Below are 48511 nucleotides of genomic sequence, written 5' to 3' on the forward strand. Positions count from 1 at the left end.
CGGTGCGGGTGCCGGGAGAGAGCTCGTCGAAGGGGGAGGGGGCGGCGGCGACGCCGTCGACGGCGGCGATCTCCTCCATGAGCGTCTCGATCTGGTCCTGATGCTCATCGACCGTGGTGCCGTCGGGGGCCACCAGCACCACCTGGCCTGCGGTGCCGCCCAGCTCCGGGAAGCGCTGGGCGAGGGCATCGATGCCGCGCTGTCCCTCGGTGCCGGGGATCTGGATGTCGGTGGCGAAGGTGCCGCCGAGGCCCACGGCGAGGCCGCCCACGATGAGCAGCAGCGCGGCCCAGGCGCCGACGATCTTCCAGCGCAGGGAGGCCATCAGACGACCGAGGCGGTACAGGGACGAGGACACGCGACCTCCAGTACGGGCACGAGCAGGGGGAGACGTCGGACCGCCCCACTGGAGACGCCCACGCATTCGATACACGAACGTATCGGTGCGATAGTATCGGCTGGTCCTCACGGACATCAACGTCCCCTGAGCATCACCGGGGTGAGAGTCATCCCACCCGCCCTGCCCTGCCGCAACCTGTCCCACCGCATCCCCATGAGGAGCCATGAGCGATCTGTTCGAGCCGCTGCCCGAATCCGCCGGCACCCGGCGCCGGGAGAACACGCGCGCGAAGCTCGTGCGGGCCTCGCTCGAGGTCTTCGTCGAGAAGGGCGTCGACGGCGCGACGGTCGACGACCTCGCCAAGGCGGCCGGGTTCACCCGCGGAGCCTTCTACTCGAACTTCTCCACCAAGGAGGAGGTCTTCACCGCGCTGTTCGACGAGGTGACCGCGGAGCTCATCGGCATCGCGAACAGCTCCGTCGAGGACGCGGTGACCCAGGCGTCGGCACAGAACTCCCAGCGCCTTCCCGACCTTGACGATGCCGACGTGATGCTCGCGGTGTTCGAGGGGATCCGACCCTTCGGCCGCCAGTGGTACCTGCTCTACTCCGATGCGATCGCGCACTCGCTGCGGGACGAGCAGATGCGGGTGGAGCTCGCCGTGCAGCGTGAACGGCTGCGGAACGAGATCGGCGCCATGCTCTCGATGCGGCTCGAGGCAACCGGGGCACGCGCACTGCTGGCGCCGGAGGATCTCGCGCAACTGCTGATCGGCATCTTCATCGACCTCATGCTGCGCGAGCACATGGAGCAGCGCGACGTCACCGAGCTCGCCGCGACCACCATCCTGGGCACGCTGCAGGCCTTCATAGCGCCGCGCGCGGACTGAGTGCCCCGAGAGGGCTGAGCGCCGGGACACGGCTGTGGGCCCGCTTCGGCGCGGTCTGCCCGATTCGTCGCGACACGCCGAGTTCTGCAGCTGCGGACCCCATGGGGGAGCGGTCCCGCGTACGGTGGCGGCGGTGTGACGGTCGTCGCACTGACTGTTCCTGCTTCCCCAGCTTCCCCGCTTCCCCAGGAGACGCCATGTCGTCCTATCGACCCCGCCATCTCACCCCTCCTCCCGTTCCCGCCGAGCCCGGCGGCGCCTCGCGCCGGTCCGTCCTGCGCGGAGGAGTCCTCGGTGCTGCGGCTCTCGGCACCGGCACGGCCGCTCTGGCGGCCCCGGCGGCGAACGCGGCCGGCATCTACGGCCAGGACGTCTCCGGCTGGCAGGGGGAGGTCGACTGGGCCGCCCAGGCCGAGCTCGGCTCCCGCTTCGCGTACGTCAAGGCGACCGAGGGCCGCAGCTACCGCAGCCCTGCCTTCAATCACCAGTACACCGGCGCCGGGAACGCGGGCCTCCTGCGCGGCGGCTACCACTTCGCGCGCCCCGACTCCGGAGGCCCCGAGGAGCAGGCGGACTTCTTCCTCAACAACGGCGGCGGCTGGAGCGAAGACGGCATCACCCTGCCCGGCATGGTCGACTTCGAGGGGTACCACGGCCTGCCGCGCGACTACGGTCTCTCCCGGCAGGAGATGCGCGACTGGATCGTGGGCTTCTCCGATCACTACCGTGAGCAGACCGGCCGCCGACCGGTGCTGTACACGAACCTCCACTGGTGGAACGACGTGGTGGGGGAGTGGACCCCGAAGAATTCCCCGCTCTTCCTCGCCTCCTACTCCTCCTCCCGCCCCAGCACGCTGCCGGGCCGCTGGTGGGGTTGGGAGATGTGGCAGTACTCGGACTCCGGTCCCTTCGCCGGCGACTCGAACCTCTGGCATGGCAGCGAAGAGCAGTTCGCGCGCTTCGTCGGCGAGTACGACTACGGCGCCGACGGCATCTGAGCCTCCACCGGACTCCGTCACACCGGCCGGGCCGGGCCCTGACCGCGCGTGGTCTTGACCCGGCCCGCGTGGTGTCGGCCCGGCCCGCTGTGTACCCTGCCCCGGTGAACACTGAAACACCCCCCACCCCCTCCGCCCAGCACTCTGGACGCCCGGCCGGCGCCGTCTACGCCGACCGGGGCAGCTCTCACTTCGACATACTCCTCGCCGCCATGGTCACCGTGGTCGTGCTCTCAGGGATCGGCGCTGCCAAGGGCGTCAGCTTCGGAACCATCCCCGGCACCGGCTTCGAGATCATCACCGATGGTGGCTTCTTCCTCTTCCCCCTGGCCTATGTGCTCGGCGACATCATCACCGAGCTGTACGGCGCCCGCAGCGCGCGCCGCGCGATCATCACCTCCTTCGCCGTGAGCATCCTGGCCTCGATCAGCTACCAGGTGATCATCGCGCTGCCCCCGTTCCCCGATGCCTACGGGCTGGCCAAGCAGGAAGCTCTCGAACTGGCTCTGGGGCCGGTCTGGATCGTGGTGCTCGCCGGGCTCGCAGGCTTCCTCGCCGGGCAGAGCCTGAACTCCTTCGTGGTGACCCGTATGAAGCGGCGCATGGGGGAGAGGGGCCTGATCGCCCGGCTGTTCACCTCGAGCGGCCTCGGCGAGCTGGTGGACACGATCATCTTCTGCTCGATCGCCTCGGTCGCGATCGGCATCACCAGCTTCGAGCAGTGGGCTGAGTACACGATCCTGGGGTTCGTGTACAAGGTCGCAGTGCAGTACGCGATGATCCCGGTGACCTCCGCAGTGATCCGCTGGATGAAGCGCACTGACCCCAGCTACCAGGCGGGGCTGGCCGCGCGGGAGAAGCCCGCCGTGTGACGGCGCGGGCGTGCCGAGGACCTGTACGGGGCCGCGGACGCGCCTATAGGATTGCTGATCGGGCCAGGCAGGATCGCCGAGATCCTCCTGGCCCGACGTCTGCACTCCGTGAAAGGACCTCCGTGGCACCCGCCGCCGACGACACATCCCGCGAGGACGCTCGCGAAGAGCCCCCGACCTCCACCGGCTCGATCCCCACCACGACCGGATCCATCCCCACCGCGACCGGATCCATCCCCACCACCACCGGGTCCATCCCCACGATCACCGGTGCGATCCCCACCATCACCGGTGCGATCCCCGTGCTCGAGGACCCGGCGGACCACGAGATGGCCCGCCTCCCCGACGAAGAGCAGCTCAGCCGCACCCGCAGCAAGGTCACCGCGATGGTGATCCTCGTGCTCACCACGCTCAGCGCGATCGGCCCGCTCGCCACCGACATGTACATCCCGGCCTTCCCGGAGGTGGCCGAGGAGCTCGGCAGCACCGCCTCGATGATGCAGCTGACGATCACGGCGTTCTTCCTCGGCACCGCGAGCGGACAGATCGTCGCAGGCCCGCTCTCGGACCGCATGGGCCGCCGCATCCCGCTGCTGATCGGCATCGTGCTGTGCCTCGTGGCCTCGATCGGCTGCGCCCTCGCCGGGGACGTGGAGATGCTCCTGGTGATGCGCGTGCTGCAGGGCATCGGCGGCGGCTTCGGCATGGTGCTGGGCCGCGCGGTGCTGATCGACATGACCGACGGCCCGGAGCTCTTCCGGATCATGAACATCATGCAGGGCGTGGGCGGCGTCGCACCGATCGTCGCCCCGCTGCTCGGCGGGCTCATCCTGCTGGTCGGCCAGTGGCGGGAGGTGTTCGTCGTGATCGCCGCGATGTCCCTGGTCTCGCTGCTCGGCGTGCTCTTCCTGATCCCCGAGTCGCTGCCGGTATCCCGACGGCACTCGGGCGGCTTCCGCACCTTCCTGCGGAACGTGCACACGCTGCTGCGCCGACGGATATTCGTCGCGTACCTGCTGGTCAACGCCTTCTCCGCATTCGCGCTGATGGCCTACGTCTCCGCCTCGTCCTTCGTGGTCCAGGAGATGCTCGGCTTCTCCTCCAGTGAGTACTCGGTGAGCTTCGCGATCAACTCCGTGGGCATGATGGTGCTCTCGCTCCTCTCGGCGCGCCTGACCCGCACCATCCATCCCCGGGCCCTGATCCGCGTGGGTCTGATCGTGGTGTCGCTCGCGAGCTTCGCGCTGCTGTTCGGCAGCCTGTTCCTGGACACCCCGGCGTGGATCGTGCTCCCGGCGTTCTTCTTCACCGTCGCGCCGCAGGGCATGATCTTCGGCAACGGAGGCGCGCTCGCCTCGGACCAGGCCCGCGAGTTCGCCGGCACCGGGTCGGCGATGCTGGGCCTTGGCTTCTCCTTCTCCGCCTCGATCGCCGCGCCGCTCGTGGGCATCGCCGGTACCCACTCCTCGCTGCCGATGGCGATCACCATGGTGGTGGGCTGCCTGATCTCGGCGACGTTCTTCGTTCTGGCGGGCCGGGGGAGCGGCACCGCGAACCCCCACACCGTCGCAGCCTGAGCGGATCGGCCGCGAGATGAGCCAGTGATGATCCTGCCCGAGGTGCGTGATCCGCGGATGGTGACGATCCGTCGCGGAGGGACCCTGCGTGACGAGCACCATCAGCTGCTGGCTCGCTGGGCGGCCGACTGCGCCGAGCACGTGCTCGCGCTGTTCGAGACCGTCCAGCCGGGGGACGCGCGTCCCCGCGACGCGATCGTCGCGGCGCGCGCCTGGGCCGACGGCGAGATGTCGATGATGCAGGCCCGGACGCTGGGCGGGCACGCGATGGGCGCCGCCCGGCCGCTGCCCGGTGCCGCCCGTTTCGCCGCCTATGCCGCCGGGCAGGCCGCCTGCGTGGGCCACGTCGCCGAGCATGACCTGGGTGCTGCCGCCTATGCGCTCAAGGCGGTGCGCAGCGCCTCCGGCGACGACGCACTGCGCGGCGAGCGGGACTGGCAGCGCGCCCGCCTGCCGGCAGCGGTCCGGGAGCTCGTGCTCGAGGACCAGGGGAGTCGTGACGCGATCTGCTGGTCGGTCTTCTCTCTGTGAACTGGTGCTGCGCGCCGCGCAGCACAAGACCCTCGAGGAGGCTGCAGGAAAAGTCCGTGACGCCCATGCGGGTCGGCCTGCGGCATCCGATCGACGCGCGAAAAGAATCCCGTCGAGCAGAGCTGTGCCGTGACCTGCGACGATGCAGCAAACCTGCAGGTCGCAAGCACTTTACAAGAGAGTGCCGGGGGAGAGGTCGCCAGGAGCGTGCGGAGATCAGGGCTGCACGGAGAAGGTCTCCCGAAGCGGGCGATACAGCGTGCGAAAGATGTGTTCCTGAGTTCAGTTTTCAGATGCTGTCTCGATGGCCCGGATGCCCGGATCCCCGAGCTTTGGCGCAGGTTCGTCACTGTCGGTGCAACGCCGTCGATGGTGCCGAGGGCCGATGTTCCTGACGGCCTCAGTGGGATCCTGGACGAAGCCGTCGTGGGCGACACCTCGTAGGTAGTGCGCCTGAAGTGTCAGTGGTGCGGCGACACGGCCGACACATGCCCGGCCAGGCCCTTCATGCGCCGCCGATAATGCACGTTATGTAAAGTGGGCCTGGAGTGACGCGCAGAGAGTGCTCCCCTGACGGTTCTGTGTTCTGTGTCCTGTGTCTAGTCCAGCTCACGCTGGCTCCACGGTCATGACCATGACGCAGTTCTTCAGCCCCTTGGGTCGGTCGTAAGTGAAGCCGAGCCGCTCGTACAGGCGCCGGGTGCCGTTGTACAGGAACGACGAGGACATCTTCTTCGTCTGATGCGTCAGGTCGTGAGGATAGCTCTCGACCGTTCCGCCGCCGGCTGCCGCGATGTGCCCCAGCGCGCCGGTGATCGCCAATTCGGTCAGGCCGTGGCGCCGATACCGCTTGTCGACGAAGACACAGGTGATCCGGAAGTCCGGCGCCGCAGTGCTGGTGGCGTCGTACTGCTTGCGATGATGGATCGTCGGCAGCTCCTCCGGGGTGCCGTACTCGGCCCAGGCGATCGCCTCCTCGCCGTCCATGACCAACGCAGCGTGTGCTGTCCCCTGCTCGACGTGAGCCTTCTTCAGCAGGCGATTGCCCTCGAAGCTCTCGCCGCGCCCTTCGCAGGCCGGATGGAAGTACAGGCACCAGCAGCCGCCGAAGATGCCGTTGTGCCGCTGCACCAGAGCCTCGAAGGCAGGCCAGGTGCGGATGTCCAGCGGCTCGATGCGGTACGACGACCCTTCGGGCATGTCAGTCCCCTGTGCCCGCGATCGGCGCCGGAGCGCACACGACTCCCCTGTTGCCGTCCTGGTCGGTGATCACCACGAGCGAGGGCGCCTGACTGTCATCGACGACAGTCCCCCCGGCGGCCACGGCCGCCGCGATCCGCTGCGGCGCGACCTCCGGGGTCACGTACACCTCGAGATGGAACCGCTGCTCGCCCGCCTGTTGCCCGTCCCCGAACCACAGATTCGGGACCCGCCCCGTGGCATCTCGCACCTCGTCGCTCGGTGTCCCGCGGCCCTGGGCCGCAGGGTCCCCGGTCAGGAGCGCTGCCCATACCGGGGCGATGATCGCGGAGCTCTGGGTGTCGAGCCCGAGCTCGATGTGGCTGACCGCAGCCACCTCGGCGCGAAGATCGTGGAGCGCAGCGATCTCGGTGATGCGCCGTGCCAGGTCCAGGTCCCTCTGGGTGACCCACTGGACGACGTGCTCAGTCTCTCCGTCCCGATAGATCGCGTCGTCACTGACCAGCTTCAGATCGACATGACCGGCGTCCATCGATACTCGAGGCTGATGGCCGAGCTCGGTGCCGACCTCGCCGATGGCCACGAGGAAACGTGCTCCCGCTTCGAAGTCGTCGATGAGATACCGGGCGTGCAGGCCCTGGGCGAGTTGGCACCAGTCCGTCAGGCGGGCTGCGGCGATCTGAGCTGCTCCGAGCATCTCCATGAACGTGACCCTAGCGGTGAGGCGACGGTGGCGCCAGACCGCCGGACCCTCGGAAATCCCCTTGCTACTGCCGATGCGGAGCATTGCCTGGAGTTCGCCGATCCGGTGGGCCACCCGTTCTGCCTCACGCTGGTGGACATCCCCGGCTGAGCTGCGGGCGGTGCTCAGTACGCGACGACGACGCCGTCGCCGCCGGACCAGCGGGCACGCAGCCGTACGGCGCCGTCGAGATCACCGAGGGTGCGCGCGATGGTGAACGGCGCGCCGTCCAGCAGCTCATCCCCCGTCGGCGGCTGCTCGCCTTCGTCGACCTCGAGGCTGAGCGTCACGCTCTGCGGAAGCGTCTCGCTCAGCGTGCCGTCCTCGTCATAGATGTCGAGCGCCGCCTGCTGCTGCTCCCCACAGATCGCGCGCCGGAAGCAGTCCAGTGCGGTCTCGTCGGCCAGGCCGTCGTAGACGAAGCGCTCACCGAGCACCGAATGCTGCATGATGGCCAGCAGATGCTCGTCGGCACCGTCAACCCGGAGGGGTCGGTACGAGAGCGGCAGATGGTAGGTCGTCTCCCCCACGCGCACCAGATGGCACTCCACGCCGACCTCGCCCTCGGGGTCGTCGAAGCGGTAGGCGCCGAGGAGCACGAGCTCACCGGTCTCTCCCCAGGAACGCGAGGACAGGAAGTCGTGGAGGATCTCGGTCTTGTTGGGGCTGAGCTCGGCACGGTAGATGATCGCCATGGCTCCCACGGTAGTGCCCTGCTCCCCCGCGACACGCATGAGAGCGTCCACATCCTGGGTTCACCCCGAACTCATCGAAAGTTCATACACTCCCGATATGTCCACCTCGCCCTCCGCGCCCGCGGGCTTCAGACCGCTGTCCCAGTACCGGGTCGCCCTCCGCCTGATCGCGGTCGCCGCAATGATCATCGTGATCGCGCTGTTGTTCCTGCTCGCGCATCAGCGCACCACCGGGCTGCTCTCGCAGAACCTGCACACCGTCTTCTGGTATTTCGATGTGGGCCGCGAGTACAACATGGCCACCTGGTACAACTCCGGACTGTGGCTGCTGCTGGGCGTCCTCGCCGCGATGATCGCCGTGACGGGATCAGCCCGACGCCGGTCCTGGTGGCTGCTGGCAGTCGTCGCCCTGTTCGCCTCGGTGGACGAGTACCTCGAGGTGCATGAACGGCTGGACGTGCCCGGCAACCTGATCGCGGAGCATCTGCCCGTCACCATCGGCTTCTCCTGGGTGCTGCTCGGCGCCCCGATCGCCCTGGTGATCGTCCTCCTGCTGCTCCGCCTCGTCCTCTCCCTGCCCTCACGTGCACGCAACGGACTGTTCCTGGGAGGCGCGCTCTTCCTCGCCGGAGCGATCGCGGTCGAGACCCTCAACGGGCGCATCCTGGCCGGGAACGACGGCATCGTCAACAACGCCTATATCTACAGCACGATGCTCGAAGAGCTGCTGGAGATGAGCGGGATCGCGGTCGCCTTCGCCTCACTGCTGAGCCTGATCCAGCGCGATCCCGAAGCACGGGTCCTGCGACTGGATCCCGCGCTGCTCCCGGACGTCAGCCGTTCCCAGGAGCCGGCCGGTCGCCGCTGATCCGACCATCGGCCAGGGCGATGATCCGGTGCGCGCGCTGCGCGACCTGGGCGTCATGGGTGACCAGCACGATCGTCGTCCCCTCGGCGCTGATCTCAGCAAGGGCATCCATCATCTCCTCGGTGGCTGCGGAGTCCAGCGCTCCGGTCGGCTCATCGGCCACCAGCAACCGAGGATGGTTGATGAGTGCCCGGGCGAGAGCCACCCGCTGCAGCTGCCCACCGGAGGCTTCACCGACTCCACGCTCGGCGAGATCGTCGACGCCGAGCTGCGTCATGAGCTGCTCGGCTCTGGTGCGCAGCACGGTGCGCTGCTCGGTCCGGGCAAGCAGCCCCGGCAGCAGCACGTTGTCCAGCAGCGAGAGGTTCCGCAGCAGATGGAACTGCTGGAACACGATGCCGATCTCCAGCAGTCGGCGGCGCGAACGTGCCTTCCCGTCGAGCGTGCTGTGGTCCTCCCCCGCCCACAGCACGCTGCCGTCGGTGGGGTCCTCGAGACCGCTGAGCGTGTACAGCAGGGTTGACTTCCCACAGCCGGAAGGGCCCATCACCGCGAGGAACTCCCCGTCCGCGACCGTGAGATCGATGTCGTGCAGGATGGTGGTCCGCTGCAGGCGGCGCGTCACTCCTCTGGCCTCGAGCAGCGGAACGTCCAGGCCGGTGGTGCTGAGGGTGGTGGTCATGACGGTCTCCTCCGAGGGGATCATTCCGTGGTCTGGGCGCGCACGTCGGCGGTGCGCAGCCGGCGGCAGGTCCACAGCGTGGCGAGCGTGGCGATGGTGCCCAGCAGCAGCGGCATCGCGATTCCGGTCAGCAGCGGATCGACGACGAGATCGATCCGGCTGGTGCCCTGGAACAGATGCTCCATCCCCCCGAACATCCCCTCGATCAGGACGTTGAACAGTCCCTGTCCCAGGGTGAGGGAGAGTGCGGCACCGGCGACCAGGCCGAGCAGCAGGGTGACCAGCATCCGGATGAGGTACGGGGCGCGCAGCGTGAGGGGCGAGGCACCCAGCGCCCGCTGGACGGCGAGCGGGGAAGCATCGGTGGCCAGCCAGAGTCGGGAGATCATCACCGCCAGCAGTGCGGCCAGGGCCACCGCCGCCGCCGAGGCCAGCGCCGCGGCGACGCTGATCCGCTCCGCCACCGGACCCAGCAGCTGGGACCGGTACACCTCGGTCTCCGAGACCCGGGCGTCGGTGAGCTGAGCGGACAGATCCTCGGCGACAGCGGCGGTCTCAGCGCCCGGGGTCAGGGCCGCCCCGAGCACGTACCCGATCACCTGCTCGCCCTCCGCGGGCAGCATGCCCCTGGCGGTCCGCCCGCCGTTGGTGAGGTCCTGATAGGAGCCGACCACCTCCAGCTCCTGTCACTGCCCCTGGACCTGGATCGGCAGCTGGTCCCCCACGGAGACCCCGGCCTCCGCCAGCGACAGCAGCGAGAGGGCGATCTCCACCTCGCTCCGGGGCGCTCGTCCCTCGGTGTAGATGCCGGGCGTCGCGGAGCGGTCCCCGCTGGAGACGGCCAGGCCCAGCTCCTCGCCCTCATCGGTCTCGACGAGATGCCGGGTGGTGACCAGGGCGGTGTGCTCGGCCACGCGGGCGTCGTCGGCGAGCGTGCGGCGGGCGCTCTCGAACCGGTCGGTGCTGTCCTTCCCGGTGTGCGGCAGATCGATGCGCACATCGGCCGCGCCCAGTCCGAAGTACGCGGAGAACTGCGGAGAGGACAGCGTGGTGGCGATCGAGGTGGGCACCATCACCAGCAGGGTGCACACGGCGAAGACCGTGACCAGCAGCGGTGCTGAGCTGCCGCGGCCCAGCAGGGACATCAGCCCCAGGCTCACGCCGACGGGCAGGGGTGAGCGGCGCAGGCGCAGGCGGCCCGGTCCAGCGGCGTCGCCGACCGAGCCGCTCCTGCGCAGCACCTCGAGCGGCCCGATGCGGCGAAGTCGGCGCAGCAAGCCTGCGACCATGGCGAGCACTCCGAGCACCAGCAGCATCGCGGCCAGGGCCGGCACGATCACTACGCGGACTCCCCCGGTCTCGCCGAGGAAGCGGGTCAGCCCCGAGGAGAGCACCCGCTCGAGCGCGATGCTGCCCAGCAGTCCCAGCGCTCCCGCGACTCCGGCGAGGGTGCCGTAGACGAGCAGGTGGAGCGTGCGCACGTCGCGGGCGGAGATCCCGATGGCGGTCATCACCGCGATCTCGCGACGGTCCCGCGCGAGCGCCGTGCGCAGGGCGAGGCGGAGGGTGAGCATCCCGATCACCAGCACCATCCCGGCGGCCAGCAGCACCAGCGCCGCGACCAGGCCCTCGGCGAACACGGTGAACAGTATGAACGCCGAGCGGTCCACCGACGGGCCGGCCGCGGGCAGGCCCGCCTCCTGGTAGGCGGCGCGCACGGTGGTGAGGTCCCGGGAGCGGTCCTGGACCCAGAAGCTGATCAGGTGCTCCCAGGTCCCGGTGTGCTCGGCCACCGCGGCGAGGTCCTCGGCGCTCACCGCGAGCCGCTTGGAACCGGCGATCGCGGGGCCCATGCTTGAATCGCGCAGGAATCCCGCGACCTCGAGGTCCAGGCGGAAGCCGTCCGGGGCGGTGAGAGTCACGGTGGAACCGGCGGCGAGGCCGGAGTCCTCATACAGCAGCGGGAGCCAGATGGTGCCGGGCTCGACATCGATGATCGGGCGGTCCTGCAGGCCCAGCAGCAGATCTCGTTCATGGCTCGGGACCACCAGGGAGTTCTGCTGCACGTTGCTGGACTGGCTGGCCCCGTCGAAGAACAGCTGCGCGCCGTCGATCCCGAGCAGGGGCGTGACCTGGTGGGCGGTGATCTCGGGGCGGTCGGCGGCGAAGTCGGCGATCTCGTCGACATCGACGTCGCCGGTGTGCAGCTGGGCGAGGTGCGGGGCATCGGCCCGCTCGATCAGGGCGTCGCCGCTGCCCACCAGGCGAGTGATCAGGCCGGTGCCGGCGCAGGCGAGCAGGACCGAGAGCATGATCAGTCCGGCCAGCGTCGTCATCACCGCGCGCTCCTCGCGCAGCTTTCCTCTCGCCATCCGCCACAGCACGGTTCCACGACCCTCCGCCGGACGCCGCTCGATGCCGCGCCGATCACCTCACGGTAGGGTCATGCTCCCGTGGTGACCAGTGATTTCAGGGGACCTGGCGGGAGTCTGAGGGGATCCCCCGCCTCCCTGCGGGGGTCAGCGGGAAGGAGCCTGCGGGGGTGGGCCGCTCCCCGTGTCACTGGACCGCTGGGCCGAACAGCGCGCCCAGGGCATACAGGGAGGTCACCCGCTCGGAGTCCCCGGCATCGAGGGCGATGCCGGCGGTCTCCAACAGCACCCCGCGCACCCCGGCGGCCCGAGCGGCCTCGACGTCGCCGGGGCGGTCCCCCACCGCGAGGCACTCCTCAGGCGCGAGCGCGTGCCGCGCGAGGAGAGCCAGCACCATCGCCGGATCGGGCTTACGCGCGAAGCCGTCGGGAGCGCAGACCATGTCGTCGACCGGCAGCTCCAGCGCCTCGATGAGCGCAGTGGCGCTCCCCCGCTCCCGATGGGTCGCGACCAAGTTCAGCCCGCCCGCGCGGTGCACGGCCGCGAGCAGCTCATGGGCGCCCGCCATCACCGCCGGCGGATGCTGCTGCCAGTGCACCTTCGTCGCCTCGTAGGCGGTGCGCAGCCGGCGCTCGGGCACCTGGTGCCTGGCGGCGAGGGTGCTGATCGCGTGGGAGCTCGAGATGCGGGTCAGCTGCCCCACCTCGCGGAGCAGCTCCTCACCGGGCTGCGGATCGAGCGCCGATGCGAGGGCGCGGTCCACATCGGGATATGTGTCCACCAGAGTGCCGCCGAGGTCCCAGATCACTGCTCGCATGTCACCAGTCTGTCAGGGAGCGGACTGATTCGTCCCCCGCGCGGCAACCGGTGTTCACTGAACCGGTGCCCCTGCTCGATCAGCTGCTCCAGCTCTCCGCCCTCACGCTCGTGCTGCTCATCGGCGCCGCGTTCGTGGCGGGATGGGTGGATGCTGTCGTCGGCGGCGGTGGGCTGATCCAGCTGCCGGCACTGCTGACCTCCCTGCCGGCCGACGCCTCCACCGGCGCGGTGCTGGGCACGAACAAGGTCGCCTCTGCGGCGGGTACGGCGATCTCCTCCTGGACGTACATCCGCCGGATCACGCCCGTGGCCGCGACCGCTGTGCCGCTGGTGCTGTGCGCCCTCGCGGGGAGCGCCCTCGGCGCGGGCCTGGCCTCGTTCCTCCCCCGGGAGTGGCTCTCGCCCATCGTGCTGCTCGCTCTGCTCGGCGTCGGCACCTACACACTGCTGCGGCCCGCGATGGGGCTCGTGCACGAGCCGCGGCATCAGGGCCGGGCCCATGTGCTGCGCTCGGGCGGAATCGGCGGTGCGGTGGGCGTGTACGACGGCGTCCTGGGGCCCGGGACCGGCACCTTCTTCATCATCGCGATGGTGGCTCTGCTGGGGTACGGCTTCCTCGAGGCGAGCGTCCACGCGAAGCTCGCGAACCTCACCACCAATCTCGGTGCCCTGCTGGTCTTCGGGCTGCAGGGCGAGGTGTGGTGGATCCTCGGAGCGGTGATGGCGCTGGCGAACCTGGCCGGCGGCTACCTCGGTGCCCGGCTCGCGCTCAGGCTCGGCTCACGGTTCGTGCGGGTGGTGTTCCTGGTGGTCACCGGGGCGCTCGCGCTGCGCCTCGCGATCGACTCGGTGGCGCTGGTCACGTGATGTGTCCGCTCAGGATGGAATAGGCCCGCCGCGGACCTCGTTGCAGAAGTAGTCACCCGCGCCGCCTTCCCGCGGCCCGTCGCCTTGGAGGTCAAGATGGATCCGACGACCCTGTTCAGCTACGAGCGTCACGTCGACTCGCGCGCCCTGCGCGGTCGGACCCTGCTCGTCACCCTCGGGGCCTACAGCGATGCCGGCGACGCCCAGCGGCTGGTCGACGATCAGCTGCTGAACGCCCTCTCGAGCCGCGTCGTGGGCCGGCTCGACATGGACCAGGTGTTCGACTACGCGGGACGACGCCCCGAGGTGACCCTCCAGCTCGACCACTTCACGGACTACGAGAAGCCGGAGATCCTCCTGCACGAGGTGACCGCACCGGACGGCGAGACCTTCTTCCTGCTCACCGGTCCGGAGCCGTCGTTCCAGTGGGAACGGGTCGCGAACGCGCTGCGGATCGTGGTCGAGCAGCTCGGCATCGAGCGGACCCTGCTGCTGCAGGGGTTCCCGGCACCAGTCCCCCACACCCGTGAACTCCCCGTGACCCGTTTCGCCGGCGACCCGGACTCCATCACCGTGCGCCGCACCATGCCGGGGACCTTCCGGCTGCGCGCCCCCTTCACCGCGCTGCTGACGATGCGACTCTCCGAAGGTGGCCATGAGGTGGTGGGGCTGACGGTGCACGTCCCTCAGTACCTGCACGAGATGACCTATCCGGACGCGGCGATCGCCCTGCTCGGTGCGATCACCGAGGAGCAGGGACCGGAGCTGCCGCTGGACGCGCTCGAGACCCAGGCCGGACCGGTGCGCGAGGCGGTGGCGGCACAGATCGACGCTCAGCCCCAGCTGCAGGAGATGGTCCAGGGCCTCGAGAAGCGATTCGATCGGATGATCACCTCCGGTGCCGGCGCCGAAGTCCCCACCGCGGACGCGATCGCCGCGGAGGTCGAGGAGTACCTCGCGAGCTTCGACGCGGAGGGTGAGGACGGCAAGAGCAGCTCGGACCCTGACGGCCCAGGAGCGGCCGACGGCCAGGAGCCTCTGAACGGTCCAGCGAACCCCGGCGATCTCGAGACGCCGAGCGCTTCGGAGACGCCCAGCACGCCGGAGAGTCCCGGCGGGTTGGACTCGCCGAGCGGGCCGGACTCGCCGAACGGACCTGCGGACTCACGGTCCCCGGAGGCCTGAGCAGCGCGTCGCGAAGCGGCGAGCGTCAGCGCAGCGGGAGCCGCTCCCCCGGCGTCTCGTGCGGCAGTCCAGGATCCACCACCGCGGTGACCTGGATGCCGCTGAGGGTGACGTTGCCCGCCAGGGTGGTCATGAAGGCGGTGTCCGCCGCATCCTGACCGGTCGCGATCCGCACCATCGAGGCGCGGGGAGCCAGATGAGTCGCATCGACCACCTGCCACGAATCCTCGACCAGCGCCTCGACCACCAGGTGGAAGTCCATCGGGCTGAGCCCCGGTGCATAGACGGAGGAGCAACGGGCGGGAATCCCGCTCGCGCGCAGCAGCGTCGCGGTGAGATGCGCGTAGTCGCGGCACACCCCCTGACGCGCCAGGTACGTCGAGCGCGCGGAATCCGTGATGGTGCTCGATCCGGGCACATAGTCCAGATGCTCGTGCACCCAGTCGACCACCGCCTGCACGGCGGCATCCCCGGTGCGTTCACCGACGATCTCCGCCGCGATCCGATCGAACTCGTCCACCTCGCAGTATCGCGAGGGCCGCAGATGCAGCACGGCATCCGCCTCGTCGCTCTGCGGCACGGAGGCCTCCCCCACGCCGGTGGCGTCATAGACGAACTCCACTGCGCCCTCCGGGAGGCCGTGCACCAGATGCAGGCGGCTGCCGAAGCGGTCGCGGGTCTCTGTGACGGGGTGGTCGACCCCGTCGGCGAGAACCTGCAGCGACTCCTCCGCAGCAGGAGCATCGGAGACAGCCACCAGCAGGGCGATGTCGGTCCCGGCGGCCACCTCGGCCCTCATCCACGCGCGCACATGTCGTTTCACCCCTTCAGTGTCCAGCATTCGGGCGCCCGGGGCATGCGCGGCCCTCGTCTTTGCCGCCACGTGATCTCCGACATAGAGTTGTGACCCAGCCGTCACCACCGATCCCCCCGGCCCTCACCGTCCGGTTCTAGGAGCAGCAGTGCAGATCTCCGTTCAGCTCTACAGCGTGCGCGAGGCCTTCGCTGCTGACCCCGCGAGCACGCTCCGGCGACTCGCCGAGATCGGCTTCACCACCGTCGAGCCCTACGGGCTCATGGACCATGCGGAGACCCTGCGCACGCTGCTGCCCCAGCACGGGCTGACCGCCCCCTCGGCGCACGTCTCGTTGCTCGGGGCGGAGGATCCCGCCGCGATCTTCGCCACCGCCGCCGCCCTCGGCGTGCAGTCGGTCATCGACCCGCACTGGGACCGCGAGCACTGGGCGCGTGAGGACGACATCAAGGCCACTGCTGAGCGGCTCGGCGAGCTCGCCGGGATCGCTGCCGCGAACGGGGTGCGCGTCGGCTACCACAACCACGACTTCGAAGCCCGCCCGGTGTTCGACGGGCGCTGCGGCCTGGACATCCTGGCCGATCATCTCGACCCTCGCGTCGTGCTCGAGCTGGACACGTTCTGGTCCGCCGTCGGCGGGACCGACCCGGCCGCGCTGCTGAGCCAGCTGGGCCAGCGCATCCAGCTCGTCCATCTCAAGGACGGCCCGCTCCAGGGCGACGTGCGCGATCAGCTCAGTCTCGGCGAGGGCGAGATGGATGTGCCCTCGATCCTCGCGGCCGCCCCCTGGCTCGAGCTCGGGGTGATCGAGTTCGATGGCCACGACGGTGACATCTTCGAGGCTGTCGACCGGTCCTACACCGTGCTGAACCAGTACCTCCGCGAGGTGCAGGCATGAGCCGTAGGACCGGCCCTGTGGGCGTGGGGATCATCGGCGCCGGCGTCATCGCCGCCCAGCACCTCATCCACGTCGTGCAGATGCCCGACATCGACGTGCGGGCCATCGGAGACCTGCGTGCCGAAGCCGCCGCCGCCACTCTCAGACTCGCACCACCGCGACCCGTCATCCTCGACCCCTCCTCCACCACCACCAGCCATCCACGACCTTTCCTCCACGACCCGCTAGTCACCACCCGCCATTCCTGAGAAGGAGCATCACCCCATGTCCCATCCGCACACCCTGTTCACCGGCCAGTGGGCCGACCTCACCCTCGACGAGGTCGCCGAGCTCGCGGCCGGCTGGGGATACGACGGTCTCGAGATCTCGGTCTCGGGCGAGCATCTGGACGCCGCACGCTGGGATGACGAGGAGTACGTCGCCGAGCGGCTGGGAATCCTGGAGAAGCACGGCCTGAAGTGCTGGGCCATCTCCAACCACTTCAAGGGCCAGGCGATCTGCGATGACCCGATCGACTTCCGCCACCAGGCGATCGTGGGCGCCGACGTCTGGGGCGACGGTGACCCCGAAGGCGTCCGTCAGCGCGCCGCGGAGGACATGAAGAACACCGCCCGGCTCGCGCAGAAGCTCGGGGTGAAGACAGTCATCGGCTTCACAGGCTCGAAGATCTGGAAGTACGTGGCGATGTTCCCGCCCGTCTCCCAGGAGGTCATCGACGAGGGCTATCAGGACTTCGCCGATCGCTGGAACCCGATCCTGGACGTCTTCGACGAATGCGGTGTGCGCTTCGCTCACGAGGTCCACCCCTCGGAGATCGCCTACGACTACTGGACCACCCAGCGCACGCTCGAGGCGATCGGCCATCGCGAGGCCTTCGGCCTGAACTGGGATCCCTCGCACTTCATGTGGCAGGAGATCGACCCGGTCTCGTTCATCACCGACTTCGCCGACCGGATCTACCACGTGGACTGCAAGGACGTCCGGGTCCGCACCACGGGGCGCAACACCCGCCTGGGCTCGCACCTGCCCTGGGGTGACCCGCGCCGTGGGTGGGACTTCGTCTCCTTCGGCCGGGGAGATGTGCCCTGGGATGCAGCATTCCGCGCGCTGCGCTCGATCGGCTACGACGGACCGCTCTCGATCGAGTGGGAGGACGCCGGGATGGACCGGCTCCACGGCGCGAAGGAGGCCATCGAGCTGCTGCGCAGCTTGGACTACCCCACCTCTGAGTTCTCCTTCGATGCCGCCTTCTCCCAGGACAGCTGAGATGGCGGAGAGCGCGAGGACTCACGGGACCGAGCGGGAGGACTTCGCAGCGAGCTTCCTCGCGCTCGGCCCCGTGGCGCCGACGATCCTGCCGGGCTGGGATGCCGCCGCGCTGCTGGAGCACCTGCATCTGCGGGAGCGGGCACCGCACCTGATGCTCGCGCACCGGCTGCCGGATCGGTGGGCAGGGCGAGCCCGCTCAGCGCTCGAGCGGTACCGGAGGACTCCCTGGGAGGAGAGGGTGGCGGCTTTCCACGCCGGCCCCGGTCCCCTCTCCCCCATCGGCCGGATCGATGCGCTCAGCGGCCAGGCGGAGCTGCTGATCCATCACGAGGACCTGCGCCGGGCGCAGGACGGCTGGGAGCCGCGGCGCATCTCGGCCGCGCGAGCTGAGGATGCGTGGCGGGCGGTCGGCCTGATGGCACCGCTGGCGATGTCGATGCAGGCCGATGTCACCCTCGTCTCCCCGCTCGGCGGCAGGCGCCTGCGCGCCCGCCGCTCGGCGGGGAGCCTGCGGGTGCACGGCGAGCCGCTCGAGCTGCTGCTGTGGGTCAGCGGCCGCGACGAGGTCGCCCGGGTGCAGGTCCACGGGGAGCCAGCCGCGCTGCGTGCGCTGCAGGACGGCCGGCGGGGCCTGTAAGGAATGCCCGGAAGGATTGGCCGGCGGGCCCGTGTGGCCAGGTCCCAGCCGCACTCCAGGTCCCAACCGCGCTCGAGGTCTCAGCCGCGCTCGAGCAGGAACAGGCGGGGGTGGTGGCCTTTCTGGAAGAACCGATGCTCCCCCACAGGTCGCCAGCCCGCCGGTGAGGTCTCCAGCACCCGCTGCATCCTGGTGATCTCGTGGGTGAGCACCCCCATGCGCGCCTGCGGGGCGGAAAGCTCAGCGGCGCGGCCCAGCAGCGCGGCCAGCAGCTTCTCGTTCGTCTCGTGCTCGCCATGGAGGGTGCCCCAGGGCGGATTGGTCACCAGGCGGGAGAATCCCGGCTCGAGGTCCACCTCCAGCACGTCCCCGACCACCCAGTCCACTTTGCCCTTGCGCCGGGCGGCGCGCTGGTGCTCGCGGGCGGCGTCGATCGCGGCGGGATCCAGATCCACACCGACCGCGCGCGCGGGTGCCACCTCGTGCAGCTGCTCCACCAGGAAGGTGCCGGAGCCGCAGGTCATGTCCAGCAGGGAATCGTCGGCTCCCACCTGGAGCTGATCGAGCACGGTCGCGGCGATGGTCGCGTTCACCGCGCCGGGGTAGTCCACTGTGCGCCAGGCGCGGGTGGCCAGCGGCCGCGGGGTGGTGCGCAGCAGCACCTGCCAGGTTCCGGACGGCGCCCCTCGCCGCACCCGCATGACCAGGTCACCGTCCGCGGCGACCGGCACCCCGGCGAGCTCGGCGACAGCGGTCGCCAGGCGGCGCATATCGGGTGTGTCAGAGCCGGCGGCCTCGAGGCGCAGGCCGTGGAAGCGCATCCGCGGTCGTTGACGGCGCACGTCCTCGAGCAGCTCGCCGAGCCGCTGCTGGACCGAGGTCTCGAGCAGCTCTCGCGGCCGACGGGCCGCGACGGTATGGCTCGTCGAGGCCGCGACCACGCGCCGCAGCGTGCGCACGGCGTCGAGATCCGACGTGCTCAGCACCAGCTCGGTCGGTCCGACCAGCCGTGCGAACCCGAGTCGGCTCGCCTCCTGCAGGGCGCTCGCGCCGCAGCCGTCGAGCACCTCGAGCACCAGTTCGTGGGTGATCTGTCCCATCGATTCCCCCTGATCGGCTGTTCATCGAATGATTCACGCAGGTTACCGCCCGTCGTGGCGTCCGTGCGCAGGTGCTGTCGGTAGACTGCGGAGCGTGTTCATCGTGAGTGTGTGTTCCCTGAAGGGCGGCGTCGGCAAGACGTCCGTGACCCTGGGCCTGGCCTCTGCCGCCCTGCATCAGGGGGTGAATACCCTCGTGGTCGATCTCGACCCGCAAGGGGACTCGACCCTCGGACTGCTCGGTGAGCCGGCGAGCACGCTGGACATCGCCGAGGTGCTGTCCTCCCCGCGCACCGAGACCATCGACCGGGCCATCATCGAGACGCCCTGGGCGGCCGGGGCGGCCTCCCACCTGGACATCATCCCGGGCTCGAGCCGTTCGGCGATCATGGACTCCCCCGCGCCGACCCCCAAGGACGTGCGCCGCCTGCATCAGGCCCTCGACAAGCGCTCGCACCAGTACGACATCGTGCTGATCGACTGCCCGCCGTCGCTGAACGGGCTCACGCAGATGGCGCTGGCGGCTTCCGACCGCTCCCTGGTGGTCGCTGAGCCCGGGTTCTTCGCGGTGACCGCCGCGGACCGGGCCCTGAAGCTCGCCACCGAGATGCATGCCGACGGCGTCGCCCCCCGACTGCAGCCGCTGGGCCTGGTGGTGAACCGCTACCGTCCGCGCTCGGTCGAGCATCAGTACCGGCTCGCGGAGCTGCGTGAGCTGTTCGGCGATGCCGTGCTCGAACCAGTCATCGAGGAGCGCGTCGGGCTTCAGCAGGCCCAGGGCGGCGCCGTGCCGCTGCACCGCTACGAGGGCGCGTCCGGCAAACGTCTCACGGAGGACTTCGACGCGCTGCTGGCCACGGTGATGGACTCGCGCCAGAACTCCTGACCGCCGGTCGGGACCCGAGGCGCAGAGGCCTCTGCGTCGCTGCCCGGTTGTGGTCCCTGCTCGCCTGCTCGTCGCTCCCCTGCAGGTCCTGAGACACAGCAGGTTTCAGCGCACGCGCATCGGATCAGCAGCATCGGCACAGCAGAGCGGCGAGTCCCTTCCCAGGACTCGCCGTTCTGCTGTGCGACTGTGGTGTGTGGGCTGGCTCAACCAGCCTGGCGGGAGCGGCGCCGAGCGGCCAGCTCGTCCTGGAGCGCGAGTGCGGCATCGTCCGCGGGGTTGACACCCGGCAGGCTCAGCAGGTCGTTCTCCACCTCGCGCCAGACTCGGCCGACCGCGATGCCGAACACGCCCTGGCCGCCCTGGACCAGGTCGAAGATGTCCTCGGCGGAGGTGCATTCGTAGACGGAGGCGCCATCGCTCATCAGGGTGATGCCTGCGAGATCGTCGATCCCGCGCTCACGCAGCGCACTGACGGCGACGCGGATCTGCTGGAGGGAGACGCCGGTGTCGAGCAGGCGCTTGACGACCTTCAGCACCAGGATGTCGCGGAAGCCGTAGAGACGCTGACTGCCGGAGCCGTGGGCGGCGCGGACGCCTGGCTCCACGAGACCGGTGCGGGCCCAGTAGTCGAGCTGGCGGTAGGTGATGCCGGCGGCCTTGCATGCGGCAGGGCCGCGATATCCGAGCTCGCCCGGCGTATCCACGATGTCGTCGAAGAGCACGCCCTGGGCGGGCTCTGCGGGGACGGTGGACTGCTCAGTGCGATCATCGCCAACGGCGTTCACGGCTACCTCCGGGTTCAGGCTCTCCGAGGGGGAAGGGTGAGAGCACCTGCTCAGAGTAGCGCGAAGTGCCCGCCGGCCGACAGCAACGCGCCGCCCGAAGGTCACGGAGAGGTGACGGCCCCCTGCTGGTCAGCGATCCCGGAGCGCGGTCCGCAGCACAGCCCCGTGCAGTGTGATCATCGATTCGCCCAGGTCACGAGCAAAATCCTCAGCTTCTCCGCGTGCCGCAGAGTCGCCGGGACGCGAACGCGGGCTGGCGACAGAGCGGATCATGTGCGCCTGCCGCTCCGCTGCGGTGCGCAGCATCACCAGGTGGCGCGGATGCAGGCCCTCCTCGGCGAGATCCCGGGCCGCCCCGACGAGCTCCAGCTCGGTGGAGCCGTAGAAGAGAGCGCCATCACCGAGCAGTCCGTACTGCTCGAGCTCGGCGAGGAACTCCTCCTCGACGGACGCCTCACGAGCGAGCCCTCGCCGGTCCAGACGCACCGCCTGGAGCGACGCGGTGGGGCCGGGGCGGGAGGCGATGGACGTGACCTCGGAGTCGACGCCGTGCTCGAGCAGGTGCTCCTTGATGACCTTGAGCGGCCAGAAGCGGTCCCGCTGGGCCCGCAGCACGAAGCGCAGACGGTCCACGTCCTCACGGCTGTACTTGCGATAGCCGGCGGCGCTGCGGTCCGGGGAGATCAGACCCTCGGACTCCAGGTAGTGCAGCTTGGAGTGCGCGAGGTCCGGGAACTCATCGCGCAACATCTCGAGCACCTGCCCGATGCTCAGTCGCGCTGCGCCCGAGGAGCTCGGCCTGCGCGCGGCGGAGGCCGACATCAGGTCAGGCCGTCCCGTGGAACAGGTGATAGGTCAATCGGTACTTGCCGATCTGGACTTCCTGGCCGGCCTGGAGGCGAGCTTCGTCGACCCGGTCCTTGCCCACATATGTTCCGTTGAGAGAGCCGAGATCCCGGACCAGGAAGCCATCGCCATCACGCACGAAGGCGGCATGCTTGCGGGAGACCGTCACGTCGTCGAGGAAGATCTCGCTCTTGGGGTGACGTCCCGCGATGGTGGTCTCGGAATCCAGCAGGAAGCGGGCGCCGAGATTCGGGCCCTTCTGCACGATCAGCAGCGCACTGCGCGGGGGCAGGTTCTCGATCGCCCTGCGGTCCTGGGACGAGAGACCGGGCTCGGTCTCCTCCAGGGGATCGTTGGGCGAGATCGCACTCAGCTTCGATGTGTGGTCGAGATTCTCGTCGTTCCACTCGGTGTTCCCTGACACCGCGCACCCCTTCCTGGCCTGCAACGGACCCTGCGCAATGGGCGCGCAGGATTCGGCTCCACCATCCTCGCACGCGAATCGCCCTGCAGGGGACCTTCCAGGCGGGGAGACGCCAAGAATTGACGATCACTTGACCACTCGGGAGTGTTCGGGGTCCTTCAGCGCGACGGTGGCTTCCACCCGGACCGCGTCGTCGGCGGTCGCCGCGAGCGTTCCGCCGTCGCCTGCGACCGAGTCCGCCGCCCCGCCCGGGATCCGCAGCGCCGGCTCCATCACGGAGGGGTCCCCGATAGCTCGGATCTCATAGGGCGCTTCGATCGGCGTTCCGTCCACCAGCAAGCCGCCTGCGGGGGCGGTGGTGATCGAACTCGAGGCGATCACCCGCACATCCTCGATCTGGATCACCTCTGCCCCGGCATTGCGCAGCTCCTGGATCACTCCCAGGAGCGTGGACGCGCGCAGCTCGCCGTTCGGATCGGCGATCGAGACCACCACTCCCCGGCCCTTGGCCGGGGCGGTCCCGGCGAGGATCTCGAGGTCCTCCAGCCGCTCCTCGGCCGCATTCTGCGCCGCGACGTCATCCTCCTGGCCGGAGCGCAGCGCCTCCAGGGTGCGATCGAGCTCCGCGTTCTCGACCTCGAGATCGGCGGCGTGCCTCCCCGACTCATCCAGCAGGCGCACCAGCTCCTGCTGGCTCGCGCCCTCGAGGGACTCATCGCCCTGCCGCACCTGGGCGGCGATCGAGAGCCCCAGCAGCAGGCACAGCAGCCCCACGATCAGCTGGGAGAGATTCGCCTGCGGGCGGAGGGTGTCGCGCAGCCGACGCCAGACCAGCTTCTGCTGCGTCGGGGAGTCGGGAGTGCGGGTGCCGTCGCTCATGACCGGAACAGCAGACGTCTGATCGCTGCCGCGTTCGAGAAGATGCGGATCCCGAGCACCACGATCACGGCGGTCGAGAGCTGCGAGCCGACTCCGAGCTGATCGCCCAGGAAGACCAGGAACGAGGCGATCAGCACGTTGAACAGGAACGAGGTGATGAAGACGTGGGAGTCGAAGGCGCCGTCGAGGCTCGCCCGCAGGCCGCCGGCGAGGGTGTCCAGGGCCGCCACCACCGCGATCGGGAGATAGGGCTGGAGCACAGCGGGGACATCGGGTTGGACGACGACGCCGAGCACGATGCCCAGCACCAGTCCGAGAATGGCGATCATGGGGACTCCTCCTCGGCGCCGCTGCCGGCGGTCGATGATTGGTTCGAGCTGGGGGTCGGCGGGGTGTCCGGGGCGCCCTGGGTCTCGTCGTCGAGCACCGAGGCCTCCTGGAGGATGCCCACCGCGCGCGCCGGAACGGTGAGCTCCTCGCCATCCTCCCAGGACATCCGGATTCCGAAACGGGTCGAGATCTCCGTGAGGTATTCGCCGGTCTCAGCCTCGAGCACCCCGGAGTGCAGCTGCTCGGAGTCGCCGAGCGCCGTGATCCGGTATGGCGGAGACAGGGGGCGGAAGTCGACCAGGACCGCGGAGCCCGCGGTCCGGATCGCGGTGGTGCTGGTGATGCGCTGGCCGTTGATGGCGATGGCCTCCGCGCCGGCGGCCCACAGTCCGTTCACGGCGATCTGCAGGTCACCGTCGGTCACCCGGTTCACGGTGCCGGCACCGCCGCCGGGGCTCGACGGCAGCGGAGCGGAGTCCTCGAGCTCCAGGACCGTTCCCGGGCCGCTCAGCGGCACTCCTCCCCCGGCCTGCTCGTAGCTGGCCAGGCGCTCTGACGCGCCGGCGTCGGTGCTGTCGAGGACGGTCCCTTGGGCGTCGGCGATCTGTGCCTCCAGCTCGGCCTGGCGCTCCTCCAGCTGCTCGGCCTCGGCCCGAGTCTCGAGGACCTCCTGCTCGAGCAGGGCGCGCGGGCCGTCCGCCGCGCCGGCCTCGTGGCGCAGATCCAGCACCGAGACGGCGACTGCGAAGCCCAGCGCCAGTGCCAGCAGCAGGGTCACCCCCCGCATGATCCGGTTGTCAGGCGGCGCGGCCTCGGCAGCCGGGTGATCGTCCTTGCGCAGAGTGTCCACGCCGTACGGGTCCGCAGTGAGTGCGCGCAGCAGCGAGGTCGGCGAGTACGGGGTCTCGCCGTGCGGGGTCTCATGCTCGCGTTCGCGCATGTCAGCAGTCTAGGAGCGGCAGCAGTGCGGAGCCGTCAGACCCGCGGGACATCCAGCTGCTCACCGAGCAGGGCCGAGAAGTCCGTGCGGCCGGCATCTGGCGTCTCGGGCGCGCTCGCCTGGACCAGGTATCTGCTCACGGTGGCGGAGAAAGGTCCCTTCCGCACCTGCGCCTGGAGGTGTTCGAGCATGTCCCGGTAGCCGTCGACATCGAAGTCCTCCGGGGCATCCCAGGGGGCCCGGCGCAGGTAGCGCAGGAAGGTCGGCACATCGTCGAACTCGAAGTGGCCGTGGAAGGTGTCTGAACGGTCCACGCGCAGGCCGGCTCTGGTGAGTGCGTGGACCGTGCCCTCGAGAGTCTCCTCTTCCTTCGGATCATCCATGCCGAACAGCTCGCGGATCTCGTGGCCGTCGTCTCCGCCCACCTGCTGGGTGAGGAAGGTGCCGCCGGGGCGGAGCAGCCGGGCGACGTCCGTCGCGTCGAAGGCTCCATGACGGTTCAGCACCAGTCCGAAGGCGGCGTCGGCGAAGGGCAGGCGCGATCCGGCGGCTTCCGGGTCGTGCTCGTGGACCTCGATGCCCAGCGGCGTCAGGCGCTCCCGGGCGGCAGGCAGGTGGGAGGCCCGTCCCTCGGTCGCGGTCGTCCCCTCCGGCAGCACATCCGCGAGGGAGGCGAGCACCTCTCCCCTGCCGGTGCCCAGGTCCAGCACCCGGTCCGCCATCGGGGCGAGGTTCTCCACCAGGGTGCGCCACCGCCACGGCGGCTCCGTCTCCCGAAAGCCGGCGAGGGCGGAGACGTCCCACCCCGTCGGCTGCTCCGCGAGGGCCTCTCGCCAGCGCTGCAACTGCTGCTCGTCGGTCATCATCGATCCTCCTGCGCGTCGGGTCCCGCTGGGTGGATGGTCTCGGCCATGGCGGGGGCACGGCCTGCGCCCACTATCGCATCCGCGTCCTCGCGGGCGGGTACGGCGCAGGTGCCGCAGGTCACGCACCTCCCGATTGGCTCCTAGGGGCTTGCTCGGGGTACTGTGATCCTCGGTCCTCCGGTGACGGAGGATCACGCAAGATCTCGGGCTGTGGCGCAGCTTGGTAGCGCACTTGACTGGGGGTCAAGGGGTCGCAGGTTCAAATCCTGTCAGCCCGACAAATGCCCTGGTGAGAACAAGTTTCTCGCCAGGGCGTTGTCTTTTTGGCGGCGATGTGACCGCTAGAGTCGCGCCGGCTGGAGACCGCACGAGCCTCGGGGTCACCATCACGACGGCGATCGACGTTCGAGTGCCGCACTCGGACCAGGGGCACGCGGGGCGAGCACAGAACGGGGCCGGCTGGTGGCCAGGGCCAGGGTCTCCCCCAGGTTCTCTCGTCGCCGCGACTCAAGACCAGGCAGGCCGGCTCGCCCGTCGCAAGGCTGCCCTTCCCGTCGGAGCTCACACGTGGGGAAGAACTGCGGCAGTGTCGGCGCGGCCACTCTCGGCTGCCGGGGCATCGATAGCGCTGCGCCCTCACGGGTCATCCACCGGGTCACCTTCCACGTACGCCTCGAAGTGCCCCTGCACCGCGGCTACCCGTCAGGGCGAACAGGACCCACGCCGCGGTGGGAAGCCATCCCGCTGCACCGAAACGCATATTTGGCCGTGCGGGCACCATCTGCGGAGTGCTCAAGTTCTATGCGTCAAGCTCCTCCAGCTGATTGCTGAAGAGGTGTCCGGCTCTCTGTTGATGGGTTTCGTGTGACACGTGAACTCAATGTCCGATAATGGCTGTTACCGGACATTGAACGATTCCGGGGTACCAGTATCTGTGCAGTCCACAGTTCCTTGCATCCACCGCCAATCATGCAGCGGCCACATTCCGAGTAGCGCTCACTTCCCGGGCATCGTGCACAATCTGCGTGCCACTCGAAATGACGATTCGGGTATGGAATGCTTTGTTGAAGCCGACCGTCCGCAGCACCAAACCGAATCCCGACGAGCAGATCCCCGTGGCCCTCGCCGCGCGCATCGCCGACATCGACCGATCCTCCCTCGCGCACCTGGTCGATCACGGGCTGATAACCCGTCTCAACCTCGAGGCCGTGCGGGCACTGGCCGCCAGTGGCGAGGTCGCCGCCAAGACCACCGACACCCCGGGCCATCTCGTGATCCGCATGGATGTCGACCCCACGGTGCAGCGGATCGCGGACATGAGCGACGACGAGCTGTCCCACGGCGTCGAGGGACCGCACAGGCTCCCAGGCTCCTCTGCGGGTCGCGACGTCCTGCTCTGCGTACGGTCGTTCGTCATCGCCACCGGGCACCTCGAAGGCCTCGGCGATCCGATCCCGCTGCGCACCGATCGCCGCGGCCGCGAGATCACCGGACGGACCATCTCGGTTACTATCGACCACCGTTTGAGCGACCTCACCTCCCGCCCTTCGAAGGCTGTCGAGAATGCCCGGTGGCTCGGCCGTCGGGCTCGTGTCGGCACCGGCGGCGCGGTGCTTCCCTTGCAGTCCTGACGCCCAGGTCCCGCATGCACACCGCGGCCGGCTGCCGCCACGCTTCCTGAACTCGAGTCCGACCACGAGCGCCTCACACCCAGCCGGGCACCTGTCCTGTCACGCGGTGCTCGCGCCCACTGCACCAGTACCCGGACGGGCCGGGTAACGAGGAGCAGGAGCCGCCATGACCGCCATCGTCCAGCACGCCGCACCCCATCCCGTCGACGAACCGCCCGCTGTGCAGGTCCTTCTTCGGACTGCCGAGTTCAGCGACGACCCCGAGGTGCTGGACGAGCTGGCCCGCACCGAGGTCACCGGCGAGGTGCTGCGGAAGATCGCGCACAACCCTTCAACCTCCGAGGTCACGCTGGAGCACCTGATCGACCTCGACCAGCGGTGGCTGACCTACCCCGTCACGCGTCGCCATGACCTCTCCCCCGAGTTCATCGACCGGATCGCCCGTCGGCTGACCGACCGCAACGCGATCTTCCACGCCTCCTCCGCACCGAACGCGGCCCCGGAGACCCTGCGCTACCTGGCCGCTCACCCGTCGGCACCGAAGGCGACTGCGGAGACTGCCGCTCAGCGACTCGGCATGACGCCGCTGTCGGTCGCGTAACCGCACTCCGGGCTGATCAGCCGACCGCCTGGAGATCATCGGCCATGAGCAAGGCCATCACGGCATAGGCGAGACCCCGAGGACCAAACTCCTCGGGGTCCTCTGTCACCAGCCCCATCGGCCGAGCGGCCGTGGCATGAGATGCGGTCGCCACAGCGCGTGGATCGGTTCGGGAATCACGATGCCGCCCCGTTCGCCGTCGAAGCGAGCAGTACCATCGTGGCCACCTACGCCGAAGGAGGCCGGCCGTGTGTGGTCGCTACGTGCTCGAGGTCGATGCCCAGGGGCTGCTGCACTCATATGCCGCGCACCCGGCACGAGACTTCGACTGGGAGCCGGTCTTCAGCGTCGCACCCCGGACGACGGCCCCGGTGGTCCGCGAGCACTACGACAAGGATGCCGGGGAGGTTCAACGAACGCTGGAGTTCGCGCGCTGGGGCTACAAGCCCGCATGGGCCAAGGAGAAAGGGCCACGGCCCATCAACGCCCGCTTCGAGACCGTGCACACGAACGGCATGTTCCGGGCTGGGTTTGCGAGCTCTCGCGCCGTGGTGCCGATGTCGGGCTACTTCGAGTGGGTCGAGATGGACAACGGCAAGCAGCCCTACTACGTTCACGCCACCGATGAGCGTCTCCTCCACGCTGCGGGCCTGACTACGGTCGAGCAGAACGGCGACGGCGACTGGGACGTGAGCTTCACGATCATTACCCGCGAGGCTCGAGACGCTGCTGGTGATGTCCATGACCGGATGCCAGCGTTCCTGGACGAGGAGCTCATGAGTGAGTGGCTGGCACCGGGGAAGCTCGAGAAGGACGAGCGGGAGAACCTGCACGGGATGCTGGGCGACCTGTCCGAGAAGATCGCGGGGTCGCTGGTGACCCACCCGGTCGACCGGGCCGTGAACAACGTCCGCACACTCGACCGGAAGGACCCGAGCCTCATCGCGCCGCTCGTGCTGGGCTGATCCTCCGTGCCACTCGCTGATCAGCGCGGAGTGCATGCCCTGGCCGTGCACTGGCCGCGATAGCGAGAACGTCCCGCGAGGAGCGGGTTTCGCCCACTGGCGCGGAGCACAGGACGGACGGAGGGAGGAGGCGACGTGGCACTGACGCACTACGAGACCCTCGGCGTGTCCCGCGACGCCTCGAGAGCCGACATCACTGCAGCGTTCCGCACCCAGATGCGGGCGCTGCACGGTGACGCTGGAGGGGACGACGAGCTCGCCAAGCACGTCAGCTCCGCGTACAACGTCCTGGCCAATGCTTCCAGGCGGGCCGCCTACGACCGCACCCTGGCACCCCAGTCCCCCGCTGCCGCCTCCGATCCGTCACCGGCATCGGCATCGGCGCCGACAGCGCCTCGGCGTCGCGTGTTCCATCCCGAGCGCGGCACTCGAGCATCCTCGATGCTGGACGTCGACCCCACCGCGTGGGACTGGTACATCCCAGTCCACGATCTTCCGAGCGGCGCCGACGCGAAGTCACCGCGCCGTCGGCCACTCTTCACGATATTTCTCATGGTCGCCTTCGTGGCGTGGGCAGCAGCCGGGGCGGCAGCCGCTGCGACGCTCGGACTGCCGCTGGCTCGCATCGGAGCGGTCTCGACTCCGGTGGCGCTGCTGTGCGGGTTGGGAGCGCATCTGGTCTGGTCGCTCCTGGTGATCACGCGAAGCATCTTCCACCGCTGGGGACTCCTCCTGACGCTGCTGGTCGCTTTCGCTGGCGCTGTCTGCATCTATCTCGACGCCGGCACGCCCCTGCCCATGCTCGGCAGCCCGTTGTGCCTCATTGCGAGCACGACCACGACCTACCTGTCCTTCGGGGTCGTCCTGTCCCGCTCCACCCAGGAGGACAACATCATCGACTCCTCATTCATCACGCAGGTGGGCACGACCTCGCTCGGGTCCCGGAACACCGATATCGAGCGGCAGCTCGGCGCCCTCAAGGGAGCATTCGGCCACCGTGACGGGGTGCGCGTGATCCTGCTGCCCGACCGGGTGACCCCGCGACCCAGCACCTCCCCGGTCCGGTCGCAGGTCGCCGTCGTCGTCGGCCGGTCCGTGCACCTGATCGCGATCCCTCCGCTCGGCGCCGACGGCCTGGAGATCTCCGGATCCGAGATCATCGCGGACGGCCAAGTGCATCGCAACGTCGTCCGCGATGAGGTGCAGGTACTCCGCGGGCGCTACGGCCGGACCGCCGACGTCCACGGATACATCGTGCCCACGAAGCTCGCAGCGGCCCCGACGGAGATCGAGCAGGTGGGCGGAGTCTCGTTCGGCTCGCTCACCCAGGTGATCGATTCGATCGGGGCCGACGCCGGCCCGAGCCTCGATCGGCCCAACACCCTGTTCCGCCATCGGGCACTGGAGTCCATGTCGCTGCTGGTCTGAGCCTCTGCAGCCGCAGTCCTAAAAGCTCATCGCCGCGACCACCAGCGCAGGGTCGGTAACTGAGCCTCCTGTTCAACTGGAAGGATCCTTAGGCCCCTCACATCGGCGACGATCTCCTTTTCCATGCCCTCCAAGACTCGCGCGAAGACCCGATCGGCGGGGATATTGACGACCCAAACCCGACCGGTTCTATCCCTTTGCGCTTGGCGCTCACGGGCGAAGTACTCAGCTTGGCGAGGGTCGAGACTCCAGGAAAGCCCTGCACGGTTGGCTTCGGTCGCGCCGCGGAAAGCACGCACAGACCGTCGCGGGCGAGACTTGACGATGCCGTCTTCCGTGTAAGCGATGTGTTCGAACATCGCCCTCCAAGTCTCGACCGGTACCTGACTGTTCGCCTCGAGCCCCACCCAGACTCGTGGCAAGAAGAATGTGAGAGCCGCCCGTGAGACCTCTCCTCGCCTGAACAACCTCACCAGCTCAGATACTGGAGCCAGGTTGTCAGTGCGACTGATGATGCCCGCGATCTCATCAATATCCATGTCGGTGTGCACGATCCGATTGCGGATCACCCAGTCTTCGACGTTTGCCCTGGTGACCATGAATCGACTCTCATCTAGGGTGCTCGGTACAACTAGTCTGCGGCCCGAAGTTGGCCGTTGCGTACTGGTTAGTCAAGTGGTGCGGCGGTAGTCGGCGAAGAGTTCTCGTGCCACGTCCAGGACTTCCTGTAGCCGCGCGCTCAAGTCGCGCCGCGCTGCGGGCTCGGTGATCCTGAGCCTCTCGATGATCTCGCGCCGCGTGGGGAACTCTCCGATCGCATGGTGCGCGAAGTACACGCGTGCCACGTCGGCCGCCCGGACCGGTTCACGCTTCAGCCGTCGAGTGCGCAACCGCTCCCGCTCCCGGTCGAGCCGTTCGCATCGGTAAACGACGTCGCAAACCCGATCTGACCAGTTCAGCGGCCCGCGCACCGTGCACCCGTGCTGTCCGCGTATCAGGCGACGCGACTGCTCGATGAGTTCATCGAGCGCGGTGAGCTCGCACGGTGGACGATGCTCGCGCACCTGGAGCAGTTCGCCCACGAGAGCGTCCATCAGGTTGCGACGTCGATCTGCCGGGAGATCACCGGCATCGAGGAGCACGAGACCGTGGTGAGGCTGCTTGATGATCAACAGCTCGACCTCGTCGTCACCCACGTGCTCTACGGCGCTGCCGGCCCGGACAGTCGCATACTGCGCTCCCTGGACCGTTGCCTGGACCCGGCCACCACCCGGAACGTCGACCCGATCCGGTACCTCACCACCCAGATCCGCCGGGACCTCGGCGACCAGGTCCGCGTCGCCATCGGCGATCCCCAAGTAGGCCCTCGAGTTTGTCGCGTCGCCCGCTCACTCGGCACCGGCGCCGGCCTCGAGCAGATCATCGACCGCTACAACGACCTCCACCCCACTGACCGGGTGTCCACCACCCGCGCCATCCGAGCATTGACCGTCGCCCCGTCGCTCGAATCCACCGCCGTCCGCAACATCGCGGAGGCCAGTGATGTCTGAGCACCCCACCGGCGAGATCGACATGACCCTGCTCATCAGCCAGCGACGAGTCGCCAACGCAGCGCGCGGTGAACTCCTGCAGCTGATCACGGACGGCACGATCACCCCGTGGGAGGCGATCATCGCCGCCGCGGCGTCTGGCGAGAAGCCGCTGCTGCGTCTGCGCCTGGAGCAGATCATCACCGCCGGCCCGGGGATCGGCGCCGCACGCGCCCGCGCCGTCATCGCCCAGGTGCTGCACATCCTCGAGGCCACCGAGTCCCGCACCGCGAACGGGCACGTCACCCTCGCCTACATCCTCGACGAGCAGGCGCGCGGACGGCGCCTGCTGGCGGTGCTGGATGCATTTATCGCCCATGGCCTGATCCGGCAGGCCCAGGACCTCACCGTCTGGCCGGGATTCCCCTTCGCCGCCGCCCCGCTTCCCAGGGAGGATGCACGATGACCGCGCTGTTGCTGAACACCACTGCGAGGGTCCGCCGGCGGGCTGATCATCATCGTCGCTGCGACTGCGATCGGGACACGCTCGAGACGCCGTGGAAGGCCGAGATGTGTCAGATCCTCCACGCCCGGAAGCGGGTCGAGAAGCGCGCCCTTCTCGATGAATTTTTGTACACACATGAAAGCGAAATTGCGCGGGTCCTGAAGAGGGCGCAGCATATTTCGCGTCTGGACTACCACGACAAGGATCTGGTCCTCTCCTATTTCGGAGATGCGCTGATGAGAATGCTCGAGACGCGGTGGAGGGCGAAGTCCGGGCCGGGGACCAGCAGTGTGTTCAACTACTCACGAAACCTGCCGACGATCTTGGAGGCGGAGACGCGGTACTGGATCCGAGAAGACCGACGGAAGGGTCTACTCAATGGCACTGCCGGGGTCCCGGGCGACAGCTCTCATGATCGTCGGGCGAAGCTGGTGAAGCGTTCCCGTGAACTGTTCGAGACCGAGCATGCACGCACCCCGTCCGATGCTGAGCTCGTCGACTTCCACAACACTCGCATGTACGCGACTCGAAAGGACGCCGCGCGGCAGTCCGTCCTGATCACGATCCGGGGTCTCGGCAGCCTCCGTTCGATACCGTTGGAGGATCCATCCTTGTTCGGTGAGGATCGTCTGGCCTGGGCGGATGTTCCGGATGAGGGGGCGTCTGAGCGCACTGCGCGGATTCGGTCGATCGTGGCCGAATGCGCGCGGAGAGACGCCGAACGAGAGGCTTCGCGTCTACGCGCGCCGAAGCGTCAGCCGGTCCCTATGGCGAGCGTGGCGGTGGTGTTTTTCGCGCATCACTGCGAGGGAGAGTTCCCTACGCGCAAGGAGCTGGTCGCAGAGCTCGGCGTGACGGAGCCGGCCGGTCGCCGCGAGATCGGATCGCATCTCAATGAAATCCTCGCGATCTCTCGCCGACAGTTCGCAGACTACCGAAACGCCCGGTGACCGCTAATATGCATGACTCCTCAAGGGAAGTGTGCCTACACTGTCCGCGCAATCACTCTAATCACTGGAGGTCACAATGGCTCGCAAGACCCAGGTTCTGCTCGTTGACGATATCGATGGTTCGGATGCCACGAACACAGTGACGTTTGGGCTGGACGGCGTCTCGTACGAGATTGATCTGAATGAAGACAACTCTCGCCAGCTGCGCTCCGAGCTGGAGAAGTGGACCGTTCTGGCGCGGCGCACTGGTGGTCGCGCGCAGCGCGGCACCGGTGCCAGCACCGGCGGCGACGCCGCGAAGATCCGCCAGTGGGCGGTCGCGAACGGCTACGAGGTCTCGGAGCGCGGTCGCATCCGCGCCGATGTCCGTGAGGCTTACGCCAAGGCGAACTGACTCCGCTCTATCCACTGCTCGGCCCGACACCCCTCAATGGGTGCCGGGCCGTGGTGCGTCCGCGCACGTCTTGCAGCACGGGTCCGCTGATGAGTGCAGCGCTGCCTTAAGACAATCTTGAGAATGCGTTCGATCTCTCGCGTCATCCTTTCGACCGTACAGGTAAAGGCCCGGCCTACCCTCCGGGGGTATCAGGAGAGCGTGCGCAAAGCCGCGGTTAAATCTTCAAGCAGGGCACCCCATGCCTCCGTAGAACCGCCGAACCAGCCCGTACGTTGGTTTCACTGCCCACGAAATGAGCTGGCGCTTCACTGGTCGCTCTGCCGTCGCTGCGGCACTGACGAAGTCATCGACTCCCTCCCGTCTCGAGGAGGGAAACCTACGGAGTAGAACCATGGCCCATAACAACACCCACCGCGCCTTCGGCCGAGCAGTCACGCCTGTCGGGACCGCTGGCCGCGCGTTGCGGGGCACCGGCGGTGCCGCTGTCCTCGGCACGGTCCTCCTCGGATCCGCTTTCGCCGCGGGCCCGGCTCAGGCCGCCCCCGCTGTCTCGCCCGCCGCCTCTGCCGTTGCTGCGCAGGCTGCCGCTCCGGCAGCGCTGGCTCCGGTACACGTGAAGTCCGCCGTGGCATCCGAGAAGCTGCGGTGGGGCTCCGAGGGAACAGCTGTCGAGCAGCTGCAGTCGGCGCTGAACGACCATGGTGCCTCGATAGCCGTCGACGGCAAGTTCGGCAAGCTCACCCACGGGGCCGTGAAGGACTTCCAGGGCTCGCATGACCAGAAGATCGACGGGGTCGTGGGTCCGGAAACCCGCGGCGCGCTGAACGGTGGCGGCGCTTCCATCTCGGGCGGCGGGACCTCTGTTCCCGCTCCTGCGAAGTCTGCGACGAACTCGAAGCAGGCAATCGTCGACGCCGCACGCTCACAGATCGGTGCCTCCTACTCGTGGGGCACCTCTAAGCCGGGCGTCAGTTTCGACTGCTCGGGCCTGAGCTCTTACGCGTACGAGCAGGCCGGTATCGACCTGCCCCGTACCTCGTCTCAGCAGGTGGCGGCCGGCACGACGATCTCGAAGTCCGAGGCCCAGCCCGGTGACCTCGTGGTGTGGCCTGGCCACCTCGGGATCTACGCCGGTGGCGACACGGTCATCGACGCGGGACGCACCCCGGGCGCTGTCACCGAGCGGACCATCTGGGGCAACCCCACCTTCGTCACCTTCCGCTGACCGCACGCCACAACGCCAGCGCAGAGGCAGCCTCGACCACCGGTCGGGGCTCCCTCTGTGTACAGAGGCAGCGTCGTCAGCCGATCGAGGCCAGCAGCTCGGCGCAGGCCTGCTCGCAGCGACGGCAAGCCTCGGCGCAGACCTTGCAGTGTTCGTGCATGCCCGCATGCTCCTCGCACTCCTCGGCGCAGGATTGGCACGCCGCCTGACAAGCCTCGAGCAACTCTCGGTTGAGGGCCACGTTGTTGCCCGTCTGACGGGACAGGACCCGGCCGGTCGTCTCGCAGACGTCGGCGCAGTCCTGGTTCCGTCGGACGCACTGGGTCAACTCCGCCACCATGTCCTCGGCCAAGCAGGCGTCCGCGCAGGCGGTGCAGGTCTGGGCGCACTCGACGCAGGCCTCGATGCATACGGCGAGTTTCTCCCGGTCGATATCGCCGAAGTCCTTCGGGTAGGTCTGAAGCATTGATGCGACGTGATGAGTCATGATCGTGCTCCTTCTCGTTCCGAACGGACCGGCGGCTGCCCGCCCGCCCTGACGACGATAGCCGGGGCGTCGCGGGAGGCAGAAGTGATTAGACCGTTCGTTCTGAGGTGCCGCAAGCCGCCTGGTCAACGTTGTGCACAAGAAGTCCAGACCTGGCCTTGAGGAGACCTTGATCTGAGGGTCGTAGGCTGGCGCAAAGTGTCCTCTGACTAGGAGTAATTATGCGTTCTCGTCGCTCTTTCGGCCGTCTCGCGGCGGTCGTCTTCACCGGTGCGATTGTGTTTGCCGGCTGCGCCGACAGCGGGTCTGACGACGGTCAGACGTCCGGTGGGTCCGAAGCCTCGGAGGCGTCCGATGGTGGTGGCCACGGGGGCATGGAGCACCCGATGGATGGCGGCCCTGCACCGGAGGGGATGGCGCCTGCGGAGGATCCTGAGTTCCCGGTCGGCACAGAGGTGACGCTCACGGCGGACCACATGGAGGGCATGGAGGGAGCGACGGCGACGATCTCCGGTGCCTTCGACACCACGACCTATTCGGTCAGCTTCACCCCGACCGACGGCGGCGAGCCGGTCACTGACCACAAGTGGGTCGTTCACGAAGAGCTCGAAAACCCGGGCGAGGCACCGCTGGCGGAGGGCACCGAGGTGGTCATCACCGCTGATCACATGGCGGGTATGGAGGGTGCTGAAGCCACCATCGACAGAGCCACCGAAGAGACTGTGTACATGGTCGACTACGAAGCCGACGGGATGATGATGACGAACCACAAGTGGGTCGTCGAGAGCGAGATCGAGCCTGCGTGATGACCACCCCGTCGAGCCCTCGAGGTGCATTCGCTTCCTCCGGGGATGGGCCCGGTCGTCGCACTGTGCGGGTGCCCCGACGATCGGTCTCGATCGGTGCCGTCCTGTTCCCGCTCGTGGTCGCCGGCTGCGGCACCGTCGGGTCCGAGCCCCCATCCATCACGGATGATCAGGAGCTGCTCCAGGAACATGGCTTCGCCGACGCCGACGCGCACGAGATCATCGACCGGCTCGAAGCGCTCCCGGTGGCCGAGCGACCGCAGAACCTGATCGCCAGCGTCACTGCGACGTCTCTTCAGCTCCAAGACGATGCAGGGCGGGAGGCCGAGCTGCCCCTCCCGCAGGATCAGTTCTACCTGTCGGTGGCCCCGTTCGTGGAGACCACCCACGAGTGCGCCCTCCACAGTCTGACGACGTGCCGCGGGGAGCTCCGCAGCCGCGAGCTCACTGTGAGCGTGGTCGACAGCAGCTCGGGCGAGATCCTCGAGGAGGGCACTCGCACCACTCACGACAACGGGTTCATCGGTTTCTGGCTGCCGCGCGGGATCACAGCGGAGCTCACGTGCACTCTCGAGGGCTACACGGGGTCCGCGTCCATCTCGACCCAGGCGGAGGATGATCTGACCTGTCTGACCAGTCTTCAACTGACGTGATCGGACGAAGCCTCCGCACCGCACTTCGACGCCCCGTCACCGACCCATTCATGAGGAGCGGGGCTCGGGTCGGCCCGAGTCGGCGGACCACACTCCTGAGCGGCGGTCTATTCGTCCTTGCTCCCTTACTTGCGGCGTGCAGCAGTTCTTCGGATGCCGCGAGCGAGGCGAACGCCGGGTACGTCTCCGGTGACGGGGTCGTCGTGGAGATCCCCCCTGAGGGCCGCGCCGCTTCTCTGGAGATCCGGGGAACGACGTACGGCGGTGACGACTTCGACTCCACGGCGCTGCGCGGTGCACCGTTGGTGATCAACGTCTGGTACGCCTCGTGCCCGCCGTGCCGGGTCGAAGCACCAGCACTGAAGGCCGTGCACTCCGAATATGGTTCACAGGGCGTGGAGTTCGTGGGCGTCAACACCCGCGACAAGGCCGGACCGGCCGCCGCATTCGAGAAGACCTTCGGCATCACCTATCCCTCCATCCCGGACCCCGATGGGGTCGTGATCACGTCGATGGACGGCAGCGTCTCACCCAACGCGGTCCCCACGACATTGATCCTCAATGCTGAAGGACGAGTAGCCGCCCGGATCACGGGCGCAGCCGACCAGAGCACTCTCGAGAGCCTTTTGGATGCCGTGCTGGCGGAGGGTGCCTGATGGATGAACTCTTCGCCACCACCGTGCTGAGCGGACCCCTGGCCGCAGCCCTTCTCCTGTCGACAGTTGCCGGTCTGGTCGCGTTCCTCTCACCGTGCGTGCTCCCGGTGGTCCCCGGCTACCTGGGATACATCACCGGCCTCACCGGACCGGGCACCGGGCCGCGTAGCAACAGTGATCCGGGCGAGCGTCCGTGGCGCCTGGTCGCCGGCGCGGTGCTGTTCGTGGCTGGATTCACTGCGGTGTTCCTGGTCATCGGCGGCTTCGTCGGCGCCCTCGGGTCATTGATGGTCCAGTACACCAGCGCGATCAATCGGATCTCCGGGGTGCTGGTGATCCTCATGGGACTGGTGTTCGTGGGAATCTTCCCCCGTCTCTCCGGTGAGAAACGGATCCGGAAGCGCCCCGATGCCGGACTCGCCGGCGCACCCCTGCTCGGGATCACGTTCGGCTTCTCCTGGACTCCGTGCATCGGCCCAACGTTCGCCGCGGTCGCCGCGCTCAGCCTCGGGGAGGCCTCCGCGAGCCGCGGCGCACTCCTCGCGTTCGGCTACGCGATCGGGCTCGGGATCCCGTTCATCCTCTTCGCCCTCGTGTTCCGGCGCGCCCTCGGCATCTCCAAAATGCTGTCCCGGCATCGCCGCACGCTACAGATCGTCGGTGGCTCCGTGCTCATCGCCATCGGACTCCTGCTGGTCACCGGCGTGTGGGAGCAGTGGATGGCTCTCCTGCAGGTGCGGATCGGCAACTTCACTACGATCGTCTGAGGGGTGCGTTCCGCCGTGCGCGGCGGGCTCAGCGGTCAGCGGTCGCACGAGGAAGCCGAATGGTGAAGGTGGCTCCCTGTCCGGGCCCCTCACTGGCTGCGGCCATGGTCCCGCCGTGCGCATCGACGAGGGCGCGGCTGATCGTCAGGCCGATGCCTGAGCCGGAGTTGTCACGGGTGCGGGAGCTGTCGGCGCGGAAGAACCGTTCGAACAGGCTTGACCGGTCCTCATTGGTGAAGCCTTCGCCGTCGTCCGCTACCGTGATCTCCACCGTGCTGCCGTGGGTGGCTGCCGAGACCGTGACGGTGCCTCCGGGGGAAGTGTGCCGTAGAGCGTTGCTCAGCAGGTTTCCGAGGACTTGGGCGAGGCGGTCCGGGTCCGCGTGGATCGTCACGGAGTGGGGCAGGGCCGTTTCTCGTCGTAGTGCCACGCCCGCTGTCTCGAACCGTTCATCCCATGCCGGGAGTATCGACTCCAGCAGGTCGTCGACGGCGAGGGGGTGCAGCTGTACCGGGAGCTGGCCCTCCTCGGCCCGGGACACTTCACTGATGTCGTCAGCCAGCCGCGAAAGTCGCATGGTCTGGCTGGCGAGGATGGGCATGGCTGCCTCCGGCTCGATGACGCCATCGGCCATCGCCTCGTGATGTGCCGAGAGGGTGGCGATGGGGGTGCGCAGCTCATGGGCGAGGTCGGAGAACAGTTGGCGTCGGGTCTCCTCGACGGCGTCCAGGCGCGCTGCCATGTCGTTGAGCGTGGCGGCCAGGGAGTCGAGTTCGGTCCCGGCTCCGACGGAGGGCACGCGCGTGGAGTAGTGGCCGCGGGACAGTTCATCGACAGCCGAGGTGAGGCCGTGAAGCGTCTGGCGGAGTCGTCGTGCCAGGTTCCAGGTGACCAGGCCGGCGGCCAGGAGGGAGACCACCAGTCCGACCCCGAGGGCAAGTGCGAGCGCGTCACGGTAGGCGCGTTCGATGTGGACGAGCTCGTCGCTGCCCACCGGGAGATCGGTCTGGAGCAGGTGGTAGTGGAAGACGGCGGGCCCGATGATCACCGTCAGCACCGTGATGGTGAGCGCGCCGGCGAGCAGCACGATGAGCTGGCCGATCATCAGGCGCGAGGCCAAGCTGGTGCTAGGGCGAACCGTTCGCACAGATGTATTCGGTGCGGTCACGAGCTCACCCCTTCCCCATCCGGTACCCGATACCGCGCACCGTGGTGACGAACCGTGCAGACTCAGCCGTCTCGTCGAGTTTTCGTCGGAGGTTGGCGATGTGCACATCGACGAGATGGTCATCTCCGAGCCAGCTGTCTCCCCAGACGGCCTCCATCAGCTGTCTGCGACTGAAGGCCTGGCCAGGACTGAGCGCCAGGGTCATCAAGAGTCCCCTCTCGGTGGGGGTCAGCGGAAGTGGCCGGCTGGCGAGCCGCACCTCCTGGGCAGCTGTGTCGATCTCGAGCTCTCCAAAAGTGCGCACTGTGTCCGAAGACGCCGTCCCGGAATCGGCGCGGGGCCTGCGCAATACGGCCTGGACCCGAGCGACGAGCTCACGCACGCTGAACGGCTTGGTGAGGTAGTCATCCGCCCCCACCGACAGCCCCACCAGGCGGTCCACCTCCTCTGACCGTGCCGTCGTGATCAGCACGTAGCAGTCGGAGAAGGCGCGGATCCTGCGCATCACCTCCAGACCGTCGAGCCCGGGCAGGCCGAGATCGAGGACGATCACGTCCGGTGACAGAGTGCGGGCTGCCTCCACCGCCTCCGGACCGCTCCGCGCGCTCGCAGTCGCGTAGCCGGCCTTCACGAGATACGCCTGGACCACATCCGACAGCGCGGCTTCGTCCTCGACGACGAGAACCATCGCCGCTGCTCGATCCGTTTCACTCCTCATGGCTCCAGTCTGGTCCCCGTCCCTGGAGATCGCGTGTCTACGGAGGCGCAGACGGACTATCTGGACCAGATCTTGAGGAACTCTCGACGAGAACTTCGCCCGCCCCGGGGGAATCTGATGTGGACCGTGCCGCGTACGAACTCGACCCACTAAGGGAGCTGCTCGATGATGCCTACCGATGCGATGTCGTGGCTGATGTGGGTGATAGTCGCCGGTCTGCTCGCTCTCCTCTGGGCCTCGGCACTGCTGCTGGCATGCACCGTGCTGCCCGGGCGCCCCCGACGCGCGCGGGACGAGAACGAGGCGATCGGAGAACTCTCACTGCGCCTCGCACGAGGCGAAATCACGGCCAACGAGTTCGAACAACAGCGACAACTGGTCCTGACGGCTTTTCGGCCATGACACCACCCCCTCACTCGAGAAGGACTGCACCTGTGAAGACCGTTTCCCGCCGCACCGTGTTCACCGGAGGTCTCGGCGCAGCAGCCCTGACGCTCGCGGCATGCGGTAACCGCACCACCTCGACCGACGCCGGAGCATTCCCGCCGCCTCCAGCCCTGACGCCGAAGGCCGGTCAGAATGTCGTCACCCAGGCCCTCGCCGCGGCGCCGACGACGGTGGACCTCGGAGGGAAGACGGTCTCTACTTGGGCATACGGCGAGAGCCTCCCCGGGCCGCTGATCCGCGCCACAGCTGGCGCTCTGCTGCGGATCACGCTCGAGAACCGCCTGCCCGAGGCCTCCACGATCCACTGGCACGGCATCCGACTGCACAATGCGGCCGACGGGGTGCCGGGGATGACGCAAGATCCGGTCGAGCCGAACACCTCCTACACCTACGAATTCGTCGCCCCCGATCCCGGCACGTACTTCCTCCACTCCCACGTCGGCCTGCAGCTCGACCGCGGGCTTTACGCCCCACTGATCATCGACGACCCCGACGAACCCGGAGACTACGACGCGGAATGGATCGTGACCCTCGATGACTGGATCGATGGGACCGGGCAGACTCCCGATGAGGTCCTGGCTGCGCTGACCGGTGCCAGCCCCTCGGATTCCGGCGGCATGGACCACGGCGACATGCCAATGGGCGACGACCCCGCCGACGGGGGATCCGGAGGCATGGACCACGGCGACATGCCCATGGGCGAGGAGCCCTGGGGCGATGCCGGCGACGTGACCTACCCCCACTTCCTCCTCAACGGCCGGATCCCCGAAGCGCCGGAGATCTTCGAGGCGAAGCCCGGCCAGCGCGTGCGCCTGCGCCTGATCAACGCCTCCGCCGACACCATCTTCGCTCTCGCGCTCGGAGATCACGATCTCTCTGTCACCCACTCTGACGGATTCGCCGTCGAGCCGGTCACCGCCAAGGCGCTCTATCTCGGCATGGGCGAGCGGTACGACGTGGTGGTCACCGTGAAGGACGGCATGTTCCCTCTGGTGGCGCGTCCTGTCGGGAAGACCAGCGGCGGCCAGGGGCTCGCCGTGTTGAGGACCGGTGCCGGGGAAGTGCCCGCTGCGGACGTCCGGGTCCGAGAGCTCGACGGGGAGGCCCTCATCGGATCTACTCTGGAGCCGGCCGAGGCGGCGCGACTCGAGGACCGCGCAGTTGACACCGAGCTCGGGCTCTCGTTCCAAGGCTCGATGCAGCCGTACCAGTGGGCCATCAACGGCGCCCCCTACGGGCAGAACACTCCACTGAGCATCCGTGAGGGGCAGCGGGTGCGCATCATCGCGACCAACCAGACGATGATGAGTCACCCCCTCCACATCCACGGGCATACCATCGCCCTGCCATCGGGGCTCCGAAAGGACACGGTGATGATGGCACCCATCGAATCGTTCGCTCTCGACTTCGATGCGGACAATCCGGGCCGGTGGGCAGCGCACTGCCACAACGCGTACCACCAGGAGGTCGGCATGATGACCGGCATCGACTACGCGCCCTGACGCCGTGGGTTCCGGCCCCCGGCGCCGAAGTAGGTCGACATTGGTGTCGCCCTCCTGGGCCTCGATCAAAGGCGAGCGGGCCATCTGGTCGGAGTCAGCGGCTTGGATTCTGGCGCCGACTAGAGGGATGTCATGCCACCCCTCCGCGCCTCGATCACGCCGATGGTCACAGCGGATTCCGACCCCTCGACATATACCCCCTAGGGGTATATGGTCGGACGCATGAACGCTGGCAACCAGACACACGGTCGAGACCACGGAGGACCCGGCATGCAGCACGCTCATCCTTCCCCCACGCCTCAGGACGCCCACTCCGGCAGTGCTGAGCACGACGCTCCCGACGCGCATCACGACCACGGAACTCACGGAGACCATTCGGGACACGAGGGCCACGCCGCCGGGCACGGTGGGCACGCAGGCCATGGCGACCACGTCGCACAGTTCCGGCGGCTGTTCTGGATCAACTTGATCATCGCGATTCCGGTCGTCCTGTTCTCACCGATGTTCGCGATGCTGCTCGGGTACAGCGTTCCCGACTTCCCCGGTTCCCTATGGATCGCCCCGCTCTTCGGCACCGTCATGTACGTCTGGGGTGGCCGTCCGTTCCTCACCGGCGCCGTCTCCGAGATCCGTTCCCGTCAGCCCGGGATGATGCTGCTGATCGGGCTCGCGATCACGGTCGCGTTCATCGCCTCCTGGGGAGCCACCCTCGGGATTCTCGACCACCAGCTGGAATTCTGGTGGGAGCTCGCCCTGCTGATCGTGATCATGCTGCTCGGCCACTGGGTCGAGATGCGCTCCCTCGCCCAGACCACGTCCGCACTCGACTCCCTGGCCGCGCTGCTGCCCGATATGGCAGAGCGCATCGACGGCGACGAGCTCGTGAGGGTCTCGCCGACCGAATTGCAGCACGGGGACCTGGTCCTGGTGCGCCCGGGGGCGAGCGTCCCGGCCGACGGTACGATCCGCGAGGGTCGCGCCGACGTGGACGAGTCCATGGTCACCGGCGAGTCCCGTCCCGTGACGCGCTCTACCGGTGACTCCGTCGTGGCGGGAACCGTCGCCACCGATTCGAGCCTCCGCATCGAGGTCACCGCCACAGGTGACGAGACCGCCCTCGCCGGCATTCAGCGCCTGGTGACCGAGGCGCAGAACTCCTCGTCCCGGGCGCAGCGCATCGCAGATACCGCTGCGGCGTGGCTTTTCTGGTTCGCTCTCGGCGCTGCCGTGATCACCGCGATCACCTGGTCTCTGCTCGGCATGCCCGATGCCGCCGTGGTGCGCACGGTGACGGTGCTCGTGATCGCCTGCCCCCACGCTCTGGGGCTCGCGATTCCGTTGGTGGTCTCGATCGCCACCGAGCGTGCTGCTCGTGGCGGAGTTCTGGTCAAGGATCGCCTTGCCCTGGAGGCCATGCGCATGGTCGACGCCGTCCTGTTCGACAAGACCGGCACTCTCACCAAGGGTGAGCCCGTTCTCGCCGAGATCATCACCCGCGGTGCGGACGAGAGCGAGGTGCTGGCCCTGGCAGCTGCCGCCGAGGCGGAGAGCGAGCATCCGCTCGCCCGCGCCATCGTCGCCAGGGCTCAGGCCGAAGGAGCGCAGATCCCTGCGGGCTCCGACATCAGCTCCACCCCTGCGCTGGGCGTGAGTGCCCAGGTGGACGGGCACGAGATCCGCGTGGGCGGTCCCCGACTGCTCGAGGAGACCGGAGTGAGTGAAGTCGACGAGGCTGAGGCCTGGCGCCAGGAGGGCGCGATCATCCTCCACGTCCTCCGCGACGGCGAGGTGATCGGCGGCCTCAAGCTCCACGACGAGGTGCGCCCCGAATCTCGCGACGCCATCGATGCCCTGCACAGCTTGGGGGTTGAGGTCGTCATGATCACCGGTGACGCCGAGGCGGTGGCGAACAGCGTCGGCAAGGAGCTCGGTATCGACCGTGTCTTCGCCGGGGTGCGGCCCGAGGACAAGTCCTCGAAGGTCGCCCAGCTCCAGAAGGAGGGCATGAAGGTCGCGATGGTCGGCGACGGCGTCAACGATGCCCCTGCCCTTGCTCAGGCCGATGTCGGCATCGCCATCGGTGCCGGCACCGATGTCGCGATCGCCTCCGCTGGGGTCGTGCTGGCCAGCTCCGATCCACGCTCCGTGCTCTCGGTCATCGAGCTCTCCCGCGGCGCCTACCGGAAGATGAAGCAGAACCTCTGGTGGGCTGCCGGCTACAACCTGATCTCCGTGCCGCTCGCGGCGGGCATCCTCGCCCCCATCGGGTTCGTGCTGCCGATGTCCGTCGGAGCGATCCTGATGTCCCTGTCCACCATCGTGGTCGCCCTGAACGCCCAGCTCCTGCGACGCCTCGACCTTCGCCCGGAGGCGACCGTCGCCGCCGTCCGCGCTCGCCGCGGACCCAGTCTCACCGAGCGGAATCACTCATGAACACAGTCCCCAAAACCGCGGAGGGCCATGCCTGTCACAGCGGGCCTCACGGATATATCCAGGACAAGCCCCGCTATCTCAATCGTCTCAAGCGCATCGAAGGTCAAGCGCGGGGGATCTCCCGAATGATCGACGAAGACGTCTACTGCATCGACATCCTCACCCAGATCTCTGCCCTGGACAGCGCGCTGGAGAACGTTGCGCTGGGCCTACTCGGCGACCACCTCCACCACTGCGTACTCGATGCCGCCCGCGAAGGAGGAGACGAGGCCGAGATCAAGCTAAGTGAGGCCTCTGACGCGGTAAGGTGCCTCGTCAAGTCGTGAAGAGATCCGGGTGCTTGCGTTCCCTCTGTCAGCTCGAACGGCTGCGCACCTACAGGCCGATCTTGCCCGCTGTTGAGTCTTCGAAGGCGCTGGCGGGGCGCACGTACCGTGCGAGGGAGTCCAGTCGACGGTGTCTGGTGGTGCGGGAGATCGCCATCGGGTCGACGCCCTCCTCTGCGGCGGATGTCGCGTGTCCGGCACGCAGTGAGTGCCCGGAGACCCAGGTCTGGGCGACTCCTGCGGTGTGGGCGTAGTCCTTCCCGCTGGTGCCGGCGGCTGCGGCGCGGGCCTGGATGATGCCGGCGATCGAGCGGTCCGACAATGCAGCGTTGGCGATCCGGGAGTGGTTGTAGATCCGGGAGAACACGGGGGTTCCATCTCCGAGGCGTCTGCCGCTGGCTTCGAGCCACGCCTCGAGTGCGAGCACCGGGCAGGTCTCGGGGTGGGCGCCGAGGGGGATGCCGATGAGGTCTCCTCTCCCGGTCTGGTCGGTCTTGGAGCGGCGTATGCGCAGCAGCAGGCCGGCATCCTGGCGGGCGATGTCGTTCGTGGTGAGTGCCGCGATCTCGCTTCTGCGCTGGGCGGCGGCAAGTCCGAGGAGGAGGATTGCGCGGTCGCGCTTGCCGGTCGCGGTCTCAAGGTCGTCCATCGCGTCGATGATCTGACGCATCAGGGTGGTCGTCAGAGGTGATGCTCGACGGGAGGGTGCGGTCCCGAGCGTCCTGCCGGCGGAGCGGAGTGCCTGGCGGACTCCGTGGTGGGCGGTGGGGTCATCGAGGCCTCCGTCCAGGTGCGCGGCGGCGATCGCGGCGACGTCACGGGAGATCGTCGAGTGTGCGACGTACGTGGACCGGTGCGCGATGTAGGACGCGACGACCTCCGGGCCCGTGGGCAGACCTGGGTAGCCGCGCTCCTGGCACCAGGCCGTGAAGGTGCGCATCGCGGAGGCGTAGGAGCGTCTGGTCTCGGCGGAGCGACTGGCCGCGAGGAGAGTGCCTACGTTCTGGGCGTCCTCGAGCCTGACCGGCGTGGGCAGTGGCGTCCGCTTCTGGATGGCTCTGGTCATCTGCCCTCCTGTGTCTTCTCCCTTGGGGACTGCCGCACCGTTAGGTGACATCTGATCTGGCTTGCCCACTGGGCGGCCTGGAAGGATGTGCACCATGCCCGCTCCCTACCCCCAGGAGTTCCGCGAGGACGTCGTGCGAGTCGCCCGGTCCCGCGAGGACGGCGTCACCATCGCGCAGATCGCGAAGGACTTCGGCGTCCACGAGATGACGCTCCACAAATGGATCCGCCAAGCAGACATCGACGACGGCAATCGCCCCGGGAAGACCCGTGAGGACTCAACGGAACTACGCGAGCTACGCCGCCGGAACCGGCTGCTGGAGCAGGAGAACGAGGTCCTGCGTCGTGCTGCTGCATACCTGTCCCAGGCGAATCTGCCGGGAAAATCCTCTACCCGCTCGTGAGCGAGCTCGCCGCCGACGGGATCCCCGTTGCGGTGTCCTTGCGGGTCCTGAAGCTCTCTCGCCAGCCCTACTACCGCTGGCGGAAACAGCAGGTCACCGAGGCCGAGCTGGTCGAGGCCTATCGAGCCAACGCGCTATTGGACGCTCACCGCGACGACCCGGAGTTCGGGTACCGGTTCCTCGCCGGCGAAGCCGCTGAGGCTGGTGAGGTCATGTGCGAGCGGACCGCGTGGCGGATCTGCCACGACAACCAGTGGTGGTCCGTTTTCGGGAAGAAGCGCGCCAAGAACGGGAAACGTCCGGGACCGCCTGTCCACGATGACCTCGTCCAGAGGGACTTCACTGCCGATGACGTCAACGAGCTGTGGCTGACCGACATCACCGAGCACTGGACTGATGAGGGCAAGCTCTACCTCTGCGCGATCAAGGACGCCTTCTCCGGCCGGATCGTCGGCTACTCCATGAGTGACCGGATGAAGGCCCGCTTGGCGGTGAACGCCCTGGCCAACGCGGCAACCCGGCGCGGCGACGTTGCTGGCTGCATTGTTCACTCAGACCGCGGGTCGCAGTTTCGATCCCGGAAGTTCGTCCACGCCCTGAACCAGCATCACCTCATCGGATCCATGGGCCAAGTCGGTGCTGCCGGTGATAACGCGGCGATGGAATCCTTCTTCGCGCTACTCCAGAAGAACGTCCTGGACCGGCGCCGTTGGCGCACCCGTGAGGAACTCCGGATCGCGATCATTACCTGGATCGAACGGACCTACCACCGCCGCCGGCGTCAGGCCCGCCTGGGCCGATTGACCCCCATCGAATACGAGACCATCATGAACCCGACCGTCACCCTGGCGGCCTAAACCAAGCTGGCACCTGATCGTGCATCAGTCCCCACCGGCGGATGCTGCGTTCACCGGGGGGTTCTGGGTCTGCGCTGTTGCCGGTGCGATCGCGATCGCGGCCGCCGCGGTGGCTCCTGCTGCCCGGGACGCGGCACGCCGAGTCCCCGCAGCTCGCGACATCGACCGGAAGGATGGGTAGATGCCGCTGTTCAGAAGACGCACGGAACCGCAGGCCTGGTCAACGACGGAGGCTGAGGTGCTCCCGGTGGGGATGCGGATCGCCGGCGCATGGTCGTGGCGGATCCTCGCGATCGTCGGGGTGCTCACGGTGATCGGCTTTCTCGTGGTGCAGCTGAGGTTGCTGGTGATCCCGCTGCTGGTCGCGGTCGTGCTGGCTGCGTTCCTCGTCCCGTTCAAGAATTTTCTGGCCCGGCACCGGTGGCCAGTCTGGGCGGCGATCACTCTCGCCGAGCTGAGCGTTCTGGTGGTGGTGGGAGCACTGGGGTATCTGGTGGTCACGCAGATCACGTCAGGGTTTGGAGGACTTGCTGAGCAGACGGTGGCGTCCTTCACGGAGTTCCGGAAGTTCCTTGCGGAGTCTGCGTTGCAGGTGTCCGGGGCCGACCTGGATGCCTTCGTCCAACAGGTCTGGACGATGATTCAGGAGGATGGCGCCGCGCTGGCGTCCGGGGCTGCGGCGTTCGGTTCCAGAGTGGGACATGTCCTCGCTGGCGTCCTCCTGGCCCTGTTCTCGACGCTGTTCTTCCTCATCGACGGAGATCGGATCTGGGCCTGGATCGTGCGCCTGTTCCCGCGCCGCGCCCGCCCGGCCACCGATGAGGCGGGACGTGCCGGATGGGCGACCCTGCAGTCGTTCGTGAAGGTGCAGATCCTCGTCGCGTTCATTGACGCGGTCGGCATTGGGCTCGGCGCAGCACTGCTGGGAGTCCCGCTCGCTATCCCGATCGGCGTGCTCGTGTTCCTGGGATCCTTCATCCCCGTCATCGGCGCCGTCGTGACCGGCGCGGTCGCTGTGTTCATCGCACTCGTCTACAACGGATGGGTGATCGCGCTGATCATGCTGGGTATCGTCCTCCTCGTCCAACAGCTCGAAGGACACGTCCTGCAACCGCTGATCATGGGCTCCGCCGTGAAAGTACACCCCCTCGCGGTCGTCCTCGCCGTTGCAGGCGGATCGATCGTCGCAGGCATCCCCGGAGCACTATTCGCTGTGCCGCTGGTTGCTACGGCCAACGCGATGGTCATGAGCATTGCCGGAGGAACGTGGCGGGACCACCCCGACCTCGTGCCGTCGCCAACTCGCCTCGCGGAACGAACGCGGGGACACCGATGAACCTTTCACTCACGGAAGAAAAGTCCAGCCCTCGCGGGCCTCGACGTTCAGAGAAGAAATCCTCATCTCCGGACTCTCTGCGCGTACTGATACGTGGTGCGGTGGCGGCCGAGTCTCGTGCGCTGGCGTTCGCCTTTGTCGCGCTTGTCGTGGGGATCGTCGTTGGCGCCTTCGTGTTCGCTGGCGAGCCTGCTGCTCTCTCCGGGGCGAGATCTGTCGGGGTGACGGCAGCGTTCCTGGCTGGCGTGTCGGCCGGGGTGGCGTTCGCGACGAACTACCTGCGCTTGGTCCGCAGCACGCGGCCGCGTCCTCTCAGCATCGGGGTGAGGTGGCGGATCGGG

General features: G+C 68.2%; 56 protein-coding genes and 1 tRNA gene (1 of these 57 running past the window's edge). 34 read left to right on the forward strand and 23 right to left on the reverse strand.

What is annotated here, in order from left to right:
- On the reverse strand, positions 1 to 358 hold the 5' portion of the coding sequence (locus tag ACT3T9_RS04765; RefSeq protein ID WP_444606054.1) for an MMPL family transporter. It extends 2426 nt beyond the left edge of the window; the window shows 358 of its 2784 coding nt (coding positions 1–358); it begins with the start codon at positions 356 to 358; the stop codon falls past the left edge of the window.
- A gap of 205 nt (positions 359 to 563) precedes the next feature.
- Here ACT3T9_RS04765 and ACT3T9_RS04770 point away from each other — a divergent pair, with 205 nt between their 5' ends.
- The 5 genes from ACT3T9_RS04770 to ACT3T9_RS04790 all read left to right on the forward strand — a co-directional run bounded on the left by ACT3T9_RS04770 (position 564) and on the right by ACT3T9_RS04790 (position 5207).
- Complete coding sequence (locus ACT3T9_RS04770) at positions 564 to 1229, forward strand: TetR/AcrR family transcriptional regulator (RefSeq protein WP_441445586.1); 666 nt, start codon at positions 564 to 566, stop codon at positions 1227 to 1229.
- A gap of 197 nt (positions 1230 to 1426) precedes the next feature.
- A complete protein-coding gene (locus ACT3T9_RS04775; RefSeq protein ID WP_444606055.1) occupies positions 1427 to 2227 on the forward strand; it encodes a GH25 family lysozyme in 801 nt (266 codons plus the stop codon).
- A gap of 104 nt (positions 2228 to 2331) precedes the next feature.
- Positions 2332 to 3099, forward strand: a complete 768-nt coding sequence (locus ACT3T9_RS04780) for a queuosine precursor transporter (RefSeq protein ID WP_444599714.1) — start codon at positions 2332 to 2334, stop codon at positions 3097 to 3099.
- A 122-nt stretch (positions 3100 to 3221) separates the two neighbouring features.
- Positions 3222 to 4676, forward strand: a complete 1455-nt coding sequence (locus ACT3T9_RS04785; protein ID WP_444599715.1) for a multidrug effflux MFS transporter — start codon at positions 3222 to 3224, stop codon at positions 4674 to 4676.
- A gap of 27 nt (positions 4677 to 4703) precedes the next feature.
- Entirely contained in the window at positions 4704 to 5207 is a 504-nt protein-coding gene (locus ACT3T9_RS04790) for a putative immunity protein (protein WP_444606056.1), read from the forward strand.
- A gap of 609 nt (positions 5208 to 5816) precedes the next feature.
- Here ACT3T9_RS04790 and ACT3T9_RS04795 read toward each other — a convergent pair.
- From ACT3T9_RS04795 to ACT3T9_RS04805, 3 genes are all read right to left on the reverse strand, one after another.
- Positions 5817 to 6407 (reverse strand): GNAT family N-acetyltransferase, encoded by a 591-nt coding sequence (locus tag ACT3T9_RS04795; RefSeq protein ID WP_441445581.1) that lies wholly within the window; start codon positions 6405 to 6407, stop codon positions 5817 to 5819.
- Position 6408: 1 nt separating this feature from the next.
- A complete protein-coding gene (locus ACT3T9_RS04800; protein WP_441445580.1) occupies positions 6409 to 7110 on the reverse strand; it encodes a 4a-hydroxytetrahydrobiopterin dehydratase in 702 nt (233 codons plus the stop codon).
- A 164-nt stretch (positions 7111 to 7274) separates the two neighbouring features.
- Complete coding sequence (locus tag ACT3T9_RS04805) at positions 7275 to 7844, reverse strand: maltokinase N-terminal cap-like domain-containing protein (protein WP_442332078.1); 570 nt, start codon at positions 7842 to 7844, stop codon at positions 7275 to 7277.
- Between the two features lie 97 nt (positions 7845 to 7941).
- On the opposite strand from ACT3T9_RS04805, the gene ACT3T9_RS04810 reads away from it, so the two are divergent.
- Entirely contained in the window at positions 7942 to 8712 is a 771-nt protein-coding gene (locus tag ACT3T9_RS04810; protein WP_444606057.1) for a hypothetical protein, read from the forward strand.
- Here the strand turns inward: ACT3T9_RS04810 and ACT3T9_RS04815 are convergent.
- From ACT3T9_RS04815 to ACT3T9_RS04830, 4 genes are all read right to left on the reverse strand, one after another.
- Positions 8678 to 9394, reverse strand: coding sequence for an ABC transporter ATP-binding protein (locus ACT3T9_RS04815; protein WP_442332076.1), 717 nt, complete (start codon positions 9392 to 9394; stop codon positions 8678 to 8680). The two genes, ACT3T9_RS04810 and ACT3T9_RS04815, sit on opposite strands and share 35 nt — an antisense overlap.
- A gap of 20 nt (positions 9395 to 9414) precedes the next feature.
- Positions 9415 to 10068, reverse strand: coding sequence for an FtsX-like permease family protein (locus tag ACT3T9_RS04820; RefSeq protein ID WP_441445576.1), 654 nt, complete (start codon positions 10066 to 10068; stop codon positions 9415 to 9417).
- 12 nt (positions 10069 to 10080) lie between these two features.
- A complete protein-coding gene (locus ACT3T9_RS04825; protein WP_441445575.1) occupies positions 10081 to 11730 on the reverse strand; it encodes an ABC transporter permease in 1650 nt (549 codons plus the stop codon).
- A gap of 223 nt (positions 11731 to 11953) precedes the next feature.
- Positions 11954 to 12583 carry an HAD-IA family hydrolase gene (locus ACT3T9_RS04830; protein WP_441445574.1) on the reverse strand — a complete coding sequence of 210 codons (630 nt, stop codon included), beginning with the start codon at positions 12581 to 12583 and terminating at the stop codon, positions 11954 to 11956.
- 65 nt (positions 12584 to 12648) lie between these two features.
- Here ACT3T9_RS04830 and ACT3T9_RS04835 point away from each other — a divergent pair, with 65 nt between their 5' ends.
- Positions 12649 to 13452 carry a TSUP family transporter gene (locus tag ACT3T9_RS04835; protein WP_441445573.1) on the forward strand — a complete coding sequence of 268 codons (804 nt, stop codon included), beginning with the start codon at positions 12649 to 12651 and terminating at the stop codon, positions 13450 to 13452.
- Positions 13453 to 13548: 96 nt separating this feature from the next.
- The gene (locus ACT3T9_RS04840) at positions 13549 to 14637 is read left to right on the forward strand and encodes a PAC2 family protein (protein ID WP_444606058.1); all 1089 of its coding nucleotides are present in this window, start codon (positions 13549 to 13551) and stop codon (positions 14635 to 14637) included.
- 25 nt (positions 14638 to 14662) lie between these two features.
- Here the strand turns inward: ACT3T9_RS04840 and ACT3T9_RS04845 are convergent, their stop codons facing one another.
- Positions 14663 to 15460 (reverse strand): transglutaminase-like domain-containing protein, encoded by a 798-nt coding sequence (locus ACT3T9_RS04845; protein WP_444606059.1) that lies wholly within the window; start codon positions 15458 to 15460, stop codon positions 14663 to 14665.
- A gap of 139 nt (positions 15461 to 15599) precedes the next feature.
- Here ACT3T9_RS04845 and ACT3T9_RS04850 point away from each other — a divergent pair, with 139 nt between their 5' ends.
- The 4 genes from ACT3T9_RS04850 to ACT3T9_RS04865 are packed head-to-tail and all read left to right on the forward strand — an operon-like array spanning position 15600 to position 18255.
- Positions 15600 to 16349 (forward strand): sugar phosphate isomerase/epimerase family protein, encoded by a 750-nt coding sequence (locus ACT3T9_RS04850; RefSeq protein ID WP_441445570.1) that lies wholly within the window; start codon positions 15600 to 15602, stop codon positions 16347 to 16349.
- A complete protein-coding gene (locus ACT3T9_RS04855) occupies positions 16346 to 16597 on the forward strand; it encodes a hypothetical protein (RefSeq protein ID WP_441445569.1) in 252 nt (83 codons plus the stop codon). The genes ACT3T9_RS04850 and ACT3T9_RS04855 overlap by 4 nt, the downstream gene beginning before the upstream one ends.
- 16 nt (positions 16598 to 16613) lie before the next feature.
- On the forward strand, positions 16614 to 17615 hold the full coding sequence (locus ACT3T9_RS04860) for a sugar phosphate isomerase/epimerase family protein (protein WP_441445568.1): 1002 nt from the start codon (positions 16614 to 16616) through the stop codon (positions 17613 to 17615).
- Position 17616: 1 nt separating this feature from the next.
- Positions 17617 to 18255: a TIGR03085 family metal-binding protein gene (locus ACT3T9_RS04865; protein ID WP_444606060.1), complete on the forward strand. Its 639-nt coding sequence runs from the start codon at positions 17617 to 17619 to the stop codon at positions 18253 to 18255.
- Between the two features lie 80 nt (positions 18256 to 18335).
- Here ACT3T9_RS04865 and ACT3T9_RS04870 read toward each other — a convergent pair whose 3' ends face one another.
- Complete coding sequence (locus ACT3T9_RS04870; protein WP_444606061.1) at positions 18336 to 19355, reverse strand: methyltransferase; 1020 nt, start codon at positions 19353 to 19355, stop codon at positions 18336 to 18338.
- Between the two features lie 94 nt (positions 19356 to 19449).
- Between ACT3T9_RS04870 and ACT3T9_RS04875 the strand changes: the two genes are divergently transcribed.
- A complete protein-coding gene (locus ACT3T9_RS04875; protein WP_444606062.1) occupies positions 19450 to 20241 on the forward strand; it encodes a ParA family protein in 792 nt (263 codons plus the stop codon).
- A 206-nt stretch (positions 20242 to 20447) separates the two neighbouring features.
- On the opposite strand, the gene ACT3T9_RS04880 is transcribed toward ACT3T9_RS04875, so the two are convergent.
- The 7 genes from ACT3T9_RS04880 to ACT3T9_RS04910 form a co-directional block, all read right to left on the reverse strand.
- The gene (locus ACT3T9_RS04880; RefSeq protein WP_444599776.1) at positions 20448 to 21029 is read right to left on the reverse strand and encodes a MerR family transcriptional regulator; all 582 of its coding nucleotides are present in this window, start codon (positions 21027 to 21029) and stop codon (positions 20448 to 20450) included.
- A 129-nt stretch (positions 21030 to 21158) separates the two neighbouring features.
- Positions 21159 to 21851: a transcriptional regulator FtsR gene (ftsR, locus tag ACT3T9_RS04885; RefSeq protein ID WP_441445563.1), complete on the reverse strand. Its 693-nt coding sequence runs from the start codon at positions 21849 to 21851 to the stop codon at positions 21159 to 21161.
- A 4-nt stretch (positions 21852 to 21855) separates the two neighbouring features.
- The gene (locus ACT3T9_RS04890) at positions 21856 to 22299 is read right to left on the reverse strand and encodes an FHA domain-containing protein (RefSeq protein WP_441445562.1); all 444 of its coding nucleotides are present in this window, start codon (positions 22297 to 22299) and stop codon (positions 21856 to 21858) included.
- Between the two features lie 126 nt (positions 22300 to 22425).
- Positions 22426 to 23178 (reverse strand): DUF881 domain-containing protein, encoded by a 753-nt coding sequence (locus ACT3T9_RS04895; RefSeq protein ID WP_441445561.1) that lies wholly within the window; start codon positions 23176 to 23178, stop codon positions 22426 to 22428.
- Complete coding sequence (locus ACT3T9_RS04900) at positions 23175 to 23507, reverse strand: small basic family protein (RefSeq protein WP_441445560.1); 333 nt, start codon at positions 23505 to 23507, stop codon at positions 23175 to 23177. Before ACT3T9_RS04900 ends, ACT3T9_RS04895 begins: the two co-directional genes overlap by 4 nt.
- Positions 23504 to 24448: a DUF881 domain-containing protein gene (locus ACT3T9_RS04905; protein ID WP_441445559.1), complete on the reverse strand. Its 945-nt coding sequence runs from the start codon at positions 24446 to 24448 to the stop codon at positions 23504 to 23506. The genes ACT3T9_RS04900 and ACT3T9_RS04905 overlap by 4 nt, the downstream gene beginning before the upstream one ends.
- Positions 24449 to 24483: 35 nt before the next feature.
- Positions 24484 to 25314: a class I SAM-dependent methyltransferase gene (locus tag ACT3T9_RS04910; RefSeq protein ID WP_441445558.1), complete on the reverse strand. Its 831-nt coding sequence runs from the start codon at positions 25312 to 25314 to the stop codon at positions 24484 to 24486.
- Between the two features lie 204 nt (positions 25315 to 25518).
- Here ACT3T9_RS04910 and ACT3T9_RS04915 point away from each other — a divergent pair.
- The 5 genes from ACT3T9_RS04915 (at position 25519) to ACT3T9_RS04935 (ending at position 29939) form a co-directional block, all read left to right on the forward strand.
- Positions 25519 to 25592 (forward strand) — tRNA-Pro (locus ACT3T9_RS04915).
- Between the two features lie 786 nt (positions 25593 to 26378).
- Positions 26379 to 26945: a hypothetical protein gene (locus ACT3T9_RS04920; protein WP_444592610.1), complete on the forward strand. Its 567-nt coding sequence runs from the start codon at positions 26379 to 26381 to the stop codon at positions 26943 to 26945.
- A gap of 166 nt (positions 26946 to 27111) precedes the next feature.
- Positions 27112 to 27546, forward strand: coding sequence for a hypothetical protein (locus ACT3T9_RS04925; RefSeq protein ID WP_444502783.1), 435 nt, complete (start codon positions 27112 to 27114; stop codon positions 27544 to 27546).
- A gap of 248 nt (positions 27547 to 27794) precedes the next feature.
- A complete protein-coding gene (locus ACT3T9_RS04930) occupies positions 27795 to 28511 on the forward strand; it encodes an SOS response-associated peptidase (RefSeq protein WP_444502784.1) in 717 nt (238 codons plus the stop codon).
- 135 nt (positions 28512 to 28646) lie between these two features.
- Complete coding sequence (locus tag ACT3T9_RS04935; RefSeq protein ID WP_442332884.1) at positions 28647 to 29939, forward strand: J domain-containing protein; 1293 nt, start codon at positions 28647 to 28649, stop codon at positions 29937 to 29939.
- Between the two features lie 26 nt (positions 29940 to 29965).
- On the opposite strand, the gene ACT3T9_RS04940 is transcribed toward ACT3T9_RS04935, so the two are convergent.
- Both ACT3T9_RS04940 and ACT3T9_RS04945 read right to left on the reverse strand, forming a co-directional pair.
- Positions 29966 to 30538, reverse strand: coding sequence for a hypothetical protein (locus tag ACT3T9_RS04940; RefSeq protein WP_444606063.1), 573 nt, complete (start codon positions 30536 to 30538; stop codon positions 29966 to 29968).
- Positions 30539 to 30610: 72 nt separating this feature from the next.
- The gene (locus ACT3T9_RS04945) at positions 30611 to 31021 is read right to left on the reverse strand and encodes a hypothetical protein (protein WP_442332882.1); all 411 of its coding nucleotides are present in this window, start codon (positions 31019 to 31021) and stop codon (positions 30611 to 30613) included.
- On the opposite strand from ACT3T9_RS04945, the gene ACT3T9_RS04950 reads away from it, so the two are divergent.
- From ACT3T9_RS04950 to ACT3T9_RS04970, 5 genes are all read left to right on the forward strand, one after another.
- Positions 30992 to 31489, forward strand: coding sequence for a hypothetical protein (locus ACT3T9_RS04950; RefSeq protein WP_442332881.1), 498 nt, complete (start codon positions 30992 to 30994; stop codon positions 31487 to 31489). The genes ACT3T9_RS04945 and ACT3T9_RS04950 overlap by 30 nt on opposite strands.
- Entirely contained in the window at positions 31482 to 31934 is a 453-nt protein-coding gene (locus ACT3T9_RS04955) for a hypothetical protein (protein WP_444502785.1), read from the forward strand. Before ACT3T9_RS04950 ends, ACT3T9_RS04955 begins: the two co-directional genes overlap by 8 nt.
- The gene (locus ACT3T9_RS04960; protein WP_444502786.1) at positions 31931 to 32923 is read left to right on the forward strand and encodes a hypothetical protein; all 993 of its coding nucleotides are present in this window, start codon (positions 31931 to 31933) and stop codon (positions 32921 to 32923) included. Before ACT3T9_RS04955 ends, ACT3T9_RS04960 begins: the two co-directional genes overlap by 4 nt.
- Positions 32924 to 32999: 76 nt before the next feature.
- On the forward strand, positions 33000 to 33317 hold the full coding sequence (locus tag ACT3T9_RS04965; protein ID WP_442332555.1) for a histone-like nucleoid-structuring protein Lsr2: 318 nt from the start codon (positions 33000 to 33002) through the stop codon (positions 33315 to 33317).
- A 394-nt stretch (positions 33318 to 33711) separates the two neighbouring features.
- Entirely contained in the window at positions 33712 to 34545 is an 834-nt protein-coding gene (locus tag ACT3T9_RS04970; RefSeq protein ID WP_442332556.1) for a C40 family peptidase, read from the forward strand.
- A gap of 76 nt (positions 34546 to 34621) precedes the next feature.
- Here the strand turns inward: ACT3T9_RS04970 and ACT3T9_RS04975 are convergent, their stop codons facing one another.
- Positions 34622 to 35032 (reverse strand): four-helix bundle copper-binding protein, encoded by a 411-nt coding sequence (locus tag ACT3T9_RS04975; RefSeq protein WP_442332557.1) that lies wholly within the window; start codon positions 35030 to 35032, stop codon positions 34622 to 34624.
- A 221-nt stretch (positions 35033 to 35253) separates the two neighbouring features.
- Between ACT3T9_RS04975 and ACT3T9_RS04980 the strand changes: the two genes are divergently transcribed.
- From ACT3T9_RS04980 to ACT3T9_RS04995, 4 genes are all read left to right on the forward strand, one after another.
- On the forward strand, positions 35254 to 35838 hold the full coding sequence (locus ACT3T9_RS04980; RefSeq protein ID WP_442332558.1) for a YdhK family protein: 585 nt from the start codon (positions 35254 to 35256) through the stop codon (positions 35836 to 35838).
- 71 nt (positions 35839 to 35909) lie between these two features.
- Positions 35910 to 36491 (forward strand): CueP family metal-binding protein, encoded by a 582-nt coding sequence (locus ACT3T9_RS04985; protein ID WP_442332559.1) that lies wholly within the window; start codon positions 35910 to 35912, stop codon positions 36489 to 36491.
- A gap of 203 nt (positions 36492 to 36694) precedes the next feature.
- Positions 36695 to 37147, forward strand: a complete 453-nt coding sequence (locus tag ACT3T9_RS04990) for a TlpA family protein disulfide reductase (protein ID WP_442332560.1) — start codon at positions 36695 to 36697, stop codon at positions 37145 to 37147.
- Positions 37147 to 37914, forward strand: a complete 768-nt coding sequence (locus ACT3T9_RS04995; protein ID WP_444606064.1) for a cytochrome c biogenesis CcdA family protein — start codon at positions 37147 to 37149, stop codon at positions 37912 to 37914. Before ACT3T9_RS04990 ends, ACT3T9_RS04995 begins: the two co-directional genes overlap by 1 nt.
- A 28-nt stretch (positions 37915 to 37942) precedes the next feature.
- Here the strand turns inward: ACT3T9_RS04995 and ACT3T9_RS05000 are convergent, their stop codons facing one another.
- Complete coding sequence (locus tag ACT3T9_RS05000) at positions 37943 to 39019, reverse strand: sensor histidine kinase (protein ID WP_442332562.1); 1077 nt, start codon at positions 39017 to 39019, stop codon at positions 37943 to 37945.
- A 67-nt stretch (positions 39020 to 39086) separates the two neighbouring features.
- Complete coding sequence (locus ACT3T9_RS05005; protein ID WP_299303331.1) at positions 39087 to 39800, reverse strand: response regulator transcription factor; 714 nt, start codon at positions 39798 to 39800, stop codon at positions 39087 to 39089.
- Between the two features lie 165 nt (positions 39801 to 39965).
- On the opposite strand from ACT3T9_RS05005, the gene ACT3T9_RS05010 reads away from it, so the two are divergent.
- From ACT3T9_RS05010 to ACT3T9_RS05025, 4 genes are all read left to right on the forward strand, one after another.
- On the forward strand, positions 39966 to 40202 hold the full coding sequence (locus tag ACT3T9_RS05010) for an SHOCT domain-containing protein (protein ID WP_442332563.1): 237 nt from the start codon (positions 39966 to 39968) through the stop codon (positions 40200 to 40202).
- A 32-nt stretch (positions 40203 to 40234) separates the two neighbouring features.
- Positions 40235 to 41749: a multicopper oxidase family protein gene (locus tag ACT3T9_RS05015; RefSeq protein ID WP_444606065.1), complete on the forward strand. Its 1515-nt coding sequence runs from the start codon at positions 40235 to 40237 to the stop codon at positions 41747 to 41749.
- A gap of 270 nt (positions 41750 to 42019) precedes the next feature.
- Positions 42020 to 44182: a heavy metal translocating P-type ATPase gene (locus tag ACT3T9_RS05020; protein WP_442332565.1), complete on the forward strand. Its 2163-nt coding sequence runs from the start codon at positions 42020 to 42022 to the stop codon at positions 44180 to 44182.
- Positions 44179 to 44508 (forward strand): metal-sensitive transcriptional regulator, encoded by a 330-nt coding sequence (locus ACT3T9_RS05025; RefSeq protein WP_299303340.1) that lies wholly within the window; start codon positions 44179 to 44181, stop codon positions 44506 to 44508. The genes ACT3T9_RS05020 and ACT3T9_RS05025 overlap by 4 nt, the downstream gene beginning before the upstream one ends.
- Before the next feature lie 49 nt (positions 44509 to 44557).
- On the opposite strand, the gene ACT3T9_RS05030 is transcribed toward ACT3T9_RS05025, so the two are convergent.
- Positions 44558 to 45574 carry a tyrosine-type recombinase/integrase gene (locus ACT3T9_RS05030; RefSeq protein ID WP_442332566.1) on the reverse strand — a complete coding sequence of 339 codons (1017 nt, stop codon included), beginning with the start codon at positions 45572 to 45574 and terminating at the stop codon, positions 44558 to 44560.
- Positions 45575 to 45668: 94 nt separating this feature from the next.
- On the opposite strand from ACT3T9_RS05030, the gene ACT3T9_RS05035 reads away from it, so the two are divergent.
- The 3 genes from ACT3T9_RS05035 to ACT3T9_RS05045 form a co-directional block, all read left to right on the forward strand.
- Positions 45669 to 46834, forward strand: a protein-coding gene (locus ACT3T9_RS05035) for an IS3 family transposase (RefSeq protein WP_444606066.1) whose coding sequence is annotated in 2 segments (ribosomal slippage) — positions 45669 to 45953 and positions 45956 to 46834 — 1164 coding nt in all. Because the reading frame shifts where the segments join, the coding sequence is not laid out codon by codon here.
- A 253-nt stretch (positions 46835 to 47087) separates the two neighbouring features.
- On the forward strand, positions 47088 to 48170 hold the full coding sequence (locus ACT3T9_RS05040) for an AI-2E family transporter (protein ID WP_444606070.1): 1083 nt from the start codon (positions 47088 to 47090) through the stop codon (positions 48168 to 48170).
- The coding region (locus tag ACT3T9_RS05045) for a hypothetical protein (protein ID WP_444606067.1) at positions 48167 to 48511 on the forward strand (345 nt) is incomplete at its 3' end. The genes ACT3T9_RS05040 and ACT3T9_RS05045, both read left to right, overlap by 4 nt.

This window comes from Brachybacterium sp. AOP29-B2-41, assembly GCF_052378395.1.
GTDB lineage: Bacteria > Actinomycetota > Actinomycetes > Actinomycetales > Dermabacteraceae > Brachybacterium.

Bases quoted from the DNA above. Each gene is read 5' to 3' on its own strand.
- ACT3T9_RS04770 (WP_441445586.1), top strand. From the start codon at position 564: ATGAGCGATCTGTTCGAGCCGCTGCCCGAATCCGCCGGCACCCGGCGC.
- ACT3T9_RS04775 (WP_444606055.1), top strand. From the start codon at position 1,427: ATGTCGTCCTATCGACCCCGCCATCTCACCCCTCCTCCCGTTCCCGCC.
- ACT3T9_RS04790 (WP_444606056.1), top strand. From the start codon at position 4,704: ATGATCCTGCCCGAGGTGCGTGATCCGCGGATGGTGACGATCCGTCGC.
- ACT3T9_RS04795 (WP_441445581.1), bottom strand. From the start codon at position 6,407: ATGCCCGAAGGGTCGTCGTACCGCATCGAGCCGCTGGACATCCGCACC.
- ACT3T9_RS04800 (WP_441445580.1), bottom strand. From the start codon at position 7,110: ATGGAGATGCTCGGAGCAGCTCAGATCGCCGCAGCCCGCCTGACGGAC.
- ACT3T9_RS04805 (WP_442332078.1), bottom strand. From the start codon at position 7,844: ATGGCGATCATCTACCGTGCCGAGCTCAGCCCCAACAAGACCGAGATC.
- ACT3T9_RS04810 (WP_444606057.1), top strand. From the start codon at position 7,942: ATGTCCACCTCGCCCTCCGCGCCCGCGGGCTTCAGACCGCTGTCCCAG.
- ACT3T9_RS04815 (WP_442332076.1), bottom strand. From the start codon at position 9,394: ATGACCACCACCCTCAGCACCACCGGCCTGGACGTTCCGCTGCTCGAG.
- ACT3T9_RS04825 (WP_441445575.1), bottom strand. From the start codon at position 11,730: ATGACGACGCTGGCCGGACTGATCATGCTCTCGGTCCTGCTCGCCTGC.
- ACT3T9_RS04830 (WP_441445574.1), bottom strand. From the start codon at position 12,583: ATGCGAGCAGTGATCTGGGACCTCGGCGGCACTCTGGTGGACACATAT.
- ACT3T9_RS04840 (WP_444606058.1), top strand. From the start codon at position 13,549: ATGGATCCGACGACCCTGTTCAGCTACGAGCGTCACGTCGACTCGCGC.
- ACT3T9_RS04855 (WP_441445569.1), top strand. From the start codon at position 16,346: ATGAGCCGTAGGACCGGCCCTGTGGGCGTGGGGATCATCGGCGCCGGC.
- ACT3T9_RS04860 (WP_441445568.1), top strand. From the start codon at position 16,614: ATGTCCCATCCGCACACCCTGTTCACCGGCCAGTGGGCCGACCTCACC.
- ACT3T9_RS04865 (WP_444606060.1), top strand. From the start codon at position 17,617: ATGGCGGAGAGCGCGAGGACTCACGGGACCGAGCGGGAGGACTTCGCA.
- ACT3T9_RS04870 (WP_444606061.1), bottom strand. From the start codon at position 19,355: ATGGGACAGATCACCCACGAACTGGTGCTCGAGGTGCTCGACGGCTGC.
- ftsR (WP_441445563.1), bottom strand. From the start codon at position 21,851: ATGTCGGCCTCCGCCGCGCGCAGGCCGAGCTCCTCGGGCGCAGCGCGA.
- ACT3T9_RS04895 (WP_441445561.1), bottom strand. From the start codon at position 23,178: ATGAGCGACGGCACCCGCACTCCCGACTCCCCGACGCAGCAGAAGCTG.
- ACT3T9_RS04900 (WP_441445560.1), bottom strand. From the start codon at position 23,507: ATGATCGCCATTCTCGGACTGGTGCTGGGCATCGTGCTCGGCGTCGTC.
- ACT3T9_RS04905 (WP_441445559.1), bottom strand. From the start codon at position 24,448: ATGCGCGAACGCGAGCATGAGACCCCGCACGGCGAGACCCCGTACTCG.
- ACT3T9_RS04910 (WP_441445558.1), bottom strand. From the start codon at position 25,314: ATGATGACCGACGAGCAGCAGTTGCAGCGCTGGCGAGAGGCCCTCGCG.
- ACT3T9_RS04925 (WP_444502783.1), top strand. From the start codon at position 27,112: ATGACCGCCATCGTCCAGCACGCCGCACCCCATCCCGTCGACGAACCG.
- ACT3T9_RS04940 (WP_444606063.1), bottom strand. From the start codon at position 30,538: ATGGTCACCAGGGCAAACGTCGAAGACTGGGTGATCCGCAATCGGATC.
- ACT3T9_RS04950 (WP_442332881.1), top strand. From the start codon at position 30,992: ATGCTCGCGCACCTGGAGCAGTTCGCCCACGAGAGCGTCCATCAGGTT.
- ACT3T9_RS04955 (WP_444502785.1), top strand. From the start codon at position 31,482: ATGTCTGAGCACCCCACCGGCGAGATCGACATGACCCTGCTCATCAGC.
- ACT3T9_RS04960 (WP_444502786.1), top strand. From the start codon at position 31,931: ATGACCGCGCTGTTGCTGAACACCACTGCGAGGGTCCGCCGGCGGGCT.
- ACT3T9_RS04965 (WP_442332555.1), top strand. From the start codon at position 33,000: ATGGCTCGCAAGACCCAGGTTCTGCTCGTTGACGATATCGATGGTTCG.
- ACT3T9_RS04970 (WP_442332556.1), top strand. From the start codon at position 33,712: ATGGCCCATAACAACACCCACCGCGCCTTCGGCCGAGCAGTCACGCCT.
- ACT3T9_RS04975 (WP_442332557.1), bottom strand. From the start codon at position 35,032: ATGACTCATCACGTCGCATCAATGCTTCAGACCTACCCGAAGGACTTC.
- ACT3T9_RS04980 (WP_442332558.1), top strand. From the start codon at position 35,254: ATGCGTTCTCGTCGCTCTTTCGGCCGTCTCGCGGCGGTCGTCTTCACC.
- ACT3T9_RS04995 (WP_444606064.1), top strand. From the start codon at position 37,147: ATGGATGAACTCTTCGCCACCACCGTGCTGAGCGGACCCCTGGCCGCA.
- ACT3T9_RS05000 (WP_442332562.1), bottom strand. From the start codon at position 39,019: ATGATCGGCCAGCTCATCGTGCTGCTCGCCGGCGCGCTCACCATCACG.
- ACT3T9_RS05005 (WP_299303331.1), bottom strand. From the start codon at position 39,800: ATGAGGAGTGAAACGGATCGAGCAGCGGCGATGGTTCTCGTCGTCGAG.
- ACT3T9_RS05010 (WP_442332563.1), top strand. From the start codon at position 39,966: ATGATGCCTACCGATGCGATGTCGTGGCTGATGTGGGTGATAGTCGCC.
- ACT3T9_RS05020 (WP_442332565.1), top strand. From the start codon at position 42,020: ATGCAGCACGCTCATCCTTCCCCCACGCCTCAGGACGCCCACTCCGGC.
- ACT3T9_RS05025 (WP_299303340.1), top strand. From the start codon at position 44,179: ATGAACACAGTCCCCAAAACCGCGGAGGGCCATGCCTGTCACAGCGGG.
- ACT3T9_RS05030 (WP_442332566.1), bottom strand. From the start codon at position 45,574: ATGACCAGAGCCATCCAGAAGCGGACGCCACTGCCCACGCCGGTCAGG.
- ACT3T9_RS05040 (WP_444606070.1), top strand. From the start codon at position 47,088: ATGCGGATCGCCGGCGCATGGTCGTGGCGGATCCTCGCGATCGTCGGG.